The sequence below is a fragment of the Gordonia sihwensis genome (assembly GCF_029632925.1).
In the GTDB taxonomy this organism is placed as follows: Bacteria; Actinomycetota; Actinomycetes; order Mycobacteriales; family Mycobacteriaceae; genus Gordonia; species Gordonia sihwensis.
This window is the reverse complement of record NZ_CP121248.1, coordinates 56236-113906: the sequence shown is the minus strand read 5'-3', so window position 1 is coordinate 113906 and position 57671 is coordinate 56236. Positions and strand designations below refer to the sequence as shown.

Annotated in this window: 51 protein-coding genes and 3 tRNA genes (2 of these 54 only partly in view); 20 read left to right on the top strand and 34 right to left on the bottom strand. The window is 69.5% G+C overall.

Annotation, left to right across the window (positions count from 1 at the left end):
* Both P5P27_RS00560 and P5P27_RS00555 read right to left on the bottom strand, forming a co-directional pair.
* Positions 1-220: the 5' end (the start) of a VanW family protein gene (locus P5P27_RS00560; protein WP_278125910.1), read on the bottom strand. Its footprint begins 1469 nt before the window's first position; the window shows 220 of its 1689 coding nt (coding positions 1-220); it begins with the start codon at positions 218-220; the stop codon falls past the left edge of the window.
* Positions 221-430: 210 nt separating this feature from the next.
* Complete coding sequence (locus tag P5P27_RS00555) at positions 431-1738, bottom strand: acetyl-CoA C-acetyltransferase (RefSeq protein ID WP_006897040.1); 1308 nt, start codon at positions 1736-1738, stop codon at positions 431-433.
* A gap of 203 nt (positions 1739-1941) precedes the next feature.
* On the opposite strand from P5P27_RS00555, the gene P5P27_RS00550 reads away from it, so the two are divergent.
* Positions 1942-3309, top strand: a complete 1368-nt coding sequence (locus tag P5P27_RS00550; RefSeq protein WP_174302296.1) for a 3-oxoacyl-ACP reductase — start codon at positions 1942-1944, stop codon at positions 3307-3309.
* A gap of 12 nt (positions 3310-3321) precedes the next feature.
* Positions 3322-4206, top strand: a complete 885-nt coding sequence (locus P5P27_RS00545) for a MaoC/PaaZ C-terminal domain-containing protein (RefSeq protein WP_006897042.1) — start codon at positions 3322-3324, stop codon at positions 4204-4206.
* Positions 4207-4923: 717 nt separating this feature from the next.
* Here P5P27_RS00545 and P5P27_RS00540 read toward each other — a convergent pair.
* Together P5P27_RS00540 and P5P27_RS00535 are read right to left on the bottom strand one after the other, a co-directional pair.
* On the bottom strand, positions 4924-5547 hold the full coding sequence (locus tag P5P27_RS00540; protein ID WP_006897043.1) for a TetR/AcrR family transcriptional regulator: 624 nt from the start codon (positions 5545-5547) through the stop codon (positions 4924-4926).
* A gap of 31 nt (positions 5548-5578) precedes the next feature.
* Positions 5579-6775: a glycoside hydrolase family 3 N-terminal domain-containing protein gene (locus tag P5P27_RS00535; RefSeq protein WP_197462899.1), complete on the bottom strand. Its 1197-nt coding sequence runs from the start codon at positions 6773-6775 to the stop codon at positions 5579-5581.
* A gap of 91 nt (positions 6776-6866) precedes the next feature.
* On the opposite strand from P5P27_RS00535, the gene P5P27_RS00530 reads away from it, so the two are divergent.
* Together P5P27_RS00530 and P5P27_RS00525 are read left to right on the top strand one after the other, a co-directional pair.
* Positions 6867-7067, top strand: coding sequence for a DUF2613 domain-containing protein (locus P5P27_RS00530; protein ID WP_006897045.1), 201 nt, complete (start codon positions 6867-6869; stop codon positions 7065-7067).
* Between the two features lie 104 nt (positions 7068-7171).
* Positions 7172-11329: an alpha-(1->3)-arabinofuranosyltransferase gene (locus P5P27_RS00525; RefSeq protein WP_278125905.1), complete on the top strand. Its 4158-nt coding sequence runs from the start codon at positions 7172-7174 to the stop codon at positions 11327-11329.
* Here the strand turns inward: P5P27_RS00525 and P5P27_RS00520 are convergent.
* Positions 11286-12518 (bottom strand): acyltransferase family protein, encoded by a 1233-nt coding sequence (locus P5P27_RS00520; RefSeq protein ID WP_278125903.1) that lies wholly within the window; start codon positions 12516-12518, stop codon positions 11286-11288. The genes P5P27_RS00525 and P5P27_RS00520 overlap by 44 nt on opposite strands.
* Positions 12519-12598: 80 nt before the next feature.
* Here P5P27_RS00520 and pgfA point away from each other — a divergent pair, with 80 nt between their 5' ends.
* Positions 12599-13723, top strand: a complete 1125-nt coding sequence (gene pgfA / locus P5P27_RS00515; protein ID WP_278125901.1) for a cell envelope lipid trafficking protein PgfA — start codon at positions 12599-12601, stop codon at positions 13721-13723.
* Here the strand turns inward: pgfA and P5P27_RS00510 are convergent.
* A complete protein-coding gene (locus tag P5P27_RS00510) occupies positions 13710-14951 on the bottom strand; it encodes a polysaccharide biosynthesis protein (protein ID WP_278125899.1) in 1242 nt (413 codons plus the stop codon). The two genes, pgfA and P5P27_RS00510, sit on opposite strands and share 14 nt — an antisense overlap.
* A gap of 41 nt (positions 14952-14992) precedes the next feature.
* Here P5P27_RS00510 and P5P27_RS00505 point away from each other — a divergent pair, with 41 nt between their 5' ends.
* The 3 genes from P5P27_RS00505 (at position 14993) to P5P27_RS00495 (ending at position 18603) form a co-directional block, all read left to right on the top strand.
* Positions 14993-15907, top strand: coding sequence for an HpcH/HpaI aldolase/citrate lyase family protein (locus tag P5P27_RS00505; RefSeq protein WP_006897435.1), 915 nt, complete (start codon positions 14993-14995; stop codon positions 15905-15907).
* A gap of 15 nt (positions 15908-15922) precedes the next feature.
* The gene (locus tag P5P27_RS00500) at positions 15923-17650 is read left to right on the top strand and encodes an MmpA family trehalose lipid delivery protein (protein ID WP_278125897.1); all 1728 of its coding nucleotides are present in this window, start codon (positions 15923-15925) and stop codon (positions 17648-17650) included.
* Positions 17651-17952: 302 nt separating this feature from the next.
* Entirely contained in the window at positions 17953-18603 is a 651-nt protein-coding gene (locus tag P5P27_RS00495) for a ScbR family autoregulator-binding transcription factor (RefSeq protein WP_045539052.1), read from the top strand.
* Between the two features lies 1 nt (position 18604).
* Here the strand turns inward: P5P27_RS00495 and P5P27_RS00490 are convergent, their stop codons facing one another.
* Positions 18605-19735, bottom strand: coding sequence for a glycosyltransferase family 4 protein (locus P5P27_RS00490; protein WP_045539056.1), 1131 nt, complete (start codon positions 19733-19735; stop codon positions 18605-18607).
* A gap of 28 nt (positions 19736-19763) precedes the next feature.
* Here P5P27_RS00490 and P5P27_RS00485 point away from each other — a divergent pair, with 28 nt between their 5' ends.
* The gene (locus P5P27_RS00485) at positions 19764-20531 is read left to right on the top strand and encodes a class I SAM-dependent methyltransferase (RefSeq protein WP_006897440.1); all 768 of its coding nucleotides are present in this window, start codon (positions 19764-19766) and stop codon (positions 20529-20531) included.
* Between the two features lie 197 nt (positions 20532-20728).
* Here the strand turns inward: P5P27_RS00485 and P5P27_RS00480 are convergent, their stop codons facing one another.
* The 4 genes from P5P27_RS00480 to tgt form a co-directional block, all read right to left on the bottom strand.
* Positions 20729-21223 (bottom strand): hypothetical protein, encoded by a 495-nt coding sequence (locus P5P27_RS00480; RefSeq protein WP_062366338.1) that lies wholly within the window; start codon positions 21221-21223, stop codon positions 20729-20731.
* Positions 21224-21256: 33 nt separating this feature from the next.
* Positions 21257-23839: an ABC transporter permease gene (locus tag P5P27_RS00475; RefSeq protein ID WP_006897442.1), complete on the bottom strand. Its 2583-nt coding sequence runs from the start codon at positions 23837-23839 to the stop codon at positions 21257-21259.
* 4 nt (positions 23840-23843) lie between these two features.
* On the bottom strand, positions 23844-24662 hold the full coding sequence (locus P5P27_RS00470; RefSeq protein ID WP_051999670.1) for an ABC transporter ATP-binding protein: 819 nt from the start codon (positions 24660-24662) through the stop codon (positions 23844-23846).
* Between the two features lie 90 nt (positions 24663-24752).
* Positions 24753-26018 (bottom strand): tRNA guanosine(34) transglycosylase Tgt, encoded by a 1266-nt coding sequence (gene tgt / locus P5P27_RS00465; RefSeq protein WP_411815725.1) that lies wholly within the window; start codon positions 26016-26018, stop codon positions 24753-24755.
* A gap of 44 nt (positions 26019-26062) precedes the next feature.
* On the opposite strand from tgt, the gene P5P27_RS00460 reads away from it, so the two are divergent.
* Positions 26063-26521 (top strand): hypothetical protein, encoded by a 459-nt coding sequence (locus tag P5P27_RS00460; protein ID WP_278125889.1) that lies wholly within the window; start codon positions 26063-26065, stop codon positions 26519-26521.
* A gap of 137 nt (positions 26522-26658) precedes the next feature.
* Here P5P27_RS00460 and P5P27_RS00455 read toward each other — a convergent pair whose 3' ends face one another.
* Positions 26659-27975 (bottom strand): UDP-N-acetylmuramoyl-tripeptide--D-alanyl-D-alanine ligase, encoded by a 1317-nt coding sequence (locus P5P27_RS00455; protein ID WP_045539048.1) that lies wholly within the window; start codon positions 27973-27975, stop codon positions 26659-26661.
* Between the two features lie 39 nt (positions 27976-28014).
* Here P5P27_RS00455 and P5P27_RS00450 point away from each other — a divergent pair, with 39 nt between their 5' ends.
* Positions 28015-29088, top strand: a complete 1074-nt coding sequence (locus P5P27_RS00450; protein ID WP_006897447.1) for a D-alanine--D-alanine ligase family protein — start codon at positions 28015-28017, stop codon at positions 29086-29088.
* A 3-nt stretch (positions 29089-29091) separates the two neighbouring features.
* On the opposite strand, the gene P5P27_RS00445 is transcribed toward P5P27_RS00450, so the two are convergent.
* The 5 genes from P5P27_RS00445 to P5P27_RS00425 all read right to left on the bottom strand — a co-directional run bounded on the left by P5P27_RS00445 (position 29092) and on the right by P5P27_RS00425 (position 31453).
* Positions 29092-29718 carry a PepSY domain-containing protein gene (locus tag P5P27_RS00445; RefSeq protein ID WP_278125885.1) on the bottom strand — a complete coding sequence of 209 codons (627 nt, stop codon included), beginning with the start codon at positions 29716-29718 and terminating at the stop codon, positions 29092-29094.
* Positions 29719-29831: 113 nt separating this feature from the next.
* Positions 29832-29919, bottom strand: a tRNA-Ser gene (locus P5P27_RS00440).
* 67 nt (positions 29920-29986) lie between these two features.
* Positions 29987-30316, bottom strand: a complete 330-nt coding sequence (locus tag P5P27_RS00435; RefSeq protein ID WP_222110878.1) for a mannosyltransferase — start codon at positions 30314-30316, stop codon at positions 29987-29989.
* A gap of 103 nt (positions 30317-30419) precedes the next feature.
* Positions 30420-30923, bottom strand: a complete 504-nt coding sequence (locus P5P27_RS00430; RefSeq protein WP_278125883.1) for a nucleoside deaminase — start codon at positions 30921-30923, stop codon at positions 30420-30422.
* An 8-nt stretch (positions 30924-30931) separates the two neighbouring features.
* Positions 30932-31453 carry a tRNA adenosine deaminase-associated protein gene (locus tag P5P27_RS00425; RefSeq protein ID WP_006897451.1) on the bottom strand — a complete coding sequence of 174 codons (522 nt, stop codon included), beginning with the start codon at positions 31451-31453 and terminating at the stop codon, positions 30932-30934.
* A gap of 69 nt (positions 31454-31522) precedes the next feature.
* On the opposite strand from P5P27_RS00425, the gene P5P27_RS00420 reads away from it, so the two are divergent.
* Complete coding sequence (locus tag P5P27_RS00420) at positions 31523-32476, top strand: prephenate dehydrogenase (RefSeq protein ID WP_278125881.1); 954 nt, start codon at positions 31523-31525, stop codon at positions 32474-32476.
* A gap of 10 nt (positions 32477-32486) precedes the next feature.
* On the opposite strand, the gene P5P27_RS00415 is transcribed toward P5P27_RS00420, so the two are convergent.
* The 6 genes from P5P27_RS00415 to P5P27_RS00390 all read right to left on the bottom strand — a co-directional run bounded on the left by P5P27_RS00415 (position 32487) and on the right by P5P27_RS00390 (position 37128).
* Positions 32487-33083: a putative glycolipid-binding domain-containing protein gene (locus P5P27_RS00415; protein ID WP_006897453.1), complete on the bottom strand. Its 597-nt coding sequence runs from the start codon at positions 33081-33083 to the stop codon at positions 32487-32489.
* A gap of 15 nt (positions 33084-33098) precedes the next feature.
* Entirely contained in the window at positions 33099-33791 is a 693-nt protein-coding gene (locus P5P27_RS00410; protein WP_278125879.1) for a hypothetical protein, read from the bottom strand.
* A gap of 111 nt (positions 33792-33902) precedes the next feature.
* Positions 33903-34184, bottom strand: a complete 282-nt coding sequence (catC, locus tag P5P27_RS00405) for a muconolactone Delta-isomerase (RefSeq protein WP_006897455.1) — start codon at positions 34182-34184, stop codon at positions 33903-33905.
* Positions 34185-34188: 4 nt separating this feature from the next.
* The gene (gene catA / locus P5P27_RS00400) at positions 34189-35046 is read right to left on the bottom strand and encodes a catechol 1,2-dioxygenase (RefSeq protein WP_006897456.1); all 858 of its coding nucleotides are present in this window, start codon (positions 35044-35046) and stop codon (positions 34189-34191) included.
* Positions 35047-35104: 58 nt separating this feature from the next.
* Entirely contained in the window at positions 35105-36208 is a 1104-nt protein-coding gene (locus tag P5P27_RS00395) for a mandelate racemase/muconate lactonizing enzyme family protein (RefSeq protein WP_006897457.1), read from the bottom strand.
* A complete protein-coding gene (locus tag P5P27_RS00390; RefSeq protein WP_062366168.1) occupies positions 36205-37128 on the bottom strand; it encodes a LysR family transcriptional regulator in 924 nt (307 codons plus the stop codon). The genes P5P27_RS00395 and P5P27_RS00390 overlap by 4 nt, the downstream gene beginning before the upstream one ends.
* Before the next feature lie 246 nt (positions 37129-37374).
* On the opposite strand from P5P27_RS00390, the gene benA reads away from it, so the two are divergent.
* The 4 genes from benA (at position 37375) to P5P27_RS00370 (ending at position 44829) form a co-directional block, all read left to right on the top strand.
* Positions 37375-38793, top strand: coding sequence for a benzoate 1,2-dioxygenase large subunit (gene benA / locus P5P27_RS00385; RefSeq protein WP_260868279.1), 1419 nt, complete (start codon positions 37375-37377; stop codon positions 38791-38793).
* A 44-nt stretch (positions 38794-38837) separates the two neighbouring features.
* On the top strand, positions 38838-39371 hold the full coding sequence (gene benB / locus P5P27_RS00380; RefSeq protein ID WP_062366166.1) for a benzoate 1,2-dioxygenase small subunit: 534 nt from the start codon (positions 38838-38840) through the stop codon (positions 39369-39371).
* A 9-nt stretch (positions 39372-39380) separates the two neighbouring features.
* A complete protein-coding gene (gene benC / locus P5P27_RS00375; RefSeq protein WP_278125873.1) occupies positions 39381-42173 on the top strand; it encodes a benzoate 1,2-dioxygenase electron transfer component BenC in 2793 nt (930 codons plus the stop codon).
* A gap of 82 nt (positions 42174-42255) precedes the next feature.
* A complete protein-coding gene (locus P5P27_RS00370; protein WP_278125871.1) occupies positions 42256-44829 on the top strand; it encodes a helix-turn-helix transcriptional regulator in 2574 nt (857 codons plus the stop codon).
* Between the two features lie 12 nt (positions 44830-44841).
* On the opposite strand, the gene pcaD is transcribed toward P5P27_RS00370, so the two are convergent.
* On the bottom strand, positions 44842-45612 hold the full coding sequence (gene pcaD / locus P5P27_RS00365) for a 3-oxoadipate enol-lactonase (protein ID WP_006897462.1): 771 nt from the start codon (positions 45610-45612) through the stop codon (positions 44842-44844).
* The gene (locus P5P27_RS00360; protein WP_278125869.1) at positions 45609-46850 is read right to left on the bottom strand and encodes an acetyl-CoA C-acetyltransferase; all 1242 of its coding nucleotides are present in this window, start codon (positions 46848-46850) and stop codon (positions 45609-45611) included. Before P5P27_RS00360 ends, pcaD begins: the two co-directional genes overlap by 4 nt.
* Positions 46851-46926: 76 nt before the next feature.
* Between P5P27_RS00360 and P5P27_RS00355 the strand changes: the two genes are divergently transcribed.
* Together P5P27_RS00355 and P5P27_RS00350 are read left to right on the top strand one after the other, a co-directional pair.
* Positions 46927-47811, top strand: coding sequence for a LysR family transcriptional regulator (locus tag P5P27_RS00355; protein ID WP_045537891.1), 885 nt, complete (start codon positions 46927-46929; stop codon positions 47809-47811).
* A gap of 154 nt (positions 47812-47965) precedes the next feature.
* Positions 47966-49132 (top strand): IS1249 family transposase, encoded by a 1167-nt coding sequence (locus P5P27_RS00350; RefSeq protein ID WP_278125867.1) that lies wholly within the window; start codon positions 47966-47968, stop codon positions 49130-49132.
* Positions 49133-49245: 113 nt separating this feature from the next.
* Here P5P27_RS00350 and P5P27_RS00345 read toward each other — a convergent pair.
* Positions 49246-49318 (bottom strand) — tRNA-Arg (locus tag P5P27_RS00345).
* 57 nt (positions 49319-49375) lie between these two features.
* Positions 49376-49464: transfer RNA gene (locus P5P27_RS00340), tRNA-Ser, on the bottom strand.
* A 112-nt stretch (positions 49465-49576) separates the two neighbouring features.
* Here P5P27_RS00340 and hisC point away from each other — a divergent pair.
* Complete coding sequence (gene hisC / locus P5P27_RS00335) at positions 49577-50647, top strand: histidinol-phosphate transaminase (protein ID WP_278125864.1); 1071 nt, start codon at positions 49577-49579, stop codon at positions 50645-50647.
* Here hisC and P5P27_RS00330 read toward each other — a convergent pair.
* The gene (locus P5P27_RS00330; protein WP_006897466.1) at positions 50639-51619 is read right to left on the bottom strand and encodes an alpha/beta hydrolase; all 981 of its coding nucleotides are present in this window, start codon (positions 51617-51619) and stop codon (positions 50639-50641) included. The genes hisC and P5P27_RS00330 overlap by 9 nt on opposite strands.
* 100 nt (positions 51620-51719) lie before the next feature.
* Here P5P27_RS00330 and P5P27_RS00325 point away from each other — a divergent pair, with 100 nt between their 5' ends.
* Positions 51720-52169: an acyl-CoA thioesterase gene (locus P5P27_RS00325; RefSeq protein ID WP_006897467.1), complete on the top strand. Its 450-nt coding sequence runs from the start codon at positions 51720-51722 to the stop codon at positions 52167-52169.
* Between the two features lie 3 nt (positions 52170-52172).
* Here the strand turns inward: P5P27_RS00325 and P5P27_RS00320 are convergent, their stop codons facing one another.
* The 6 genes in view from P5P27_RS00320 to P5P27_RS00295 are tightly spaced (at most 34 nt apart) and all read right to left on the bottom strand, a layout consistent with a single transcriptional unit that may run on beyond the window.
* Positions 52173-53375 (bottom strand): hypothetical protein, encoded by a 1203-nt coding sequence (locus P5P27_RS00320; protein WP_006897468.1) that lies wholly within the window; start codon positions 53373-53375, stop codon positions 52173-52175.
* 10 nt (positions 53376-53385) lie between these two features.
* Positions 53386-54513, bottom strand: coding sequence for an acyltransferase family protein (locus tag P5P27_RS00315; protein WP_006897469.1), 1128 nt, complete (start codon positions 54511-54513; stop codon positions 53386-53388).
* Between the two features lie 5 nt (positions 54514-54518).
* The gene (locus tag P5P27_RS00310; protein ID WP_006897470.1) at positions 54519-55130 is read right to left on the bottom strand and encodes a response regulator transcription factor; all 612 of its coding nucleotides are present in this window, start codon (positions 55128-55130) and stop codon (positions 54519-54521) included.
* A 23-nt stretch (positions 55131-55153) separates the two neighbouring features.
* Positions 55154-56266, bottom strand: coding sequence for a sensor histidine kinase (locus P5P27_RS00305; RefSeq protein ID WP_278125860.1), 1113 nt, complete (start codon positions 56264-56266; stop codon positions 55154-55156).
* Positions 56267-56300: 34 nt separating this feature from the next.
* Positions 56301-57077: an ABC transporter permease gene (locus P5P27_RS00300; RefSeq protein ID WP_006897472.1), complete on the bottom strand. Its 777-nt coding sequence runs from the start codon at positions 57075-57077 to the stop codon at positions 56301-56303.
* Positions 57078-57103: 26 nt separating this feature from the next.
* Positions 57104-57671, bottom strand: the 3' portion of a protein-coding gene (locus tag P5P27_RS00295) for an ABC transporter ATP-binding protein (RefSeq protein ID WP_006897473.1). 371 nt of this gene lie beyond the right edge of the window; 568 of the gene's 939 nt are visible here — the last part of the coding sequence; its start codon lies off the right edge, out of view; its stop codon occupies positions 57104-57106.

The following is a 57671-nucleotide window of genomic DNA, read 5'->3' as shown; positions in this document are numbered from 1 at the left end:
CCGGGCTGTGTGCGGCCACCGTCAGTCCGGTGAGCTTCGCGCGCGCCTGATCTTCGGTGAGGTCGCCCAGATCGAACTCGGCGATGTGTGCGCCGCGGGCCGTGTGGCCGTGGGTGAGGATCGCGTCGATCCCGAAGATCGCGCCGACGAGCAGCAGCGCGCCGATGAGCGCGCGGGCGACCCACCGGCGGTGATCGGAGCGATCGTCGGAAGAGGTCACAACTGTCGAATCCTAGCCGGGAACAAGAGCTCCGGCTGAACCGCCGGGTCGGGGGTCTGGCGGTTCAGCCGGAGCTATTCGGTTTATAGGTGGCGGGTGCGGGGGCGTTACACATCTGCGGGAAAAACTTCGGAGTTCTCATCGATGATCGCGAAGGCCCCGGTCAGCGCCGTGCGGCGGCCGACCGGGGCCTGCGATCCGATGCGGGGATCAGCCTTCGACGATGGCCGTGACGCCCTGGCCGCCCGCGGCGCAGATCGACACCAGCGCACGACCGCCGCCGTTCTCCTTGATCTGCTTGGCGGCCTGCGCGATGATCCGGCCGCCGGTGGCGGCGAACGGGTGCCCGGCGGCCAGCGAGGAGCCGTTGACGTTGAGCTTGCTGCGGTCGATCGAGCCCAGCGCCCCGTCCAGGCCGAGACGCTCGGTGCAGTACTCCTCCGACTCCCACGCCTGCAGGGTCGCCAGGACCACGGAGGCGAAAGCCTCGTGGATCTCGAAGAAGTCGAAGTCGGCCAGGGTGAGGCCGTTGCGCTGCAGCAGGCGGGGGACCGCGTATGTCGGTGCCATGAGCAGCCCGTCGGGGCCGTTCACGTAGTCCACCGCGGCGGTCTCGGTGTCGCGCAGGTAGGCCAGCACCGGGAGGTTCTTCTCGGCGGCCCACTCGTCGGTGGCGAGCAGGACGGCCGACGCGCCGTCGGTGAGCGGGGTGGAGTTGCCCGCGGTCATGGTGGCGTCGCCCAGGCTCACGCCGAAGACCGGCTTGAGGGTGGCCAGCTTCTCCACCGACGAGTTCGGACGGAGGTTCTCGTCGCGGGTGAGGCCCATGAACGGGGTGATGAGGTCGTCGAAGAAGCCGCGGTCGTAGGCCGCGCCCATCTTCTGGTGGCTGGCGGCGGCCAGCTCGTCCTGCTCGGCGCGGCTGATGCCGAACTCCTTGGCGGTGATGGCGGCGTGCTCGCCCATCGACAGGCCGGTGCGCGGCTCGCCGTTGCGCGGGATCTCGATGCCCAGCTTGGTCGCCAGACCGAGTGCGGCCTTGATCCGGTCCACGGTGCTCTTGGCCCGGTTCACCTCGAGCATCTGCCTGCGCATGTCCTCGGAGACGCCGATCGGGGCGTCGGAGGTGGTGTCGACGCCGCCGCCGATCGCGACGTCGTAGCGGCCTGCGGCGATACCGTCGGCCACGATCTGAATGGCCTGGAGACCGGTGCCGCACGCCTGCTGGACGTCCACCGCCGGGGTGTAGGGCGACAACGACGAACCGAGCACCGACTCGCGGATGAGGTTGAAGTCACGCGAATGCTTGAGCACCGCGCCGCCGGCGACCATGCCGAGTTGCTCGCCCTGCAGGCTGAAACGGCTGACCAGCCCCTGGAGTGCGGCGGTGAACATGTCCTGATTGCTCGCGGTCGCGTACGCGCGGTCTTGACGCGCGAAGGGAATGCGATTGCCGCCGAGGATGGCGACCGGGCGCTGCTGACGGGTTTCCGGCTGGCGGGGCGTGTACGAGGCCACAACTTCTCCTGGAGAGTCTCGGATGTCGACAGATCGACCTTGAGAGTATTCTTACTCCCGAGTAAGTTAATTGTCGACTCCTGAACCTGCGGTACATGTCACAGACGAGCGGGCTACTGCTCGTCTGCGGCATCCGCTTAGGGTCTCCGGCAGGACCGGTACCCGACACGGGACACGGATTCGTTTCACAGACATCGAAGGAGATAGTCGTGGCAGGCAACACCGACCTGTATTCGTCCATCGTCAACAGCGGCCCGGGCGCTTTCATCGCTTCGCGCGTCGGTCTTCCGCAGCCGCCGGCACTGCGTCGGTACTCGCCGTCTCAGCCCGCTCTCGCCGGTCCGGTCCTGCTCGGCGGCGCCGGACGTCTGGTGGAGCCGGTGCGGGAGATCCTCAGCGCGGGCGACGACTACACACTGGTCGAGAACAACGCCGGCGGACGCAGCGCCGACAAGCTCGGCGCCGCGGTCTTCGACGCCACCGGCATCTCCAAGCCCGCCGATCTCGAACAGCTCTTCGAGTTCTTCACGCCGATCATGCGTTCGGTGGGCAACTCGGCGCGCTTCGTGGTGCTGGGCACCACACCCGAGCTGACCGCTGAGCCCGACGAGCACGTCGCGCAGCGCGCACTCGAGGGCTTCACCCGCTCGCTCGGCAAGGAGCTCCGCAACGGCGCCACCGCCCAGCTGGTCTACGTCTCGCCCGAGGCCAAGACCGGCCTGTCCGGTCTCGAGTCGACCCTCCGCTTTCTGCTGTCGGCCAAGTCGACCTACGTCGACGCCCAGGTGATCCGGGTCGGCGCCGCCGACGCCGCTTCGGTGGAGAGCTGGGACAAGCCCCTCGCCGGCAAGGTGGCCCTGGTCACCGGTGCCGCACGCGGCATCGGCGCCACGATCGCCGAGGTGCTGGCGCGCGACGGCGCCCATGTCATCGCCGCCGACGTCCCGGCCGCGGGCGAGGCCCTCAGCGAGACGGCGAACAAGGTGGGCGGCACCGCGCTGCCGCTCGACGTGACCGCCGAGGACGCGGGAGCCAAGGTCGCCGAGCACGTTCTCGAGCGTCACGGCGGCCTGGACATCATCGTCAACAATGCGGGCATCACGCGCGACAAGCTGCTCGCGAACATGGACGCCGGCCGCTGGAACTCGGTCATCAGCGTGAACCTGATCGCACCGCAGACGCTGGTGAACGAGTTGGTCGAGCGCAAGGCCCTCCGGTCGGGCGGCGCCGTGGTCGACGTCTCCTCCATCGCGGGCATCGCGGGCAACCGCGGCCAGACCAACTACGGCGCGTCGAAGGCCGGCGTGATCGGCCTCGTCGACACCTACGCCCCGATCCTGGCTGAGAAGGGCATCACCATCAACGCCGTCGCCCCGGGCTTCATCGAGACCGCGATGACCGCCGCCATCCCGCTCGCCACGCGCGAGGTGGGCCGTCGCATGAATTCGCTGCAGCAGGGCGGACAGACCGTCGACGTCGCCGAGACCGTGGCGTACTTCGCCAACCCGGCGTCCAACGCGGTCACCGGCAACGTCGTCCGCGTGTGCGGTCAGAGCCTCCTCGGCGCCTGACGGGACCCTGCCATGACCAAGACCGTCACTCTGACGTCCCTGCCGGGCGCGGGCCAGATCTACCCGAAAGCCGTGAGCGCCATGCTCCCGGTGATCGGCAAGCCGGCCCGCGTCAGCGCGGACGCGTCACTGCCCGACACCGTCTACCGGATCGAGAACCTGCGCGTCGACGAGGCGCAGCTCAAGGAGTACTGCCGCACCACGGGTCTGCAGTTCGGTGCGCAGGTGCCGTTGACATACCTGTTCGTTCTGCAGTTCCCGCTCGCGATGACCGTGATGGTCTCGCCGGACTTCCCGTTCGGCGCGGTCGGCGCGGTGCATCTGGAGAACCGGATCGAGCGGATCCGGGCCATCGGCGTCGACGAGCCGCTGACCGTCTCGACTCACGCCGAGAACCTCCGGGAGCACCGCAAGGGCATGCTGGTGGACGTGGTATCGGAGTTCCGCGTCGGCCGCGAACTGGTCGCCGTCCAGACCGGCACGTTCCTCAAGCAGCAGCGCACGAGCCTGTCGGACGCCGAACGAGGCCCGGCGCCCAAGGACGTCGCACCGCCGCCGCCCGATCGCGTGGTCAGCGTCGACCTCGGTCTGATCCGCCAGTACGCGAACGCCTCGGGCGACCGGAATCCGATCCACATGGCCGACCTGACGGCGAAGGCCTTCGGCTTCAGCCGCGCCATCGCCCACGGCATGTGGAGTGCGGCCGCCGTGCTCGCGAACGTCGAGGCTCAGCTCCCCGAATCGGTCGTGTACTCGGTCCGCTTCGGGAAGCCGATCCTGTTGCCCGCGAAGGTGAACATGTACACCGACCGGGTGGCCGACGGATACGACCTGTCGATCCTGAACCGCCGCAAGGGCTATCCGCATCTGACCGCCACGACGCGCCCGCGCGTCTGACCGCTTGCCCGCGCTCGGTGAGTCCTCCCCCAGGCTCGCCGAGTCCTCCCCCAGGCTTGTTGAGCGAGCGCAGCGAGTCGAAACGTGTGCATGTCTGTTTCGACTCGCTCCGCTCGCTCAACAGGCCTAAGGAAGAACCCACGCAACTGGCCGAAGGAAGAGCTCGCTCAACAGGCCTAAGGAAATGCTCGCGCAGCGGGCCTAAGGAAGAACTCGCTCAACAGGCCTAGGGAAAGCTCGCACGACGAGCCGCAAAGGCGACTCGCCGAGTCCTCCCCCAGGCTTGTTGGGTCCTCTCCCAGGCTTGTTGAGCGAGCGCAGCGAGTCGAAACGTGTGCATGTCTGTTTCGACTCGCTCCGCTCGCTCAACTGGCCTAAGGAAGAACCCACTCAACTGGCCGAAGGAAGAACCCCCTCAACTGGCCGAAGGAAGAACTCGCTCAACAGGCCTAGGGAAAGCTCGCACGACGAGCCGCAAGGGCAACTCGCCGAGTCCTCTCCCAGGCTTGTTGAGTCCTCTCCCAGGCTTGTTGAGCGAGCGCAGCGAGTCGAAACATGTGCATGTCTGTTTCGACTCGCTCCGCTCGCTCAACTGGCCTAAGGAAGAACCCGCTCAACAGGCCTCAGGAAGAACTCGCTCAACAAGCTTGGGATGAATCCGCTCAACTGGCCTGGAAGGCTCACTCAAACCGGGCCCGGCCGGCGTGAGGGATCCGACTATGTCTCGTCGCCGACGGCGTCCTCCGACACTCCGACACCGCGCAGACCGCGCCAGGTGATGCCGAGCAGCAGGTCGGTGGCCGTTTCGAGGTCGATGTCGCCTTCGGCGATCCGGTCGGCGACGGCCTCGCCGGCGCCGACGAGGGCCACCGCCGTCAATTCGAAATCGACGTCGCTCGCACCCTCGGTGGTGGTGCCGCGGCGGATGAGATCAGTGATCATCGAGGTGATTCCCTCGCGGCTCTCGGTGACGATGTGTGCGAACGTCGCGGTCCCGACCGCGACCCGGTAGAGCACTCGCCACGAATCGGAGTTCTGATAGACGAACCGGAGGAACTCACGCACCAGCGTGCGCGCCTGGTCCTTCTGCCTCATCGTGGGATCAAAACCCGCCGACATGGCTTCCATGAACCGGCCGGACTCGCGCGCGATACAGGCGCTGAACAGTTCGTCCTTGGAGCCGTAGTAGAGGTAGAGCATCGGCTTGGATATCTTGGCCTCGGCGGCGATGGCGTCCATCGAGGTATCCGCGAAGCCATTCGCGGCGAACGCTGAAATCGCAGCATCGAGCATCTGCTGCTCTCGAACTGCCCGCGGCAGCCGCTTGGTTCCGCTAGCCATGACTACAAACTTACCATCGAGTAAGAACGCGTCAGGAGCAGTTCACCACGTGCTTGGCCTTCAGGATCCGGAGCACCGAGCGGTCGATCCGGCGCTGCGACAGCTTCCCGTCCGCGACCGCCTTCTCCAAAGTGTCCAGCACCGAGGTCACGTGATCGGTGGAAAGCCACAGGCCGACGTCCGAGCCTGCGGTGATCGCCTTCAGCACCGCCTGTTCGATCGTGTACTTGTCGGTGATCGCCTTCATGCCGGACAGATCGTCGGAGAAGACGACGCCGTCGAACGCCGGTCCGTTGTACTTCTTGCCGGTGCGCAACATGCCGATCGCCGCCGGACTGATGCTCGCGGGCGTCTCCGGCCCGGTCAGACCCGGCACGATCAGGTGCCCGACCATCACGCCCGCGGTCCCGGGACTGCGCAGCAGAGTCCGGTACGGAACGAGATCGGTGTTCTGCATGTCCGCCAGCGGAGGCGTGGTGACGGCGCCGGTGTGCGAATCCCCCGATGCGTGCCCGTGGCCGGGGAAGTGCTTGTACACGGGCATGATGCCCGCGTCCTGGAGCCCGCGCGCATAGGCACCGGCGTACTCGGTGACCACCTCGGGATCGTTCGAGAACGACCGGTCGCCGATCACCTCGTCGTCGGGCTCGGCGCTGACGTCCGCCGACGGAGCGAAGTCGACGGTGACACCGAGCTTCGCCATCTTCTCGCCGGCCGCCTTGGCGAGCTGCCGGACCTGCTCGGGCGTCTTGGTGCGCGCCAGCACACGCGCCGACGGCATGTCGATCCCCAGCGACTTGAGCCGGCTCACTCGGCCACCCTCCTGATCCACGGTCACCATCAGCGGGACCTTCTGGCTCTTCGAGAGCGTGGCGACGGTGCCGTCGCTCAGCATCGACAGGTCGGTCCAACTGCCGACGAACACTCCGCCGATGTGCTCCTTCGCGACCACCCGCCGCGCGTCGGCCCCGTTCTGCACCCCGACCACCAGCAGCTGAGCGAGCTTGTCGCGCAGCTTCATCCCGGCCAGTTCCTCGGAGCCGCACGCGGCGGGAACCGTCGGAGCACTGCTCGAGGCGGAAACGGTCCGCGAACTAGTCGTCGTGTGCGACGACGGTGCGGCCTGATCGCCGGTCGAGTCCGAGCACGCCGCGGAGGCGAAGAGGCCTGCCGTTGCGACGAGGGCGACGAGAGCACGGCTGGGACGTAGATGCGTGAGCGGGCTCATTCACCCAGTGTTTCATGCTCGCTCGCGACGGCCGGATCGGCGCGGCGGACGAAGCCCGGGCGGCGCCGACTGAACTGGTACCTTGGAATCCATGCTGCGTGAACGCCTGATCTATGGTGCCGTCGCCGGAGTGGCCGGCGTGCTCGTCGGCATCGGCGCCGTCTTCCTCGGCGGGCAGCTCGCCTCCGAAACCAAGCCGTCGACCGACGTGAACAGCTTCAACGCCGACAACGGTTTCGTTCAGGGATCGGTGGACTACGGATCCCGCGGCGGCGGAGACGCCAACAACTGACTCGCGCACTCCTCCGCCGGACCGCTCGGTCGAGTCCCGCAGCAACTGAGCCGGGCGGCCCGGGCCGGATTCTGACGCGGGCGCAGGCACTCATCGTCGCTGTCGTGGCGCTGGTGGTCTGTCTACTCCAGCGCCCCGGCCGCATCTCGCCCGACACCAAGCTGGACCTGACCGCCGATCCGATCGGGTTCCTCACTCGCGCCGCGCACCTGTGGTCGCCGGATGCCCCGATGGGCCAGATCCAGAACCAGGCCTACGGATACTTCTTCCCGCACGGCCTGTTCTTCGCCGTCGGCGAGATCCTGCACGTGCCGCCGTGGATCACTCAGCGATTCTGGTGGGCGATTCTGCTGACCGTCGGCTTCCTGGGCGTGGTCCGTCTCGCCGAGGCGCTGCGCGTCGGGTCGTTCACATCGCGGCTGATCGCCGGTTGGGTCTTCGTACTGGCCCCCCGCGTGATGACCACGCTGGGCACCATCTCCTCGGAGACGCTGCCGATGATGCTGGCGCCCTGGGTGCTGCTCCCGGTGGTCCGGGCTCTCGACGCGTCCGACCCCCGTCCGCTGTGGCGCAACGCGGCCCGGTCCGCATGCGCGGTGGCGCTGATGGGTGCGGTGAACGCCGTCGCCACGGCTGCGGCCGTGGCGGTGTCGGCGATCTGGTGGCTGCTGGCGACTGCGCGGCGCGACCGGGGACGCCGCCGTCGCGGACTGGTCTTCGGCGCATGGTGGGCGGCGGGTCTGGCGATGGCGTGCCTGTGGTGGGTGGTGCCGCTGCTGATCCTCTCGCGGGTCTCCCCGCCCTTCCTCGACTTCATCGAGTCGGCGAGCGTCACCACCGAATGGACCTCCCTCACCGAAGTGCTGCGCGGCACCGACTCGTGGACGCCGTTCGTCTCCCCGGAACGCGCTGTGGGCGCCGTTCTGGTCTCCGAGCCGGCCGCGGTGGTCGCGACCGGCATCCTCGCCGCCGCCGGGTTGGCCGGTCTCACGATGCGGGCGATGCCGCACCGCCGCCGCTTCCTGACCATCCTGGTGATCGGCCTTCTCGCCCTGTGTCTCGGATATCCGGGAGCACTCGGCTCGCCCGTGCGTGAGACGGTCATCGCTTTCCTCGACGGTCCGGGCGCCGCGCTGCGCAACATCCACAAGTTCGATCCGCTGGTCCGGCTCCCCCTCGCGATGGGAATCGCGCATCTGCTCGCGCGTGTCCGTGTCCCGATCCGCAGCCGCGGTGCCGAACGAGGTGTGGCCGCCGCACTGGTGGTGGTGATCGCCGCGTTCGGCTCCGGGTCGTTGCTGTGGACCGGCGGGCTGGCACCGGCCAAGAGCTACCGCGCGGTCCCCGACTACTGGCAGCAGACGGCCGACTGGCTCGACGCCGCGCAGGCCGGCTCCCCGACTCCGTCGCGCGCCCTGGTGGTCCCGGGAGCGCCCTTCGCCGACCAGATCTGGGGTCTCACGCGCGACGAACCGCTGCAGGCGCTGGCGCACTCGCCGTGGGCCGTCCGCGACGCGATTCCCCTGACGCCGCCGGGCGCCATCCGAGCGATGGACTCGGTGCAACGGGCGCTGAGCTCGGGCCGCGGATCACCCGGACTGGCCGCGACACTCGCCGAACAGGGTGTCGGATACCTGGTGCTGCGGGCCGATCTGGACGCGGTGACGTCACGGTCGGCACGACCGCTGCTGGTGGCGCAGGCGATCCGCAACTCACCCGGACTGTCGGAGGCGGCCCGGTTCGGTCCCGACGTCTCACCGCCGACGCTCGACGGCGTGGTCGTGGACGACGGACTGCGTCCGCCGATGCCGGCGGTGACGGTCTACCGGGTCGGACCTCCCGACGGCACCGGTGCCACGACCGCCGGCGCGCCCGGACTGGTGGACGTCGGCGCGATGACGCGGGTGACCGGCGGACCGGAGGCCCTCGCCGCGGTGGAGGACGCCCGCAGCCGAGCCGGAGAGGAACCGCTGGGTCCGGCGCTGCTGACCGCGGACGCGAGGCGCGCGGGCCTGCCCGACGCTCCGGCGGTGGTGACCGACTCCCCTGTCGACCGGGAGACCGACTTCGGGCGGGTCGACGACCATTCCTCGGCTATTCGCGGCCCCGACGATCCCCGGCTGACCAAGAACGCGGCGCCGGACTACCCGGTGCCGGGCCAGCCGCTGGTCCGCGCGCAATGGCTGCTCGACAACCAGCCGGGCATGGTGCGCGTGACCAGTTCGGGCTCGGCCGCCGACGCGACGCAGCCCGGCCGGACGTCGCCTGCCAATTCCACCGCCGCCGCCTTCGACGGCGATCCGGACACCGCCTGGGTCAGTCGCGGTCTGGAGTCGGCGGTCGGCAGGTGGCTCTCGATCGACTTCACCCATCCGCAGGACGACCTCGCGGTGACCGTCACGACGGCCAAGGCGCTCGGGCCGGACGTCTCGACGCTGCTGGTCTCGTCCGATTCCGGCAGCACCGTGGCTCAGGGAGTGAAACCCGGAGTGCCGACCCGGATCCTGGTGCCGTCGGGGCCCACGTCGAGCGTCCAGGTCCGCGCCATCGACACCGCCGACGGCTCGGCCGGTAATCAGTTCGCGATCGCCGAACTGTCGGTCGCCGACGCGAACACCGGTGTCCCGCTGTCGATCCGGCAGCGCACGGTGCTGCCGACACTCGACGCCGCCGACGACGTGTCCGGCTGGGTGCTCTCCCCCGAACTCGGTCCGATCCCGGATTGCGTCACCGCGGCGGACGGCCGGGTGCGCTGCTCCCCGGCGGTGGGGTTGAGTCCGGAGACGCCGGGCGTGTTCTCCCGGACCCTGTCGGTGCCGTCGCAGACCGACGCCGACGTGCATGTCACGCTGCGACCGAAGGCCGGCGGTGAACTCTCGGATCTGCTGGCCCGCACCGGCGCGATCCGCGCGGAGGCGCAGTCGTCGGTGGCCGATCCGCGCGGCAACGCATCGGCCGCCGTCGACGGTGATCCGAACACCACGTGGACCGCACCGGATCCGGACACGTTCCCGAAGGGAAGGAAACCCGTTCTGACCCTTCATCTGCCCGCCCCTCGCGAAGTGTCCGGGATCCGTCTCCAGACGCCCGCGGACTATCCGGCGCACCCGACCCGCGTGTCCGTGGAGTTGCGGGACGGTGATCGGACGGTGGTGCGGACGACAGCGCGGGTCGGCACGGACGGGGTGCTGTCGGTTCCCGCCGCCCGGGCCGACACCGTGGTGCTGACGATCGAGGAGCAGAGCGATCTGATCGACGTCAACGATCTCGGTTTCGCGAAGGACGCACCGGTCGGCATCAGCGAGGCCCAAGTGCTGCCGGGCGGCCCGAACGTACCCGACGACGACCATCGCATCATCGAGATCGGCTGCGCCACAGACCCGTCCGGCCCGTACGGCATGGGTGTCACGGCAGCCGGCCAGATGCTCCGACTGCATGTCCGCACCACGGTGGGCGCGCTGCGCCTCGGCGAGAGCGTATCGGCGACCGCGTGCCCCGGCCCGTCGCTGCGACTGCCGGCGGGTGAGCAGGAGGTCGCGGTGAATCCGGGACGCGCCTTCACCGTCGACGCGGTGACCCTCCGGCGTCCCGGCGCGGAGGCCTCCTCGCCTGCGGTGACACACCCGCAGGTGACCGAATGGGCGCCCACGGACCGGAGGCTGACGGTGGACGCCGCCGACACCGACCGCATCCTGTTCGTTCCGGAGAGCACGAATCCCGCCTGGCATGCACGCGCCGACGGCCGAGAACTGAAGCCGGTCGTGGTGAACGGCTGGCAGCAGGGCTGGATCGTGCCGGCGGGAACGGGCGGCACCGTCGCGCTCACCGTCGACCTCGACTCGCCGTACCGGTGGGCGCTGGGCGCCGGTCTGGCGCTGGTGGTGGTTCTGTTCGCCGTCGCCTTCGGTCCGAGGTTCGGACGGCGCCGCTGCGAGCCGGCCGTGCGGCCGGACGACGGCGTGCGCGCCGGACGAGGCGCGGTCGCCGCGGCGTCCGCCGCGGCCCTCGCGGCGGCGTTCCTGCTGACCGGCTGGCCGGGGGCGCTGATCGCGGCGGCGACCGGGGCCGTCACCTGGCGGCTCTCCGCCCGCCTACGACCGGCGCTGACGTTCACGGCGATGCTCGCGGCGACGGTGGTGCTGGCCGCGGGACCCTGGCATTCGGGCACCGCCTACACCGGCTACAGCGGCTGGGCCCAGGCGTTCGCGCTGATCGCCGTCAGCGCGGCGGTGGCGGCGGCGCTGTTCGGCCGGCCGCGGTGACGCCGGCGCGTTCCGGCGTCGGTTCGTCGGCGGGCACCTCCGCGGTCCGTCGCTTCTCCCGCGCCGACAACCGCGCCCGGAGCGGTTCCTCGACGAACGCGTAGCTGGCGGCCGAGAGCGCGACGGTGATGATCACCGTCAGCAGCCACACAGATACGAAGTGACCGTCGAACATCGGAATGCCGAACAGCCCGAAGACCACGCTCAGCACCGCGAGATGCCAGATGAAGATGCCGTACGACCATCGGCCGAGCGCGTTCATCACCCGAGAGTCGAGGAAGACGAACGGGCCGTCGGACAGCACCAGCGGCGCCAGCACCGCGAATGCGGCGACGGCGCCGAGCACCATCTTGGCCACGTAGGCCAGGTGAGTCATGTCGCCGAGCCCGACCGGTCCGGCGATCGGCGTGCACGCGAGTCCGTACGCGACGACGAACACCACGAGCATCACCCGGCGGTCGGCGCCGAGCCGCACTGCGCGCGATCGGCGGTCGAGCCGGCCGATGGCGAGGGCGGCCGCGATCTCCGACAGCACCAGACCCACGGCGAACCACGGCAGGTACCCGAGCACCCAGTTGCGCGCCTCGACACCGGCGGGAAGCGTGAACAGTCGCGTCACCCAGGTCCACCCGAGGCTGACGATCGCGACCCCGACGATGATCGGGATGCGGCGGCGGGCAGCGGCACCCCGTACCCGGTACAGCGCGAAGCCGATCACGGGCAGAAGCAGGTAGAACGCAACCTCCACCGACAGGCTCCACATCTGGGTGAGGCCGGGCGCGAGAGTGAGGGGGACGAACACCTGGGTGAGGGTGAGATTGGCCAGCCAGACCGTCGCCGAGGCGCCGCGCGCCTGCGGCAGCAGAGCCAGCACCGCGACCACCACCAGCGCGTACGCCGGCCAGATGCGGACGAAGCGATGTCGGAGGTAGCGGCGCACGGCGGGCCGAGGAGCCCCGTCGTCGCGGGCCGCCGCGGCATACGGGCGCCACAGCAGGAATCCGCTGAGCGCGAAGAACAATGCGACGGCGAGGTCGAGGCGGCCGAGGATCTCTCCGAGCACCGGCCACTGCGTCACCCGCGTCTGGAAGGCGACGTGCGTCGTGAGCACGCCGAGCGAGGCCACGGCGCGCAGGCCCTCCAGTTGGGGGTAGAAACGCCGGGCCGGTGCCGGCTGCGAGTCAGACATGTCCTGCCCAGGGTAAGCCGCGCGAGGGCAGCGGCGGGAGCCCGGACGAGCGGCCGGCCCCCTCACATACAGTCGACGCTGTGTCTGACGCCGCTCCCGACAGCCCCCGGACCGGTCCGCGCTGGTCGACCCGGGACCTCATCGCCCCGACCGCGTTCTTCCTCGGCGCACTGTTGCTGGCGGCGGCGGTCGCGATGGGCCCGATCATCGGTCCCGGCCTGAGGAAACTTCCGCTGAGCGTCGACCAGACATGGATCGCCGACTCCTCCGACGACACGACGGTCCTCGACCGCTGCTCCATCGACTCGCCCGCGGCGAGAGTGCTCGAGGCGCATCTGCAGCAGCGCCGCCGGACGGTCGCGGTGAGGCCGTCGGACTCCGACGTGGTCACACTGCAGGCGGCCACGGCGCTGGGCGTGGACTCGTACCTCGTCGACGGCAGGGCCCAGGACGCCGAGCGAGTCTGCGCAGAGCCCACGTTGGCCGCGACCATCGACCGGGTGACGGTGAACCGGGTGACGGCGTCGCCGACCGGGCGGTCGGAGATCCAGTACGACGACAAGCACGCCGCCGTCGCCGTCCCCGACCGCCGGGGTCGCACTTACGCACTGCCGTACGGCTTCGACGATCCCGGCGACTACTTCGACGTCACCACCAGGCAGACGGTTCCGCTGCAGGCCGCTGGTGAGACCGAGATCGACGGCCGCAGGGTGGTCCGGCTGCGCGCGGTGATCCCCGACACCGACCTGGGCGCGCTGGGAACCGATCCGCGCGGAGTGATCACCCGCCCGGCCTCGTGGTTCGGCACCTTCCCCGGAGTGGCGCCGAGCCGACGACTGACCGCCAGCCTCCATCACCGCGCCACCCGGGACCTGTTCGTCGACACGGCGACCGGCGTGGTGGTGGACGAGCGGATCGAGATCGAGGAGGAGTACCGGTTCGCACCGGGCGAAGCCGGGTCGAATCCGGCGCTGACGGGATTTCGCCTGCCCAATCTGAGCACCGTCCTCACCGGTGATCGGCACAGCCGAATCGACGGGGCCGACGCCGCCCGGCACCGCGCCCGCCCGGTGACTCTGGTGACGCGGACCCTGCCCGTCGCACTCGGCGCCGTGGGCGTGCTGGCGCTGATCGGCGGAGCGGTGTACGTCTACCGCACCGGCGTGCGGAACGGGCGGGAAGACGACGGCGTCAGGAAGCGGTGAGCCAGACGCCGGTCGCGGCCACCGCGCAGGCCGCCGCCCCGGCGGCGACGGCGACGAGCCCGGCCACCGAATCGACCGCGGTCAGGATCACCGACACCTCCACCACGAGGACTACGAGCGCCGGGATCGCACCCCGCGCGCGGTCGCGAGCGATCGCGGTCAACAGCATCAGCTGCAGCACCGCGAGCAGGGCTCCGGTGAGCGCGAACAACCACATCAACCCCGCCACCGGCCGGTAGTCGTCGGAGATCACCACGGGCACCAATCCGCCGCCGACGGCGGCGATCAGGGTGGTGACCAGACCCGTCAGCGCGAGGACGCCGACCGCGCCGCGGAGAGCGGCGGCCGAACGCACCGGGTCGGCCAGCCTCGGGTACACCACCACGCCGATGGCCTGCGGCAGCCAGAACGCCGCCTTGGTGGCGACGGCGCCGAGCGCGTAGACGCCCGCGTCCGCGGCGGTCAGCACCGATCGGGACAGCAGCAGATCCACCGACACCGCGACGATCATCACGAACTGCACGCCCGACGCGGCGACCACCGCCGACAGCGTGAGCCGCGACCCGGGAACTGCCGCGCCTCGGGAGCGTCCGGCCGGACCGATCGCGGCTGCGGCGACCGCGGCCACCAGCGCCGCCGCGACGGCCGTTCCCAGCGTCCCCGCCGCGAGCGCGCCGGCCGCGTCCGCCCCCGCGTACACCGCGCCCACCACGGGCGCCGACCGCAGGAGCCCGACGCCGGCGAGCACCGCCCCGAGCAACCGGAACCGCCCCGCCCCCTGAAGCAGCCCCTGGCCGCCCGAGACCACCGCGAGCGGTGCGGCACCGGCGAGCGCTGCCGCGGTGGGTCCGAGATCGGTGTGCGCGATCCTCATCATCGCGGCCACCGCGAGCACCGACACCAGGGCGACGACGCCGAAGACCACGCCGATCAGCCTCCACAGCCGACGCGACGGCGTTCCCCGCACCACCTCGCGCGCCACCACCGCCTGCAGAGCCAGCGCCGGCACCGAGGCGATGAGCATGGCCGCGTTGAGAACCGAGAACTCGCCGAAGGCGTCCGGCCCCAGCACACGGCTCGCCGGAACCTGCACCACGTACGCCAGCAGATTGGCCAGGAGAGAACCCGCGGTGACCCAGCCGACCGACCGCACGGTGGACCCGCGGCGGGGCGTGGCGGCGTCGACCATGCTGACCAGTGTGCCCGGCCGCTGCGCGATAGACTGCATCGGCAGTATCCGTAGCTGATCGAGACGAGCGCTAAGAGTCGATGTACGACACCGAACCATTCAACGAGCCCGACCCCTCCGATGTCGGGTCCCGCATCGACCCGGTACTGGCCCGCAGTTGGCTCCTGGTGAACGGGGCGCAGTACGACCGGTTCGAGGCCGCGTCGCGCTCCCGCGCCGACATCGTCATCCTCGACATCGAGGACGCCGTCGCACCGAAGGACAAGGACTCCGCCCGCGACAACGTGGTCCGCTGGCTCGCCGACGGTCACTCCGACTGGGTTCGCATCAACGGCTTCGGGACCCCGTGGTGGGCGGCGGATCTCGCCGCGCTGGCCGGGACGTCCATCGGCGGGATCATGCTGGCGATGGTGGAATCGGTCGATCACGTGACCGAGACGGCCCAGCGTGTCCCGGGCGTGCCGATCGTCGCGCTGGTCGAGACCGCCCGGGGCCTGGAACGGATCAACGAGATCGCCTCCGCCAAGGGCACCTTCCGCCTGGCGTTCGGCATCGGCGACTTCCGCCGCGACACCGGTTTCGGTGAGCAGCCGACCACGCTGGCCTATGCGCGGTCGCGGTTCACCATCGCGGCCAAGGCCGCCAACCTGCCGTCGGCCATCGACGGCCCGACCGTCGGTTCCAGCGCCCTGAAGCTGTCGGAGGCGACGGCCGTCAGCGCGGAGTTCGGGATGACCGGCAAGATCTGCCTCACCCCCGACCAGTGCGCGTCGGTCAACGAGGGGCTGTCGCCGTCACACGATGAGATCAAGTGGGCGCGTGAGTTCTTCACCGAGTTCGAGGCGGACGGCGGCGAGATCCGCAACGGCTCCGACCTGCCTCGGATCGCCCGTGCCACCAAGATTCTGGAACTGGCCCGCGCATACGAGATCGTCCCGAGCGACTACGGGATCAACGACCACATGCCCGCACCGACCGACACGTACCACTTCTGATCCGACGGCAGTGCGGTGACCGCCACCTCCACGCGCACGACCGGGGCGGCGGTCTACGCGGTCAGCGCTCTGCTCACCGCCCTGATCTGCGCGCCCCTGGTCGGGAACCACCTGCTCTACCGGGACGCGGTCGCGACTCCGCAGTCGGCGCTGACGGCCGCCGCGCTCGGCATCGACGGCACGGCGCCGCGAGCGGTCCCGCAGGACGCGCTGCTCGCCCTCGGCTCGCGTCTCGTGGACGGCGGCCTCCTGGTGGCCGGCCTGACGATCCTGGCCGTCTTCGCGGCCGGAGTGGGCTATGGGCGGCTGGCCCGCAGGCTCGTCCCGCGCGCCGCCACCGCCGGTGCGGTGGCCGCCGCCGTCGTCGGGATCTGGAATCCCTACGTGGCAGAGCGCCTGCTGCAAGGGCATTGGAGTCTGCTGGCCGGCTACGCCGCCCTCGGGTGGACGGTGTGCGCGGTGCTCGACCTGGCCGACGGCCGGCGGTCGTGGCGCCAATGGGCCGGTCTCGCCGGGATATTCGCGGCAGCCGGCCTGACGCCCACCGGTTCGCTTCTGGCCGGGATCGTGGCGGTGGCCACCGCGGCGGCGGTGCGGCTGCCGATCCGGACGGCGGGACTCGCCGCGGGATGCTGGCTCATCACCGCTTCTCCCTGGCTGGTGGCCTCCGCGGTCGCGTCGGACGTCGGGTCATCCGGCGGCGCCGCGGTGTTCGCGCTGCGTGCCGAGCCGGGGCTCGGGCTGCTCGGCACCGCCCTCGGGCTCGGCGGCATCTGGAACGCCGACGCCGTCCCCGCCAGCCGCACCACCCCCTGGGCCCTGGTCGCGACACTGATGCTGCTGGCGGTGGTGGCGGTCGGCACCGGCGCCCTGGTCCGGATGCGCCGGGAACTGAGCCCCGCGGTCGCCGGGCAGGCACTCCTGGCGGCGGTCGCGATCGCGGCGGTGGTGGTCGCTGCGACACCGCCCGGACTGGCGGTGATGGACGTCCTATTGGCGCATGTGCCCGGTGCCGGGCTGCTGCGCGACACGCAGAAATACCTCGCGCTCGCCGTCCCGTTCGTCGCGGTCGCGGCGGCGGCCGCCGTGACCGCACTGCGCGCACTCGTACCGGCCGGCTTCGCCGCAGCGGCGGTGATCGCACTGATCGTGGCACCGCTCCCCGACCTCGCCTGGGGTGTGGGCGGCAAGATCCGGCCGGTGATCTACCCCGACGACTACGCCCGGGTGACGGCGCTCGTCGGCCACGACACGGACGGCGCCCGCGGCTCAGTGGCCCTGTGGCCCGGCGACGCCGTGCGACGGCTGTCGTGGGCCCGGGGGCCGTCGCTGTCTCCGCTCCCGCGCATGCTGGACGCACCGGTGATCGGTTCGGGCGAATTGACCGTGGACGGGACGACGGTGGACTCCCCCACCGGCCGGACGGCGCAGGTCCTCGACGTTCTCCGAGACGGAGGCGACCCGCAGCGGTTGGCACGGCTCGGCGTCGGCTGGGTGGTGGCCGAGGAGTCGGACCCGCCCGCCCGGCTGGCCGCAACCGCTCCGGCCTACTCTGGCGAGCATCTGACCGTGTACCGGATTCCCGGTGCCGTGGCCGCGCCCGTTCCGGCGACCGCCGCGCGGGCGGCGGCATTCGCGGCCCTGGACCTCTGGATCTGTTCGGTGGCCGCCGGTCTCGCCGCGGCCGTCGTCCGTCGAAGGGCCCCGGAGACCGAGGAAGACGAAGCGGCTCAACGGAAGTGACGCGGCGAGCACGCCGCAGAAACACGCCAGTGCGCCACCCTCGCGTTCGTATCGAGCGCGGGGGTCGCGCACTGGCGTCGGTGCACCCGGTCCGGCACGTCGCTGAAGCACCCCTCGGTCAGTCGGCGGAAATCCTCCGTGTCCCAGCCGATGTCGCAGCTCCAGTTGTCGTGTCCGGCTAAACCGGTCCACCGGTATGTAACCGTATACTCTGAAGTAATATCGCGCAAGCGCGCTCGGTTACCATATGTGCCGAATACGACCACATCAGAGCGCATTTCTCATACACCGAGGGGGCGGCGATGGCCCAGCAGGCCAGGGCTGTGGAGACACGTCGTCAGATCGTGGTCGCCGCCGCGAATCTCTTCAGTCGCGTCGGCTACGAACGGGCGCGACTGAACGACATCGTCGGCGAATCCGGCCTCACCCGCGGCGCGATCTACTTCCACTTCCAGTCGAAGGACGACCTCGCGGCGATCGTCGTCGACGAATTCCAGGCCACCTCGATGAGGGCGGTCGGAACCATCGCGCAGACCGACACCTACGGCATGCGACAGCTCGTGATGCTGTGCCGGGAGATGGGCCGCCTGCTGGTGGACGACCCGGTGGTCCGCGCGGGCATCCGCCTCATCATCGAACTGCATTCCGGCGAGGCCCCGATCCCCGTGTACCTCGCGTGGATCGAAGCGATCAAGTACTTCGTCACGAAGGCCGTCGAAGACGGCGACGTGCCGCCGGACACCGACGCCGAGGAGGCCGCCGTATTCGTCACCGAGTCGTTCGTCGGCGCCCACGTCCTCTCCTACGCTGTGTCGGGCCACGACGATCTGCCCGCACGCATCGACCGGCTCGCCGACTACCTGGTGACGGCGCTGATGCCCGACGAACGCATCGCCGCGCGCTCCGATCTGCTCGGGGCACGCTGGACTCCGCCGACCGAACCCGGCGCCTGAGTCAGCCGCACACCTCGTCGAAGACCGCCGCGAACCCGTCCGCGGTTCCCGCCCAGGAGAACTGCTCTGCACGGTCCCGTGCGGCCTCCCCCAACGCGCGCCGCCGATCCGGGTCGGCCGCGAGGGCCGCGGCGGCCCGGGCGAGTTGGACGGCGTCGTCCACCAACACGCCGGTGACCCCGTCGACGATGGAGTCGGCCAGCCCCGCCGAACTGCGATAGCCGATCGTCGGAACCGCGTGCTGTGCGGCTTCGATCACCGCCAGCCCCCATCCCTCCTTCCGCGACGGCATCAGATGGACGTCGGCGGCGGCGAGCAACTCGTGCTTGCGCCGATCGCTCACGTGCCCGTGAAAGCTGACCTGGTCGACGACTCCCAGAGACTGCGCCTGCGCGCGCAGCCGGCCCGCCCACCATCCGTCCCCGACGACGTCCAGGTGCACGTCCGCGCCCGCGGCGGACAGCGTGGCCACCACCTCGAGCGCGTCCTCGATCTGCTTGTGCGGCACCAGCCTCGAGACGGCGATCAGGCGGAGACCGCCCGACCGCCCGGTCACATCGATACCGTTCGGCACCGGGTCGACTCCGCCGCGCACGACGGTGATGCGGTGCCGGTCCACACCGAGACCGGTGAGTTCGGCCGCGGATGGTTCGGAGACCGTGATGTAGCGGTTCCGGCGGTGGATCCGCGGCGCGATCCTCGACTCGATCCACCAACCCACCCGGGCCAGGACCGGCCCCGCCACCGGCCACTGCTCCCGATGACAGTGGTGGACCAGGACCACGGTCGGCGCGGGAGCGACGAGGCGCGCGAAGAAGGGAACGCCGTTCTGGGTGTCGACGACGACGTCGGGCCGATACCCGGCCAGCCGTCCCCGTCCCCAGCGGGCCGCGGCGACGGTGGCCAGAGCCCGCGGGTACACGGTGAGCCGACCGCCCGCGCGGACGATGCGCACCCCGTCGACCGTCTGCTTCCTCGCAGCACCGGGATAGTGGGCGGTGAGCAGGGTGACGCGCGAACCCCGGGCGGCGAACTCGGCGCCCACGCGTTCGAGGTAGCGTTCGCTGCCCCCGCCCTGGGGATGGCCGGTGTCACGCCAGCACAGCAGCAGGACATCGGTCGGGACGCTCATTCGTTCCAGCGTATGCGAACCTGGCTGCATGCCGCGTTCCCGGTTCCCCGCTCCCGCCGCCGCCTTCGGTCGGCACGCCACGATCCGTCGTTCGGTGCGGCTCCTCGACGCCTTCCGGTACGAGCAGTCCGACCCGGCCCGGTTCTATTCGGCGCTCGCACACGACACCGCCGTGATGATCGACTCTCTCCACCCCGGCCCGCTGCGGGGCGCCACCGTGCTCGACGTCGGGGGCGGGCCCGGGTTCTTCGCCGACGCCTTCCGCGATCGCGGTGCCGCCTATCTGTCGGTGGAACCGGACGCGGGAGAGATGGCGGCCGCCGGGATCGACCAACGGTCGGCGGTCCGCGCGCAGGGCGAGCATCTCCCGTTCCGGACCGGAAGCGTCGATGTCTGCTACTCGTCGAACGTCGCCGAGCACACTCGGACCCCGTGGGCGATGGCCGACGAGATGGTCCGGGTCACCCGGCCGGGCGGAACGATCGTCCTCAGCTACACCCTCTGGTGGGGTCCGTTCGGCGGCCACGAGATGGGACTGACTCACTACCTCGGCGGCCACCGCGCCGCGCGCTGGTACACGCGGCGCACCGGTCACCTGCCGAAGAACCTCTACGGAGTGTCGCTGTTTCCGATCACCGCTGCCGCGGGACTGCGCTGGGCACGATCCACAGCCGACGCCGAACTGCTGGCCGCCATTCCGCGCTATCTCCCCAGGTTCGCATGGCCAGTTGTGCACATCCCCGTGGTCCGCGAGGCGGCAGCGACCAACCTGGTCCTCGTGCTACGGAAAAACTGAGGTCAGGGGCGGTTTCGGGACACGCTTCCCACACCTGAATCCATCCACACTGTGGAAATTACATGTGTGTAATTCATGCACATTGTGGATGAAGGTTGTGGATAACTGTGGATAACTATCCCGAACAGGTGTTTGAGCACAATACGAAACGAGGCACGCCGCGTAACGCGGCGTGCCTCGCAGGCAGACGGACCGGTCTAGCGCGGCAACCGTCCCGCGCAGCGGAGCGGACCGCCGCGGCTGGTGCTCGACGAGATCATGTCGTCGCCCTGCAGAATCGTGCACGTGACCGGACCGCGCACCACGATCGCTGTCATCTCGACCTCGCGGTCGGGCACGACCGTCTTGGCCGACCACGGAGTCCCCGTCGCGGCGACCACCACCCGACCGCCGGAATCGCGATAGGCCAGAGCCACCACGTCGCCGTCTCCGGTGAGCTGATAGGTGACCGAGCCGGGCTCCACCCGCGGGGTGGTCCGGGTCGGCGTCGGCTTCGGCGACGAGATCGTCTCACTCTCCTCGCTGGTGGTCGTGACGGTGGTCGGCGTCGCCGAGGGCCGGTCGGTTCCCGAGTTCGGCGAACCCGACCGGAACACGAGGAAACCGACGGCCGCCAGGATGATCACCGCGAGGACGACGATCAACGACAGGACCACCGTGCGGCCGCGGCCCGAGGGCGAGGGGCTAGTCATGCCGACCACCGTATACCCGGTGCGAGAAGCCCCTCATTCTGCGGTGATGGCCTCGAGCGGGCGGGTGCGAGCGGCGGTCACCGCAGGCCACAGCGCTGCGATCACCCCGACCACCGCGGCTCCGACCAGCGTCCCGCCGATCAGCGCCCACGGGATCACCACGCCTTCCAGACCCCAGTACGCCAGCGTCCGCACCAGCGGGATGCCGATCGCGAGACCCAGCACGGTGCCCAGCAGCGCCCCGAACACCGCGATGTACGTCGACTCGAGGTAGATCGTGCGGCGCACCTGCGCCCGGCTCATGCCCACCGCACGCAGCATGCCGATCTCCTGTCTGCGCTCCACCACCGACAGCGCGAGCGTGTTCACGATGCCGAGCACCGCGATCACCAGTGACAGGGCCAGCAGCGCGTACAGCGTCGCCATCATCTGGTCGATCTGCGAGGAGATCGAGTTCTTGAACTGATCGCGATCCTGCACCTGGGCGGTGAGGTACTCAGCGGTGGCGTCCTCGAGTTGCTTACGCAGGTCGGCCGCCCTCACCCCGGGCTTCGCGGTCACCAGCACCGGGCCCGCGATCCGCTTCATCGCGACCGGCATGAGCTGCTCGTACGTCGGCCAGCCCACCATCGACGACGCGATCGCCTGGTTGTCCTCGAAGATCCCCGTCACCTCGGTGGCGACCTCGTCGCCGGTACCGCTGGTGAAGGTGACCGTCTGCCCCAGTTTCCAACCGTTGTCGCGCGCTTGCGAGGAACTGATGAGGAGCCCGTCGTCCGGCAGATCCAGGCTGCCCTCGAGCACGTTGATGGACGCGACGTCACCGATCGAACCACCGTACGGGGAGGTCACGTAGGTGTCCTTCCCGTCGTAGCGGGCCTCGCCGTATGCCTGCGCGACCACCTTGTCCGCTCCCGGAGCCTCCTTGACCGCGTCCACCACCGAGAGCGGCAGCGGCATGTTGTTGGTGCCGGTGACGATGAAGTCGGCGCGGATGCCCTTGTCGACCGACGAGTCGACGGTGCCCTTGAACGACCATCCGAGAGTGCCGATCACCACCACGAGCATCAGGCCGAGGGTGAGTGCGAACGCGGTGGCCGCGGTACGCCGGGGGTTGCGGACCGCGTTGGTCCTGGCCAGTTTGCCGACGGTGCCGAAGGGCTTCTGGAAGAGGGCGCCGAACGCGCCCACGACGGGCTGGGAGATGGCGGGTGCCCCCAGCACCACGGCGATCACCGCAAGGAGCGCCCCGATTCCGACGATGGTGGCCGAGCCGGCCCCCTCCCCGAGTCCGCCGATCACCAGCGCGATGACGCCGAGGACACCGAAGACGGCCGCCAGCAGGGTCCGGACGCGGAGCGAGCCGGCGCCGGGTTCCACGGTGCTCTCGCGCATGGCCTCCACCGGCGGGATGCGCGAGGCTCGGCGTGCCGGAATCCATGCGCTGAGCAGGGTGACGACGACTCCGACGAACACCGCGGAGATGATCGCGGCCGCGCCGACCTGGATGCCGTTGGACGGCAGGCCCTGCGATTGGGTGTACGCGAGCAGGCCTGCGGCGATCGCGACACCCAGCGCCAGACCGATCAGCCCGCCGATGACGCCGACGATCAGCGCTTCGAGCAGCACCGACCGGGAGACGTTCTCCCGGCTCGCGCCGATCGCGCGCAGCAGCGCGAGCTCACGGTTCCGCTGGGCGACGATCATCGAGAAGGTGTTGTAGATGATGAAGGTGCCGACCAGCAGGCCGATCGCGGCGAAAGCCAGCAGGATGGCCCGGAAGATCGTCAGGAACTGCTGGATGCTCTCCTTCTGGTCCTCGCGCACCTGTTCGCCGGTGCGGACCTTGTACAGCTGATCGAAGTCGGTCTTCCCCGATCGGGCGACCACGTCGGCCAGATGGGCGTGGACGGCGTCGCGCAGTTGGTCGTCGGACACCCCGGGACGGGCCGCGAGGTCGACGGTCGAGACGTACTTGCCATCCGAGAACAGCTTGGCGGCGGTCGCCTGGTCGAAGAGCACCCCGACATAACCGCCGGTGGACGACGGCATGTCGGTGAGACCGACCACGGTGACGTCCATCGGCGGGGCCAGCCCGGCTCCGACGACCACCTTCGTCCGGCTCCCGACCTTGAGCCCGCCCTTGTCGGCGGCCTGGGAGTTGACCGCGATCTCATCGGACTTCTCCGGTGCGCGGCCTTCGCTGAACTTCATGTCCTCGCCGACCGCCTCGTCGGGCGGGAGGTAGCTCATGCCGACGCTCGGCGCTCCGCCGGTCTGGACGGCCCGGCCGGACGAATCGGCGAGCGTCACCGGCCCGGAGTTCGAGGCGGCCACCCGTTCGATTCCGAGCTTCTGCTCGTTCTTCTTCAGATCGTCGACGATCGTCACGGGCACGCCGGGTGCTTCGTTGCCCGCCGCGGTGATCTCGACCGCGACTCCCTGCGCGACGTTGTCGAAGATCGAGTTGAAAGCGGTGGCCACGGTCGAGGTGAAGATGACCGCGCCCGCGACGAAGCTGGTGCCCAGCACCACCGAGAACACCGTCAGGATCAACCTGATCTTGTGAGACGCAAGGCTTCTCAGAGAAACCTTGCGCATGACGTTGGCAGCCATCGGTTCAGTTCACCTCGCCGGATCCGGCGGGACGCGTCGACTGCCCGTGGTCGTCCTGTCCCGGTGCCGAGTCGTCGAGATTGCGCATCACCTCGAAGACGTCGTCGGCGGACGGGCGCTGCAGTTCCCGGACGATCTGGCCGTCGGCCAGGAAGACGACGCGGTCGGCGTACGACGCCGCGCGCGGATCGTGGGTCACGATCACCACGGTCTGGTTGAACTCGTCGGTCGCGGCGCGCAGGATGGCGAGCACTTCACCGGACGAGCGGGAGTCGAGGTTGCCGGTGGGTTCGTCGCCGAAGATGATGTCCGGACGTCCGACGAGTGCGCGGGCGCAGGCCACGCGCTGCTGCTGGCCGCCGGAGAGTTCACTGGGACGGTGGTTCAGTCGCGGCCGGATGCCGAGGCGGTCGATCACCGTGTCGAACCACGGGCGGTCGACCTCGCGGCCGGCGATCCCCTGCGGCAGGGTGATGTTCTCCTCGGCCGTCAGCGTCGGCACCAGGTTGAACGCCTGGAAGACGAATCCGATGCGGTCGCGCCGCAACTTGGTCATCTCCTTGTCGGACAGACCGGCCAGACCGACGTCACCGATGTGCACCTCGCCCTCGGTGACCGTGTCGAGTCCGGCCAGGCAGTGCATCAGGGTCGACTTGCCGGAGCCCGACGGCCCCATGATCGCGGTGAACTCTCCCGCACGGAATCCGATCGACACGCCCCGAAGCGCGTGCACGGCGGTGTCGCCGCTGCCGTACGTCTTCACCACGTCGTCCGCACGCGCCGCGATCATTGCATGCTTGCCTGCCGGTGCTGTTTCTGTCATGCAGACAAAGGTGTCAGAATTGCGCCGCCCGCGCATCAGGGACCACCCGGAATCACCGCCTCGCCCGACGATTCGCCGCGCGATCCGGACCTATCGGGCTTCGGCCTGCCGGGTTCCGGCGTAGTAGCGGCGCAGGAACTCGTCGCGGTACTCGACGTAGTCGCCTTCGTCGATCGCGCGCCGGGCGCGATCGACCAGGGTGATCGTGAACGAGAGGTTGTGCAGGGTCGCGAGCGTGGACGCCAGACCTTCCTTCGCCTTGAACAGATGGTGCAGGTAGGCACGGGTGTACTGCGTCGAGTAGTTGTCCAGCTCTTCATCGAGGGACCGGAAGTCGTTGCGGTACTTGGCATTCGTGATGTTGTACCGGCCGTCGAACGAGTAGATCGCACCGTTGCGCGCCACCCGGGTCGGCGAGACGCAGTCGAAGGTGTCGGCGCCGTTCTCGATGGCGGTGAAGATGTCGTCCGGCTCGCTGATCCCGAGCAGATGCCGCGGGGCGTCGTCCGGGAGCTCGTCGGTGACCCATCCGACGATGGTGCCGAGATTGGCCTTCTCCAGCGCGCCGCCGATGCCGTAACCGCCGAAACCCTTGCCGCCGTTCTCACGATCGATGCGGCTCAGCTCGACGAGGTCGCGAGTCGCCTTCCGCCGCAGGTCCTCGTACTGCGCCCCCTGCACCACACCCCACAGCGCCTGCTGCGGACGATGCGAGCGCTCGACGGAGAGCCGGTTGTGTTCGGCGAGGCACCGAATGGCCCACTGCCGAGTGCGTTCGAGTGACCGCTCCTGGTACCCGCGCGTATTCATCAGCGTGGTGAGCTCGTCGAAGGCGAAGATGATGTCGGCGCCGAGCCGGTGCTGGATCTGCATCGACACCGCGGGGGTGAACCGGTGCATCGACCCGTCGAGGTGCGATTTGAAGGTGACTCCGTCGTCGTCGACGTTGGCCAGCCGCTCCTTGCCGTCGGCGATCTTGTGGTCGTCCTGCTCGCCGACCAGGTCCATCGCGATGACCTTCTTGAAGCCCGCGCCCAGCGACATCACCTGGAAGCCGCCGCTGTCGGTGTACGTGGGTCCGGGCCAGTTCATGAACCGGCCGAGACCGCCGGCCTGATCGACGATCTCCGGCCCCGGCTGCAGATAGAGGTGATAGGCGTTGGCGAGCACGGCCTGCGCGCCGAGCGCGGCGACCGACTCCGGCAGGACCGTCTTGACGGTGGCCTTGGTTCCCACCGGGATGAAGGCAGGGGTCTGGATCTCGCCGTGCGGTGTGGTGATGGTCCCGGTGCGCCCGGTGGTGCCTTCGAGGCGGGTTCGCGGAGCGAAGTGGCTGGTGGTCACGCAGGCCATCATCCCAGCCGTGCGCTCGGCCGCTCAAATTCGTTAGCGTTGTGCCCATGACTCGCACGATGAAACTGGCCGCGACCGCACTCCTCGGCTGTTCGATCGCCCTGGCCGCCACCGCCTGCGGTTCGGAGAACGAGGCGTCGTCCGGCGCCGACAAGTCCGGGGCCTCCGCGGTCACCGGTTCCAGCGACACCAGCGTCCCGGTGGTCGGCGGACCGAAGCCCCAGAGCACCGCCGCCACGGACGAGAGCACCGGCGAGGCGACGTCGTCGTCCGGGGACAAGACCTGCGGCCCCACCAAGGGGCCCGACGGCGCCCTCCAGATCCACATCGTCGCGGGCGACCTGTCGTGCTCGTCCGCCAAGGACATCGCGAAGCAGTACGGACCCCTGATCGCGACCGGCGCACCGCAGACCGTGTCGGGCTGGGACTGCGGACCGTCGACGACCGTCGGCGAACTCGCCCGCTGCACCAAGGGCGGCCAGGCCTTCGCGCTGATGCCCAACTGAGGCTCGCAGGCCAACACGCGCAGTCGAGCGCGCAGTAGACCGCTCAGTAAACGCGACATTCGGCGACAGAACCCCCGTCCGGGACGGGGGTTCTGTCGCCGAATGTCGCGTTTGTGTGTGGTGACGCGGTGCGACGCTCAGCCGAGCGCCTGCACCACTCGTTCGAGGGCGGCGACCCGGCTGCCCTTGACCAGCACAGCGTCGCCGCTGCGGAGTCCGCTCAGTGCGTCGACGGCGCCTTCGATGCCCGAGACATGCGCCACGCCGTCGCCGTAGGCGGGCTCGTCCACCGCGATCACCGTCACGCCCAGTTCACGGGCCTGCTCGGCGACGGCGCGGTGGGCGGCGTCGCTGTCGTCTCCGAGTTCAGCCATCGTGCCGAGCACCGCGAACCGGCGTCCGGCCTCGACGCGGGCCAGTGCCGACAGGCCCGCCGCCATCGACGTCGGGTTGGCGTTGTAGGCGTCGTTGATGACGACGACTCCCGCGGCCGTGGTGCTCATCTCCATCCGCAGTCCGGACAGACCCGCGCGCAGCAGACCGTCGGCGATCCGCTCGACCGACACCCCCACGCCGCCGCCGGCAGCGGCCGCGGCCAGGGCGTTGCCGACCTGGTGCTCGCCGCGTGCCCCGAGCCGCACCGGCACGCTGCCCCACGGGCTGTGCAGAGTGAAGGCCGCACGCAACTGGTCGTCGAGCACGATGTCGGTGGCGCGCACGTCCGCGGCGGGATCGACACCGTAGGTCACGACCCGCGCGCTGGTCCGCGACGCCATCGCCGCGACCACCGGGTGGTCGGCATTGAGAACGGCGAGCCCGTCGGCAGGCAGAGCCTCGACGAGTTCACCCTTCGCCCGTGCCACATCCTCGATGCTGCCGAACATCTCCAGATGCACCGCCTCGACGCGGGTGAGCACTCCGACCGTCGGGGAGGCGATGGAGCACAGCTGTGCGATGTGACCGACACCGCGCGCGCCCATCTCCAGGACGACGGCCTCGGTGTCGTCGGGTGCGCCGAGCAGGGTCAGCGGCAGCCCGAGTTCGTTGTTGAACGACTTCTCGCTCGCGGCGGTGCGGAAGGTGGTCGACAGCACGCCGGCGAGCAGGTCCTTGGTCGACGTCTTGCCGACCGAGCCGGTGACGCCGACGACGCTGCCGGTGAGTCCGGCGCGGACGAAGCGACCGAGATCGGCGAGCGCCTCGGCGGTGTCCGCGACCTGGACGGCCGTCGCGGCGAGGGCCGGATCCGGCGTCCGATCGGTCAGGTACACGGGAGCGCCGGCCTGCACCGCCGCCGGGATGTAGTCGTGGCCGTCACGCGCGGCGACGATCGGCACGAACAGCTGACCGGGCCGCGCGGACCGCGAGTCGATGCTCGCGGAATCGACCGTCACATCCGGTCCGTGAAGGGTGCCGCCGGTCGCGGCGGCGATCTGACTGGCGAGGAGATGCACGACAGACCACGGTACAAGCAAGCACGTATGGTTGCATCCATGAGCACCCCCCTCATCCGCCTGGTCGTCCTCTACGGCGGAGTGTCCGCCGAACACGACGTCTCCCGTGTGAGCGCCGCCCATGTACTGGCCGCCGCGGATCGCTCCAAGTACCGCCTGATCCCGGTCGGCATCGACAAGCGCGGCGGATGGCACCGCAACGACGCCGCGGCCGAAGCCCTGGCCGCCGGCGCGGAACTGCCGAACAGTCTCGACGTCGAAGGCCCCGAGGTGAATCCGCTTCAGGTGCTGGCCGGCCGTCCCGAAGACCTCACCGTGGTGTTCCCGCTGCTGCACGGGCCGCACGGCGAGGACGGCACCGTGCAGGGCATGCTCGAGCTGTTCAAGCTGCCGTACATCGGCTGCGGAGTGCTGGCATCGGCGGTCTGCATGGACAAGGCGATGGCGAAGGAGATCGCCGCTCGCGCGGGCATCCCGCAGTGCAAGTGGATCACCTTCCGCGACGGTGTGGACGACGCCCGCCAGGTGCTGGCCGACGCGACCGAGCAACTCGGTCTGCCGGTGTTCGTGAAGCCGGCGAACATGGGCTCGTCCGTCGGCGTCAGCCGCGCCGACTCGATCGAGGAACTCGACGCGGCGATCAACCACGCCCTCCGCTACGACGACGTGGTCGTCATCGAGGAGACGGTGACCGGCCGCGAGGTCGAGGTGGCCGTCCTCGGCAACGCCGCCCCCGACGCGTCCCTCCCCGGAGAGATCAAGCCCGGCAGTGACTTCTACGACTACGAGGACAAGTACGTCACCGGCGCCGCCGAGCTGATGATTCCCGCACCGCTGTCGGACGAGGCGATCGCGCAGGTGCGCGAGTTGGCCGCCGACGCCTTCGTGGCGCTGCGCTGCGCAGGCCTGGCGCGCGTCGACTTCTTCTACGAGGAGGACGGTCGCGGCTGGCTCCTCAACGAGGTCAACACGATTCCCGGTTTCACCCCCGCATCGATGTACCCCAAGATGTGGGAGGCCACCGGGATCACCTATCCCGACCTGATCGACCGCCTCGTGACGCTGGCACTCGAAGTGCATCGCCGACGGAGCTCGTTCTCCACCGAGCACTGAGCGTCATCGGTCGGTGCCGATCACCTCACCGGTGGCGGCGTCGACGACCACTTCGGTGTCGTCGCCGGCTGTGCCGACGTTGATCTCGTACACCAGGCGGCCGTTCTCGCGATGGAGCTTCCACTCGGACACCGGTCCGGCGACTCGCGCCTGCGCGGCCCTCATGGCGCGATCGGGTTCGACGGTGACTTCACCCGCCTCGAACCGCTCCGCGCCGGCGTGCGCTGCGTCGTCGCCGTGGAGATCGTCGGTCGTCTTCGCGACCACGCCGCCGTTCGCGGCGTCGATCGTGATGTCGGATTCCTGTGTGGCGGAGGCCAGCTCGATCTCGTACACGGTCCGGCCGTGCTCGGTCTCGAGCTTGACCGCGGTGGGCGACCCGGTGAACTGCGCGCCGGCGGTCCGCAGTGCGTCGCGCCAGGAGACGGCGGGCGCAGTCGCGGCGAGATCGACACCGCTTCGCGACGGCGCGGCCGACGCCGCCGGCGACTGCGACCCGGCGGTCCGGGTGATCGTCTCGGTCTTCGTCTCCGGCGTCGCGTCGTCGGTTCCGCACCCGGCGAGCAGACCTGCGCCCGCGGCCAGTACCGCGGCGGCCGAGAGTCTGACGTTCAGCGCATGTGTGTTCAAGGCGTGTCCTCCCAGAAGAGAAGTCTCGTCACGTGACTCACACCGTACGGACATTCTCCGGGCCGGACATTGGAAAAGGCCCCTGACCTGCTCTGCAGATCAGGGGCCCTCGGCGGTGGCGGAGGGATTTGAACCCCCGGTGCGGGGTTACCGCACACGACATTTCGAGTGTCGCACCTTCGGCCGCTCGGACACGCCACCGCGAAGAACTGTACCGCAGCCCGTCACCAGCACGAAATCGGCAGGTCAGACCCAGTTTCTCGACGATTCAGTGTCCGGAGCGCTTGTTGACGAGATCGTCGAATTTCTCCTTGGCCGTCTCGACCGCGCCGGTGACCTGCTCGCTGTTCGCGATCTCGGCCAGCTTTCCCTTCGCCGTCTCCACCGCGCTCACGACGTGCTCGTTGCTCGCGATCTCGGACAGCTTGTCCTTGGCCGTCTCCACGGCGCCGGCGACGTGCTCGTTGGCGGCGAACTCGGTCAACGCGGACTTCGCGTTCTCCACGGCACCGGCGACCTGCTCGCTGTTGGCGAATTCGTCGACCTTGCGCACCACCGTGTCGACGACCTCGGTGATCTTGTCGATGGGATCGGACATCTCATTCCCCTTCTCGCGATGTCTGCGCGGGCTGCGCCCACCTCCTCAATCTGCCACAGGCGCACGCGCGCGGCGAGAGCCCGGAAGCGAATTCAGGGATAGTTCAGGGCTGACCCCGACGGCCGGCGAAGAAGTCGCGGACCAGCGCGGCGCACTCGTCCTCACGGACCCCGCCGAGCACCTCCGGGCGGTGCAGCTGCCGCTCATCGCGCAGCACGTCCCAGAGTGACCCGACGGCGCCGGTCTTCGGCTCCCAGGCACCGAAGATCAGCCGCGAGACGCGCGACAGTCCGATCGCGCCGGCGCACATCGTGCACGGCTCCACGGTGACGACCAGGGTGCAGCCCGACAGCCGCCATCCGTCGCCGTGGCGGGCGGCGGCCGCCCGCAGCGCCAGGATCTCGGCATGAGCGGTCGGATCGCCATCGGCTTCGCGGCGGTTGGCGGCACGGGCCAGCTCGCTCCTGTCCGGCCCGAAGACGACTGCCCCGATCGGGACGTCGCGGGAGTCCGCATCCCGTGCCGCTTCGAGTGCGACGGACATCAGGGCCGCCGCGTCCCGGTCCACCGCTCCCCGATCCGGTCGCGGGCTGGGGTCCACCGGCATGGACCCGGTCAGCGACCGAGCTTGTCGAGTTCCGCGGCGAGCTCGTCGGCGAAGCCGAGGCGCGCGGCGATCATGCCGATCTGCTCGTCGGCGTACAGATCGGTGTCACCGACGATGATGCTGAGCACGGCGTCCGGCAGACCGAGGTCGGCCAGGATCGAGAGGTCGCCCTCCTCCCACGGATCCACGTCGTCGAGCTCGTCGGGATCGATGTCGGGGATGTCGACGTGCAGCGCGTCGAGGGCGTCGGCGGCGATGTCGTACTCCACCGCGGCGGTGGCGTCCGAGAGGAGCACGTGGGCTCCGGCGGGAGCCGGCCGGACGATGAGGAAGAACTCGTCGTCCACGTCCAGGAGGCCGAACACGGCTCCGGTGGCCCGCAGCTCCCGCAGCTGCAGTTCGGCGTCGTCGAGACTGTCGAGAGCGGACGGCTTCAGCGTCGTGAGCTTCCACCCCGACTCCTCGCGGACGACCGCGACAGCGAATCCTTCGACCTCGTCGTATTCGCTCTGCGCACCGGGCTTCGCCATGACCGCCACCGTAGTCGGTTTTCGGGACTCTCCCAAGTCGAACCGACCCCGATGTGCCACGCTGGAACCGTGTCTGCTGCACCGTCTCGCCCCGTCTGCATCCTCGGTCTCGGCCTCATCGGCGGGTCCCTGCTCCGCCGCCTCTCCGACACGGGCGGTCCCGCGTTCGGCTACAACCGCTCGGCGGGCACCGTCGAGGCCGCGGCGGCCGACGGCTACGACGCCTCCACGGACCTGTCCGCGGTCCTCGAGCGCGCCCGGAACGACGACGCGATCGTCGTTCTGGCGACTCCCTTCACCGCACTCGAACCGATGATCACCGCGGTCCGGGAGCTGGCGCCGGACTGTCTTCTCACCGATGTGGTGAGCGTGAAGGAGCAGGTCTCCGACCTCGTCCGACGGCTCCATCCGCGAGCCCGGTACGTCGGCGGGCATCCGATGACAGGCACCACCGAGTCGGGTTGGCCGGCCACCGATCCGGGGCTCTTCGAGGGGGCGATGTGGATGGTCGCGACGCACGACGACACCGTCGCCGACGACTGGCTCGACGTCGCGGGGATCGCCCTGGCCGCAGGCTCGTACGTGGTACCCGCCGCGGACGACGCGCACGACCGCGCGGCGGCGGCGATCTCCCACAACCCGCATCTGACCGCCGCGGTGACCGCCACGGTCGGCGCGGGTGAGAGCGACCTCGCGCTCCGGCTGGCCGCAGGCAGCTTCCGGGACGGCACTCGGGTGGCGGGTACCGCCCCCGACCTGCAGCGGGCGATGCTCGAAGCCAACTCGGTGGCCCTGCTCAACACGCTGAGCGAGACGATCGACCGGTTGATCACCGCGCGCGACGCACTGCGCGAGCACGGCGACGTCGCGGTGATCGTCGACGACGGCCACCGCGCGCGGCGCAAGTACGAGCGGATCGCCGGATCGCCGCCGGAGCCGATCACCGGCGTCCGGATCGGCGATGCCCGGTGGCAGGAGGAACTGCGCAGGCAGGCCCACCTGGCCCGGGTGTGGATGGGCTGAGCGGCCCGGATCAGATCAGCGTCGCGATACCCGCGTAGTCGCGCACGATGCCTGCGTCGTCGACCGTCAGATCGCGACGTCCCTTGGGACCGATCACCGTGACGCGGCCTTCCGGGCCGCCGACGTAGCTCTTCTGCACCGAGTCGATCTCACAGTCGGGCAGCCGGAGCCTGACGACCGGGACGTCGTCGCGGCGGACGCCGTCGGCGATCCCGAAGCGCCGGATCGGCAGTCCCTTGAAGAAGGGCGAGAGCTCCAAGTCGATCATCTCGGCCCCGTCGAAGTCACTGCGCACGGTGCTGGTCGGCGATTGGACCATCCAGCGACCGTCCATGTCACGGCTGATGTCGAGCGAGCTCTCGCCGCCGGCGCGCAGCAGGCGCACCGACAGCCGCCGCGTCACCCCGCTGTCGTTGGTGACGAGTTCGTACGACGCGGAGTAGGCCTCGGTGGTGTCGGTGGCGGCGGCCACGATGCGGCCGTACGCGCGGACCCGGGCACCGCTCAGATTCAGCCGCACCTGCTCGAACCGATCGCCGTCGGCGCTACGCCAGGTCAGCATCGCTTTCACGCCGGCATCGGCGGACGACGCGTCGAAGGAAGTCATTCTCTAACGGTAGCGTCATCCCTCGTATCGACAGGTGAGCATGCCCGAAGACTGCGCGTCCTGCGTCGTCTGACGGTCGACCACCTTGCCGTCGACCGTGATGCTGCACGATGCCGGATCGGTGTCCGAGAGGATCACGCTGACCCGCAGCAGCGCGTTCTGGCTGCCGCGCACGGTGTGCCGCCACGTGCCGCCGGCGTTGCGTTCGATCTTCACCGACGTGTCGTCGACGTACAGGATGGTCGCGCGCCCGGAGTCGACCTGGTACTCCACCGTCGCGGCGCCGGAGTGGACCGGCGGCTGTGCGCTGTCGGGATCGCGCGGCACCGACTGTTCGGGTTGGTCGGGCAGGCCCTGCAGATAGGGATCGTCGGTCGACTGCGCGGCGGGCGGATCGGCTCGCCGCACCGGCTCGTCGTCGCCGGTCGGAAACATCCGGAAGGCGAGCGCCAGGCACAGCACCCCGACGGCGACGACGGCGACGCCGACGGCGAGACCGCGACGTCGATCCGGAGGTGGCGGCGGTGCGGGCGCGGGTGGGGTGGGATCGGGCGGCGCGGCTGCGGGCGGCGGCCCGGCGAGAGCACGTTCCCGGTCGTCGTAGGTGAACAACGGAGTGCCGTGCTCGCTGTAGCCGAGCGGTGGGTACGACTGCCCGGGAGCCAGCGGCGGCCGGTATCCCGGCGCCGGCTGCGATGACCGGTCCACGGCGGCTCCTCCCGACGACGTCCTCCCTTCGATGGTGCCAGAGGCGACGGCCCGGGCACGCCGACGGCCCGGATCCCCGATCGGGAATCCGGGCGGTCGCGGCCGGATCGGTCAGGCCTTGACGTCGGACGGATGCGTCGCCAGCGGAGTCACCGTGATGTCCATGTACGGGAACAGCGGCAGCCCCGACAGGATCTCGTGCAACTCGTCGTTCGACTCGACGTCGAAGATCGAGTAATTGGAGTACTCGCCGACGATGCGCCAGATCTGCGGCCACTTGCCCGACCGCTGAAGCTCCTGCGAGTACGCCTTCTCCCGCGCGACGGTCTCCTCACGGACCGTCAGGTCCATGTCGTGCGGAATCCGCACATCCATCCGGACGTGGAACAGCATCGGCTCAGCCCTCCACCGGATCGAGCACGAAGCCGTAATCGATCGTGTAGCCGCCGTGACCGTCCGGCTTCGGGTCGAGAATCAGTTCCGGCTTCACGGCGTCGGCGATGTCGTCGCCGTTGTGCGGATCGCCTGGGAAGTACAGCTGGGCGGTCAGCAATTCGTGCCCCGGAGCCGAGACCTTGACGTGCAGGTGAGCCGGGCGCCACGCGTGCCAGCCGGCCGCGGCGATCAGCTTGCCGCACGAGCCGTCGGTCGGGATCTGGTAGGGGGCGGGACGGATCGTGGTGATCTTGAACTTGCCGTCCGGGCCGGTCGAGAAGGTGCCGCGCAGATTCCACTCCGGGATGCCCGGGGCGAACTGTGAGTAGTAGCCGTCGGCGTCGGCGTGCCACAGCTCCACCTTGCCCTGCAGCGGGGTGCCGTCGGTGGAGGTGATCTGCGCCTCCCAGACCAGCGGATCGCCCGCCTCGCCGTCGCGCATCGGGATGGTGCCCTCGGCGCCCTGCTCGGGCGCATCCGGGACGTAGTACGGCCCTTCGATCGAGCCCTTGTTGCCGTGGCGGTGCGCGGTGTTGACGTCCTCGACGACGTGCTCCACCCACACGTCCAGGAACAGCGGCCACTCGCCGTCGAGGCCCACCTGGATCATCCACGCCTTGAGGGCGTTGTACTCGTCGTAGGTGACCTGGTTGTCGCGAATCGTCTGGTGGACCCCGGCCAGCACCTGGCGGGCGAGCTTGTCGACGCGCTCGGGGCTGACGTTCTTGACGGCGTCGTACGGCGACTTGTCCTGCTGGAAGCGCTCGGTGGCGGATGCGCCTGACGCCGCGGCGGACGGGCTGTGCTCGGTGGTGGTCATGACTGTCTCCTTTGATCTTCAGTTCGTCGTCTCGCCCATGGGCTGTGCGAGGAGTCGTTCACTTGTCGGTGCGGTAGCGGTCGAGTTTGTCGGGGTCGATGTCGATTCCGAGTCCGGCGCGGGATGAGGTCTGCAGGCAGCCGTCACGGATCTGGAGCGGTTCGGCGAGCAGGTCGTCGCTCATGTCGAGGAAGTTCGACAGTTCGCCCGCATAGCGCGAGGTCGCTTCGAACGCCGCACCGAAGGCCAGCGCGCAGGCCGTGCCTATCTGGCCGTCGATCTGATTGCCCATCACCATCTCCAGGCCGAGGCCCTCCGCCAGGTGATGCACACGCCGCGACTGCGTGAATCCGGTGCGGGCGGTCTTGATGTTGATCGCCGTGGCCGATCCCGCGAGGATCTCGCGAGTCACGTCGGCCGGCGTGGGCACCGATTCGTCCGCGATGAACGGGATGTCGAGCTTGCCGACCAGCCAGCGACGCCCGAGGACGTCGTCGGCGGGGCAGAGTTCCTCGGCGAACAGCAGGTCGAGGTCGGCCATCTCCTTCATGGCGCGGGCCGATTCGGCGGCGGTCCAGCCGCGATTGCCGTCGATGTACAGCTCGACGCTGTCGCCGAAGTGTTCGCGCAGCGCCCGGACGACGGCGATGTCGAGCTCGGCCGGGCGCCGCCCGACCTTCACCTTGAACGTCGAGATACCGTGCCGCTCGCGCACCTTCTGAGCTTCGGCGACCATCTTCGCCGGATCGTCGAAGCCGAGCATGTGGCTCACCCGCATGCGGTCGGTGTATCCGCCGAGGAGTTCGGAGACCGGCTGCCCGAGGGTCTTGCCCAAGGCGTCCCACAGGGCCATGTCGATCGCCGACTTGGCGGTGGGATTGCCGACGGTCCGTGCCAGCCTCGCCCCCACCTGTTCGCGTTCGAGCAGGGTGAGACCGTGCAGTTGTTCGGCGAAGACGTCCTCGATGACGGCGACGATGCCGCGCTGGGTCTCACCGTAGGTGTAGGGCCGCGGCGGCGCCTCGGCGACGCCGATCACCCCGTCGTCGGTGTGCACGCGGACCAGGACGTGCTCGGCCGCGTGCACCTCGCCCGAGGCGAAGTGAAGGGGTTTGAGGTAGGGAATCGAGAAGGGAATCGATTCCACCCGGGTGATCTTCAACGTGTCTCTCCCATCGAGGAGTCCAGGGCCCGCGCGGACGCGGACGCGAATGCAGCGGCGGCGACGGCGGCCACGGCGTCGACCACCGGGTTGTCGTCGCCCGCGCGCCGGGCGAGAGCCACCGGCATGGTTCCGGTGTCGGGCAGGTCGCGCACCACGACGTTCTCCAGCGGCAGTGCGCGGACGGAGGCGGGCAGCAGGGCCACGCCGAGTCCGGCGGCGACCAGCGCCAGGAGCACCGGGGTGCCGGAGGCGTCGTGGGCGCGGTGCGGGACAAAGCCCGCGGTGCGGCAGGTGCGGACGGCGGCCTCGTTGACCGCCGAGTCGCGGCTGTCGTACATGACGAACGATTCGCTGCGCAGATCGTCCACCGAGACCACCGGCTCCACCGCGAGACGGTGGTCGGAGGCGACCGCCAGGACGAGTGGCTCCACGTCGATCGTCCGGACCTCGATCCCCTCTCCGACCACCGGCGGCCGGAGTACGCCGAGGTCGATGGCGCCGTCGCGAAGCCGATCGCACTGGTCGGGGGTCAGCAGATCGGAGACGATCCGCAACTCCACGTGCGGCAGTTCGCTGCGGACGGCCCGGGCGATGCGCGGCAGATGCGAGAACACGGCGATCCCGGTGAGTCCCAGGCGGACCACACCGCTGCGGCCGGCCGCGACGCGCTGCACGCCGTCGACGGCCGCGTCGATGCCCACCAGAATCCGGTCCACCTCGCCCTTGAGGAACTCTCCCGCCGCGGTCAGCGTCACCTGACGGGTGGTGCGGGCGAACAGCGAGACCCCCAGCTCGGCCTCCAGTTGGCGGATCGCGTACGACAACGCCGGCTGCGCGATGTGCAACCGGTCCGCCGCCCGCCCGAAATGACAGGTGTCGGCGACGGCGGCGAAATATCGCAGATGCCGTAGCTCCATGTCGCACTCCTGTCGGTGTGTCGATTCACCGGCCGGGACGCATCGTCATAGTCGCCCCGCTGTGTGATCCGGATCATCCGTACGACCACGGTAAGCAGAAGATCCATACGACACCAGGACTCATTTTCGGCTTATTGATCTGTGCTGTTTATGAATGAACGCCTGGGTCAACACTGGGATTTCTACTGGTGTGAGTGCCATCACGAGATGGGACCGTCGAGGGACAACGCACACAGGAGGTTCTCAATGACTGCGACCAGTTCTCGCCCCAGCGCGTCGATTCCCGGTACGGCGATCACCGCGGACACCCGCGAGCACGTCCGCGAAGTACTCCGGGACGCCGTCATCGACGACCGCGAGGCCGGGGTGTTCCGCGCCAACCGCCGGATCTTCACCGACGAGGACATCTTCGAACTGGAGATGCGGCACATCTTCGAGGGGAACTGGATCTACCTCGCGCACGAGAGCCAGGTCGCGAACCCGGGCGACTACTTCACCACTTACATCGGCCGCCAGCCGGTGGTCATCACCCGCGGCCGCGACGGCGAACTCAACTGCCTGATCAACGCCTGCGCGCACCGCGGAGCGATGATCTGCCGCCGCAAGACCGACAACCGGATGACGCTCACCTGCCCGTTCCACGGCTGGACCTTCCGCAACGACGGCACCCTGCTCAAGGTGAAGGACCCCGACGGCGCCGGATACCCGTCCACCTTCGACTGCGAGGGATCGCACAACCTCACCAAGGTCGCGCGGTTCGACAGCTATCGCGGGTTCCTCTTCGGCAGCCTCAACGCCGACGTCCTCCCGCTCGAGGAACACCTGGGCGACACCCGCCGGGTGATCGACATGCTCGTCGACCAGTCGCCTGACGGCCTGGAGGTGCTGCGCGGCGCGTCGACCTACACCTACGACGGCAACTGGAAGGTCCAGGCGGAGAACGGCGCCGACGGCTACCACGTGACCGCGACGCACTGGAACTACGCCACCACCACCTCCCGGCGCACCACCGGGGAGTCGAAGAACGACGCGAAGGTGCTCGACGCCGGCGGATGGGGCAAGTCCGGCGGCGGCTACTGGTCGTACCCGCACGGTCACCTGTGCCTGTGGACCTGGGCGGCCAACCCGCAGGACCGGCCGCTGTGGGACCGGATGGACGAACTCAAGGCCCAGTTCGGCGAGGCCAAGGGCGAGTTCATGGTGAAGGGCTCACGCAATCTGTGCCTGTATCCGAACGTCTACCTGATGGACCAGTTCTCCACCCAGATCCGGCACTTCCGCCCGATCGCACCGGACAAGACCGAGGTCACGATCTACTGCATCGCGCCGAAGGGTGAGAGCGACGCCGCCCGTGCCCACCGCATCCGCCAGTACGAGGACTTCTTCAACGCGTCGGGAATGGCGACGCCGGACGACCTCGAGGAGTTCCGGTCGTGCCAGCTGACCTTCCGCGCGACCGCCGCGCCCTGGAACGACATGAGCCGCGGCGCCGAGCACTGGCTCACCGGTCCGGACGAGGTCGCCACCGCGCTCGACATGCCGAACGTGATCTCCGCCGGCCTGAAGAACGAGGACGAGGGTCTCTACCCCGTGCAGCACGGCTACTGGCTCGAGACCATGCGCCGCGCCGTCGACGCCGAGGACGTCGAGACCGCCGTCGGCTGAGCGCGATCGGACCACCACTTCGTACCCGAGATCGGACAGGACTCATGACTACCGCCCAGACCACTCCGGCCGACACCGACGGCCGCAAGCTCATCACCCAGAACGCCATCGAACAGTTCCTCTACCGCGAGGCCCGTTACCTCGACGACCGCGAGTTCGAGAAGTGGCTCGACTGCTACGCCGACGACGTCGTCTACTGGATGCCGTCGTGGGCCGACGACGATCGCCTCACCGAAGACCCCCGACGGGAGATCTCGCTCATCTACTACGGCAACAAGGGCGGGCTCGAGGACCGGGTGTTCCGGATCCGTACCGAACGGTCGTCGGCGACGTCGCTTCCCGAGCCGCGCACCAGCCACAACATCACCAACGTGGAGGTGATCGAACGGCGCGGCGACATGGTCGACGTCCGGTTCAACTGGCACACCATGTACTTCCGCTATCACACCGTCGACCCGTACTACGGCACGTCGTTCTACACGATCGACTTCTCCGGCGAGGCACCGCTGATCCGCCGCAAGACCGTGGTCCTCAAGAACGACTACATCCACCACGTGGTGGACGTCTACCACTTCTAGGGGCTCACCATGACTGTCACTTCCGGCCCCGCATCCGGACGCACCGCGGCACCCGCCGAGGCGCCGACGCACCGCGTCGCACTCGCCTTCGAGGACGGGGTCACCAAGTTCATCGACTGCCGCGAGGACCAGACGGTGGCAGACGCGTCGTACCGGCAGCGGATCAACATCCCGCTCGACTGCCGCGACGGCGCCTGCGGCACCTGCAAGGCCCTGTGCGAATCGGGCGACTACGACGGCGGCACGTACATCGACGACGCCCTGTCGCCCGCGGAGTCGGCCGACGGCTACGCCCTGCCGTGCTGCATGAAGCCGCGGTCGGACCTGGTGCTGCAGATCGCGGCCACGTCGGACGTCGCCAAGACCCAGGCCGCCGAGTTCAGCGCCACCGTGGTCGGGCTCGAGCGCCTCTCGCCCACCACGATGCGCCTGTCCGTCGAGATCCCGAACCGCTCCGAGCTGGCGTTCCTGCCCGGTCAGTACGTCAACATCGACGTTCCGGGCACGGACGACGGCAGCGGGAGTCCGGTGCGCCGCTCGTATTCCTTCGCCAACGGACCGCACGAGGACACTCTCGTCTTCCTGGTGAAGCTGACTCCCGGCGGCGCGATGTCGACCTATCTCACCGACCGGGCGTCGACCGGCGATCTGCTGACGCTGCGCGGGCCGCACGGATCGTTCTTCCTGCGCGAATCGATGCGGCCGGCACTGCTGCTCGCCGGCGGCACGGGCCTCGCGCCGATCCTCGCGATCCTGCGGAAGCTGCGCCACGACGGCAGCGCGCGCCGCATCCATCTCATCTACGGCGTCTCCACCGACGACGACCTCGTGGAGACCGAGACGCTCGACCGGATGCAGTCGGAGGTCGCCGGATTCACCTGGGACCACTGCGTCTCCGATCCCGGCAGCAGCGCCGCGAACAAGGGCTACGTCACCTCGCTGATCGCTCCCCGTCACCTCTACGGCGGCGACGTCGCGACCTACCTGTGCGGGCCGCCGCCGATGGTCGAATCGGTGCGCAGACACTTCGTCGAGGCGGGTATCGAGCTGACCGGGTTCTACTACGAGAAGTTCGCCCTCGCTGCGGGCCCGTCGCCCGCCGAGCCGGTGACCGACGCAGTCGCGGCATCGGCGTCGGCGAACGCCGAGGCGCCCGTCGACGTGCCGATCGCGCCCGCCCTCGACGCCCGCGCCGTCGCGGGGCAGCCGGTGCTTCCGGCGATCAGCCTGCCCGGTCTCGAACCGCGGTCCGCGCCGGGCGCGGACGAGTCCCGGGCCCGCATCGTCGGGCAGCGGATCTGGCCGGAGCCGACCGCCGCCGAACCGTCCGCTCTGCTCGACGCCGACACCGGAGTCCTGGAACCCGGTGCGGCCAGGTCGATCGCCGGGCAGGAGGTGTTCCCCGGCTCGGCTGCCGCCGCCGTGGCGGACGTCGACGTGGCCGCCGAATCGGTGGCGACCCAGCCCGGGACCACGGCGGACGAGCCCGCGAGCATTGCACCCGCAGAGGTCCCGACGGTCGGTTCCGAGGGTTATGAGATCGGCGAAGAGCATCCCGAGATCCACGAATCCGATGCGCTCTTCGAAGCCCGAGCCGCGCTGGAACTCGGTGCTCTCGAGTTGATGATCGGCCGGATGACCTCGCAGCAACTCGCCGGGTATCGCCTCCTCGCGGAGGCCACCGTCCCGTACGTGGACGGCGATCGCTTCGTCGACTCAGCCGAGTACACGGCCACCAACGCCGCTTTCCACGACTACCTGTTCCACGTCACCGGCAACACCCACCTGCTGGAGGCGTACACCGCGCTCGGGGTCAAGGGCCGGATGAGCGAAGTACTGCGGACCGCCACCTGGTGCCATCCCCTGTGCACCCAGGACCATCTCGACATCGTCGCCGCATTCGAAGCCGGAGACCGCGACACCGCCCGCGCCCTCATCAGCGCACACGGCGAACGATCCAAGCAGACGATGCGGCGAGCGATGGCCGACGAACTCGCCGCTCGCAAGCCACGGTTCGTGACTCCGGGACGGTTCGCCGGGAAGGTCGTCGTCGTGACGGGCGCCGGGCAGGGCATCGGCGAGGCCACGGCCCGCCGGATCAGCGCCGAGGGCGGACGCGTGGTGGTGGCCGACCGGTCCGAGTACGCGCGCACGGTCGCGTCTGATCTGTCGGCGAGCGGACCCGGCGCGATCGCGGTGAACGCCGACCTGGAGTCGTATGCCGGCGCCGCGGAGGTGATCGATCGCGCGCTGGCCGCCTACGGGCGGGTGGACGTGCTGGTCAACAACGTGGGCGGCGCCATCAACTTCAAACCCTTCACCGAGTTCACCGACGAGGAGATCCGCGCCGAGGTGGACCGTTCGTTGATGACCACGCTCTACGCTTGCCGCGCGGTGCTGCCCACGATGGTGGAGCGAGGCGGCGGCGTCATCGTCAACGTCTCCTCGGCGGCCACCCGGGGCATCCATCGGATTCCGTACTCCGCGGCCAAGGGCGGGGTCAACGCGATCACCGCCTCCCTGGCGATGGAGTACGCACCGGCCGGTGTGCGAGTGGTGGCCACTGCCCCCGGCGGAACCGACGCCCCGCCGCGCCGTGTTTCACGGGGAACACCGGTGCCGGCCGACGACACGCAGCGCGAATGGTTCCAGGCACACATCGACCAGACGCTCGACGCCTCTCTGATGAACAGGTACGGAACCCTCGACGAACAGGCCGCGGCGATCTGCTTCCTGGCCTCCGACGAGGCCTCGTACATCACCGGTTCGGTGCTTCCGGTCGCCGGCGGCGACCAGGGGTGAGCCCCATGCGTGCCCGTCGTTCGCGGCAGTCGACCGCGAGCGACACCACGCGTCCGCCCCGACAGGAATAACCTCGACAACCATGATCATCGAGGCCGCCTGCGTCGGCCGGGAGAACGAACTGTCGGAGCTGACCGACCGCGTCGCCGACGCCGCCGGTCCCGGCTTCGTGCTGATCACAGCCCCGCACGGTTCCGGAAAGTCGACGTTGCTGCGGCGCCTGTCGGAGATCCTGCGGGGTCGCCGGGTCCGGGTCGCCGCAGCACCCGAGCTCGGCGATCCGGCCGAGCTCTTCGGTGACGACCCCGCAGCGCTGCTGATCGACGACGCCGATCATGCGGACGACGCGGCTCTGCGCCGGCTCGGACGGCTCGCCGCCGCGCGCCCGCAGGCGCGCGTCACGGTGATCCTGGCTGCGGAGCGGTCCACGCCCGCCATCGCCGACCTGCTGCCGGACACCTTGCGACTTCCAGGTCTGGACCGCAGCGCCGTGGCGGAGATCGCCGCGGCCCGCGGGCGGTCGGTGCACCCGTCTCTTCTCGACGAACTGACCAGGCACACGATGGGCCGACCGCGCGAGATCGTCGAACTGCTCGACGAGTTGCCCGACCGTCTGTGGTCGCGGGCCGACGCAGCCCTGCCCGCACCGGCCCGTGAGGTGGAACGGGTCCGCACCGCCCTGACGGCGTGCCGACCGGAGACGCGGCGGCTCATCGAGGCGATCGCGATTCTGAACGATCCGGACTCACTCGGCACGGCCGTGGAACTCTCGGCGGTCGGCGACGTCCTGTCCGCCGTCGACGAGGCGGTCGGAACCGGGCTCGTGGAGCCGGCCGCCGCCGTCGGTCCGGCCGCCTCGGCCCTGGCCGTGCCGACTCCGGTCACCCGTGCCGCGGTACTCGAAGTGCTGGGGCCCAAGCGGACCGGGCTGCTGCACCGCCGAGCCTCGGAGCTGGTGGCGGATCCGGCACGCAGACTGCATCATCGCGTCGCCGCCGCACCGGTGCCGGACGCCGAACTCGCGGACGAGGTCGCCGCACTGGCGGCCGATCGGGGCGGCGCGGGCGAATGGGCAGAGGCCGCCGAGCTCTACCGTGAGGCCGGGCGGCTGACCGACGAGCCGCTCCGGCATGCCGAACGAGTGACGCTCTCGGTGGACGCGCTCTTGGCCGACGGCGACTGCCTCACCGCCGGTTCCATGGTGCCGACGGTGGAGAGCCTTCGCGAGACTCCGCTGCGCAATGCGACACTCGCTTATCTGGCGATCCTGCGCGGACGATCGGCCGAGGCCCGGATCCGGCTCGACAGAGCGTGGGGCATCGTCAGCGTGGAGCGCGAACCCGCGATCGCGGCCCTCATCGCGCAGCGTTACGTACTGCACTGCCTGGTCCGCTGTCAGGGCGAGCGCCTCGTCGGCTGGGCGGACCGCGCGATCGACATGGCCGGAACCGCCTCGCCCGCCGGTGTGGAGGCCGCCGCGATCCGCGGGCTCGGCCTGGCATGGTCCGGCCGCACGGCCGACGCCGTCGCGTCGTACGACGCGCTGGGCCGCGACGTCCGGTTCGGAGCGCAGACGCAGCGGGTCGCCATCGGCCACGGCTGGCTGCAGCTGGGGCTGGACGAGGTGGACTCCGCGCGCACCAGTCTCGAGACGGCGGTGTCGATGGCGAATCTGGGCGGCTCCAAACGCATCACGCTGTGGGCACTGGGCTGGCTGGCCCGTCTGCGGTTCGTGACCGGCGACTGGGACGGGGCACTGCTCACCGTCGCGCAGTCGCGCGAGCTCGCGACCACCAGCGGCATCACCCTCGCCACCCCGCTCGCCGACTGGACCGCGGCTCAGGTCCACTGCCTCCGAGGCGACCGGGAGGCCGCGGACGCCGCGGTCGCGCATTCGGCCCGACTGGCGGGCGACTACGAGATCATGCAGATTCCGCTGCTGCTGGCACAGGCGCAGATCGCCGAGGCGGCCGCCGATTACAACAAGGTCACCCGAGTTCTCTCCCCGCTGAGGCTCCTCGCCGAGGACACTCCGGCTCTCACCGAACCGGGCTGGTGGCCGTGGGTGGACGTGCTGGCCAACGCGCTGGTACTCGACGGCCGGCTCGAGGCCGCCGACAGTCTGCTCCGCCCGCACGAGGAACTGGCCGACCTGCGCGGGCATCGTTCGGCCGGTGCCCGGCTCCGCTACGCCCGCGGCCGCTATCTCGGTGCCATCGGCGACATCGCCTCCGCGCGAAGGAAGTTCGAGGAGGCCCTCGAGCTTCTCGACGGTCTGCCCCTGCGGCACGACCAAGCGCGCGTCAACTTCGCCTACGGGCAGACTCTCCGCCGGGCGGGCAAGCGGCGCGCCGCCGATGCGGTGATGGGCAACGCCCGCGACATCTACCGGTCGCTCGGAGCCACGGCGTACGTCGACCGCTGCGACCGCGAGTTGAAGGCCGGCGGCCTGCACGCGGTTCGCGGCGACCGCAGTTCTGCGGAGCTGACACCGCAGGAGGAGTCGGTGACCGCGCTGGTGGCCTCCGGGATGAGCAACCGGGAGGTGGCCGCCGAGCTCTACATCTCACCGAAGACGGTGCAGTACCACCTGACCCGCATCTACGCGAAACTCGGCGTCCGGTCGCGTTCGGAGCTGGCCGCGCTGCGCCGGTGATCTCGGCAGCGGCTACTGCGCCAGCAGATGGTCCAGCAATGCCGGATTCACGATCTGCGGTTGCTGAGCACAGGCCAGGTGGGCCGACTCGGGAACCACCAGCAGCCGACCGTCCTGGACGCCGTCGACGATCTCGGCCAGGACCGACGGTCCGGTCGCGGTGTCGTCGCGGCCGGCGATCGCCAGGGTCGGCGCGGAGATCGACGGCAGATCGGCGCGCTGATCCATCGCGGCGATCGCCTCGCAGCAGCCCGCGTACCCCTCTGCGGGCGTGCCCGCGACCATCGCCTCGTAGTAGCGCTTCCGCTCGGCGTCGGCGGACAGGTACTCGGGGGTGAACCAGCGGCTCACCACCGCCTCGGCGATCGGCGCGACACCGTCCGCACGCACGGCGGCCGCCCGTTCCGCGTACGACTCGGCGTTGGCCAGCCGGGCCCCGGTGCACAGCAGCGCCAGGCGCCGAACGCGGTGCGGTGCGCGGACCGCGACCCGCATCGCGGTCATGCCGCCGAGCGAGAGCCCCACCAGGTGGGCGCGGTCGACGCCGAAACCGTCGAGGAGCGCCAGCACGTCATCGGCGAGGTCGTCGATGCTGTACGGCCCGTCCGGCACCGGGCTCTGCCCGTGACCGCGGGTGTCGTAGCGGATCACCATGAAGTGCTGTTCCAGATCGGCGATCTGCGCGTCCCACATCCGGTGCGTGGAGCCGAGCGAGTTGGAGAGCACGACGGCGGGTCCGTCGGGCCGGCCGCTGACCACCGCGTGGACGTCGACGGCGCTCATCGGATCGCCTCGAACACGGCCGCGAGTCCCTGGCCACCGCCGATGCACATCGTGACCAGCACGTTTCGGGCGCGTTGTCGCCTCGCCTCATGGGCAGCGGTGACCACCAGCCGCGCGCCGGTCGCTCCGATCGGGTGGCCCAGCGAGATGCCCGAGCCGTTGGGATTGAGCCGCTCGTCGCCGGGCTCGACTCCCCATTCGGCCAGGACGGCCAGCACCTGCGCGGCGAAGGCCTCGTTGAGTTCGATGAGGTCGATGTCGTCGAGTGCCAGTCCGGCGCGCGCGAGTGCCTTGGCGGTGGCACCGACCGGCCCGATCCCCATCTCCTCGGGTGCGCATCCGGTGACGGCCCACGAACGCAGTGCGAGCATCGGATCGAGATCGCGCCGCTCCGCTTCGGCGAGTGTGGTGACCACCATCATCGCGGCGCCGTCGTTCTGGCCCGAGGCGTTTCCGGCGGTGACGGTCGAGTCGGGGTCGACGGCCAGGCGGATCGGCCGCAGTCGGGCCAGCGATTCGGCCGTGGTGCCGGGACGTGGATGCTCGTCCCGGTCGACGACGACGTCGGGGTCGCGGCGGCCGCCCGGGACGGTGACCGGAACGATCTCGTCGGTGAATCGGCCGGCCTCGATGGCGGCGAGGGCACGGCGATGCGATTCGGCGGACAGCCGATCCTGTTGCTCTCGGGTGAGTCCGTAGCGGGCGCGCAGATTCTCGGCGGTCTCGATCATCCCTCCCGGTACCGGATGCGACTGCCCGCCCGCCGTCAACCGAGCACGATCGAGGCGATCGCGCAGTTCCACGCCACCCTGCCCGACCCCGGTGCGCAGGCCGAGCGCGTAGTGCTCGACGGTGGACATCGACTCGGCGCCGCCCGCGACGATCAGATCGGCCCCTCCCCCGGCGATCTGCGCCGCCCCGGACAGGACGGCCTGCAGACCCGAGCCGCAGCGGCGGTCGAGCTGCATTCCGGGCACCCCGGCGCCGAGTCCGGCGTCGAGGGCGGCGATCCGGCCGAGAGCCGGCGACTCGCCGCTCGGATACCCCTGTCCCAGCACGACGTCGTCGACCTCGTTCTCTCCGAGACCGGTCCGGGCGACGAGCTCGCTGAGCAGGTCGGTCGCGAGGCGGTCGACCGTCAGCTTCGCCAGCGCTCCGCCCATGCGGCCGACCGGTGTCCGCAGCGGGGAACAGATCACGATGTCGTCGTGGGTGCGAATGCCGGACGCAGTAACCATGCGTCCAGCCTAGAAAGCCGGACCCATATCGTGAAGTACATGTTCTACGATCGCTGAAACAGGAGAGGTATCAATCATGGAACTGCGGCATCTCCGGTATTTTCGCGTGGTCGCCGAGGAGCTGCACTTCCGTCGCGCCGCCGAACGTCTGCACATCGCGCAGCCGCCGCTGTCTTCGCAGATCAGACAGCTCGAAGAAGAGCTCGGCGTCCAGTTGCTGACGCGATCGACCCGTCGCGTGGAACTGACTCCGGCCGGGGAGGTGTATCTGGACCGGGTCCGCGAGATCCTCGACGCCGTCGATGCGGCCGGCGAGCAGGCGCACCGGGTGGCCGAGGGCATGCAGGGCGCGTTGACGATCGGGTGCGTCGGATCGGCCACCTATTCACTCTTCCCGCGTCTGGTGCGAGCACTGCGCGACGAGCTGCCCGGCGTCGATGTGAGCGTGCGCGGCGAGATGCTGGCCCCCGACCAGGTGACGGCGCTCGAGGCCGGCCGGATCGATCTGGCGCTGCTGCGGCCCCCGGTCACCAGTGCGCGCGTGGTGGTGGAGCCGGTGCGCCACGATCGACTGATCGCGCTGGTTCCCGACAGTCACCGGCTCGCCGGACGCGGCGAGGCGGATCTGGCCGACCTGCGCGACGACGACTTCGTGATGCACGCGGGCCACGGCCGCTCGGCGCTCAACGGACTGGTCACCGGCCTGTGCGCCGACGCCGGGTTCGTTCCGCGGATCCGGCACGAGGTGACCGAGACCTCGACTCTCGTCACGCTCGTGGCCGCCGGGCTCGGAGTGTCGGTGGTTCCCGAGCCGACGTCGGCTCTCGACATCGCCGGAGTCCGGTACCTTCCGCTGCGCCCCGAGGCAGGAATCGATCTGTCCGCGGCATGGATTCCCGAGCCGGCGTCTCCCGTCGTCGAGCGTGCGCTGACGGTCCTGCGGCGGATCGCCGCGGAGTGAGCCGGTACGAGGGCGCTGACGGTCCGCCCAATGGCGCCGGTTCGTCGTTCTAGGAACTTGTGGGTTAAAGGCCAAAATGTGTGTACAGGTACGCTGGTTTCCGGTGTCTGACCTCGACTGACAGTGCGCCGGACATGCTTTGAAAGCATGTTCGGTGTCAGGTTCTCGGAATTCCCCCTCATGTGGTGTATGCGGCCGCAAGCTCGTCAAGAACGGAACCACCAGCGCCGGCCGCACCCGCTGGCGCTGCAAAGACTGCGGCGCCTCCAGCACCCAGAAACGCCCCGACATCACCCGCAAAGCCGAACTCACCGCGTTCCTCACCTGGCTCCTGCACGGCCGACAACCCGACCACATCAGCGCCCGCACGTTCCGCCGATCACGCTCCTGGTGCTGGAACATCGAAGTCCCACCACCTGCACCCCCGACTGAGCCGGCCCAGGTATTGATGCTCGATGGCACCTACTTCCAATCCTGGTGCCTGCTGATCGCCTTCGACGGCACCCACGTCGTCGACTGGCAATGGTGCGACCGCGAGAAGAAGATCGCCTGGCAGCAAATCCTGCAACGCCAACCCGCCCCGCACGTCGCGGTCATCGACGGTGGCCGCGGCCTGCTCGCCGCGATCGCTGACGATTGGCCCACCACTCGAGTCCAGCGCTGCTACTTCCACATCTTCCAGACCGTGCGCCGCCACCACACCTTCAAACCCCGACTCGATGCTGCCCGTGAAATTGTCACTCTGACAACCGCTTTGATGAACATCCGCAATTCCGAGCAGGCCGTGCTCTGGCTTCAGGCCTACAACGACTGGGAAATCAAGCACGACCGATTCCTCCGGCACCGGACCTACGCCCGCCCGCACGCTGTGCGCCCGAAGGGCGTCGCCGAGACCAGCACCTGGTGGTACACCCACCGCGACCTACGCAAGACCCGAGGACTGTTCCGGCGGCTGATCTCAGAAGAGCACCTGTTCACCTGGATCGACCCCCGCCTGACCGATGAAGAGCACCCCCTGCCGCGGACCACCTCACCGCTCGAAGGCGGCCCCAACAAAGGTCTCAAAGACCTGTTCCGCGCTCACCGAGGACTTCTGACCGAGCACGCCCGCCGAGCCGCCGAATGGAAGCTCAACAGCCTCACCGCCCACCCACACGATCCGTGGAGCCTGGTCCGCGAAGAGCACCACAACCCACCACCGCAGCGACCGAAGGAAACGCCCGTCGAGGACGAGCAGATCGGGCCCGCCGCCTACGACACAGGCTTCAACTGGGAAGACGGCAACGGCATCCAACACGGATGGGGAGGCCGAAACCGGTAAACCACCCGACGCCACGCCCGAACCGTACACACATTCTGGCCTTTAACCCGAACTTGTGCCGTATTCCACCGACGAGAAGGTCCCCGTCGCGAACGACGGGGACCTTCTCGGAGTGCGCCCGTAGGGATTCGAACCCCAAACCTTCTGATCCGTAGTCAGATGCTCTATCCGTTGAGCTACGGGCGCGTAGTGGATCTTGCGATCCGCACTTCTTCAATTGTACCGGGTCCGTGTCCCGGTCGGCGGAGGCGAGAGGATTTGAACCTCCGGTTCCACTTTCATGGAACAACTCATTAGCAGTGAGTCCCATTCGGCCGCTCTGGCACGCCTCCCTGGTGGAGTCCTTTCGGGCCGCCGGGGCAAAACATTACACAGAGGGAGCGTCGGGACGCAAATCGCCGACCGGGTGAGCATCGACCCGCAGGTCAGACGTACATTTGAGGGGTGAGCATGCGAATCCGCCCCGATCTGGACACCCTGCCCGTCTACGTCCCCGGCAAGACCTTTCCGGGCGCGATCAAGCTCGCCAGCAATGAGGTGACCGACCCCCCGCTCCCCGGCGTGGCCGCTGCCATCGCCGAGGCCGCAGCGACGGCCAACCGCTACCCCGACAACGGGATGGTGGAGCTCACCGACGAACTGGCCAAGAGCCTGGGCGTGACCCCCGCGGAGATCCAGGTCGGCTGCGGATCGGTGATCCTCTGCCAGAACCTGATCACCGTCACCGCCGTCCCGGGCGACGAGGTGCTGTTCGGCTGGCGCTCGTTCGAGATGTACCCGGTGGCGTCGCGCGTCGTCGGCGCCACCCCGGTCCAGATCCCGCTCACCGGCGACGCCGTGCACGACCTCGCAGCCATGGCGGGCGCGATCACCGACCGGACGCGCCTGATCTTCGTGTGCAACCCCAACAACCCGACCGGCACGGTGGTCGAGGCGCAGGCGCTGCGCGACTTCCTGGCCGCCGTGCCGTCAGACATCGTCGTCGCGCTCGACGAGGCCTACTTCGAGTACATGCGGCTGACCGGACCGTTCGCGTACGATGCCCTCGAACTGCGGCGCGAGTTCCCGAACCTGGTGGTCCTGCGCACCTTCTCGAAGGCGTACGGACTCGCCGGCCTGCGGGTCGGATACGCGGTCGGCGATCCGGAGGTGATCACCGCGCTCAACAAGGTGCACGTGCCGTTCACCGTCAGCAGTGTGGCCCAGTCCGCGGCCGTCGCCTCCCTGCGCGCACAGGACGAGCTGCTGGCACGGACCGACGCGGTGGTCGCCGAACGTGAACGCGTCACGGCACGACTGCGCGAGCTCGGCTACCGGGTACCCGATTCACAGGCGAACTTCGTGTGGCTGATGCTCGGCGACGACTCCATGCCTTTCGCGACCGAGTGCGCCGAGGCCGGGGTGATCGTCCGACCGTTCGCGGGCGACGGGGTGCGGGTCACCGTCACCCATCCCGCAGAGAACGACGCCTTCCTCACCTTCGCGGAGAAGTACGCCGGCGCGCGGTCAGAGTGAGGGCGCGATGGCGTTCCACGCCTCGGGCAGGTCGCGCTTCCAGTAGTCCCAGCTGTGCGTGCCGATCAGGCGGAATCCCGAGGTGAAGGGGATGTCGTTGGCGCGCAGCAGTGTCGCGAACTCGAGCGAGCAGCGGTTCGCGCCCACCTCCAGCGCCGAACCGGCAGCGATCTGCGCGTTCTCCGGGCCGTCCTTGGGGTCACGCTTGGCGGCCAGGTCGAGCGGTCCCACCGCACCCGAACCGGACGAGATGTACAACGCCTTCCCGCGCAGGGCGTCCAGCTTGTGGGCGGGATCGTGCTGCACCCAGTCCTTGGAGCCGGGCGCACCCCACATATTGTCGGCGTTGGCGCCGCTCTTCGCGACGGTCGCGCGGACGTAGGCCTCGTTGGCCTGGCCCGAGACACGCGGGCAGCCGCTCATCGAGGCGACACCGCGGTACAGCTTGGGGTGGCGGGTGGCGAGGGCGAACGCCGACTGGCCGCCCATGGACAGACCCATCACCGCATTACGTCCGGACCCGCTGAACTTCGCGTCGATCACGGGCGGCAGCTCCTGCGTCAGGAAGGTCTCCCACTGAGGCTTGCCGAGCTTCTTGTCCGGCTTCTCCCAGTTGGTGTAGAAGCTGCCCGCTCCACCGGCAGGCAGGACGACGTTGACGTTGCGCCCGGCGAAGAACGACTCGGCGCCGCCCTTGGTGATCCAGTCGCTGACCTTGTCTCCGCCGTCCGCGCCGTCGAGCAGGTACACGGTGGGCCGCGGACCGGAGCCGCCGGGGCTGAGAACCGTGACCGGCACCGAGCCGTTCATCGCCGCCGACTTGACGGTGAGGTCCACCCGGTGAATGCTCCGAACCTTCTCCGCGACCACGTGCGCCCCCTTGGGAGCGGCGTTGACCGGTGCGGTCGACACCGACGCCAGCATGGCCGCAGCCGCGACGACAGACCCGGCGGTGACCAGCTTCAGTGACATACGATCGCACCACATGGTCGCCCAGCGTACCCGGCGAAAGTGTCGACCGTGTGAACGTCGATGCCGAGCAGCGTGCTGGGCCGGCACTAGGATCGGCGACATGACCGAGACCTCGACGCTGCCGGACGGCCGTCGCCACGCCTTCACCGCGCAGGTCCCCGTCAGGTGGTCGGACATGGACGCCTTCGGTCACGTCAACCATGCGCGGATGGTGACCCTCATGGAGGAGGCACGTATCCAGTGGCTCCTGAGCGCCGGGGACGACTACGCACCGCACATCAAGAGCGCGATGATCGTCCACGTCGACATCCGGTACCGAGCACAGCTGCACCACGACGATTCGCCGCTCCGGATCGGGATGTGGATCAAGGGTTTCCGATCGGTCGACTTCACGATCGGCTACGAGATCGCCGGCGCCGCCGCGCCCGCGGGGGCGCGCCCGGCGTGCGTCGCAACCACTCAGATGGCCGTCGTCGACATCGAGAAGCACAGTCTGCGGCGCCTGACCGCCGCCGAGAAGGACCGTCTGCGCGAGTGGACCCGCTCCTGAGACTCAGGGCTCGTACTTCTCCGGAAGCTGCGCGGGTGCCGCCGTGCCGAGCTGAGCGATGTTGCCCTGCAGGACGTCCCGGTAGATGCGCAGCTGTTCTTCGCCGCTGCGCACCTGCTGCGACAGCCTGCGGGAATGGTCCGCGGACAGTTCGCGGTCGCCGGAGCGCGAGAGCAGATGGTCGATGCGCGCGTCGATGGTGGTGGCACGGTCGAACTCGTTGAGCAGCCGCAACTCGACAGCCGCGGACTCGACGGTCGCACAGATGTCGATGAGAGCGTGGACGCGGTCGATCAGTTCGGTCCACACCGGCCGCAACGCCTCTTCGCGCTCTCTGATGTGGGCGACGAAGCCGGGATCGAAACCGCCGTTGTCCCGAGCGCGGTCGAGATCGACGCGCAACGCCCGCAGCGCCACGACGTCGGAGGCGATCTCGGCGAGTTCGGCGTGCAGGTTCACCTGCACCCGCTGCATCTCGAAGTGGTCCGACAGCCAGGCCGGGTTGGTCCGGATGCGGTCGTAGTAGTGGCCGGCGACGAACAGGAGTGCCTCGTAGCCGTCGGCGAAGCTCGAACCGCGCGACGAGTCCTGCGTGGTGGGCATGGTCCCGAAGACTTCGTCGGCCCAGTGCTCCACCTGCCTGCGTCCGGCGCGCCCGGCGACCTTGTCGACGATTCCCGCCACTTTGTCCAGGGCATCGGTGCCGGCCCAGCGGGCACCCGAGGTGGACAGGTTCGCCACCGGTGTGCAGAGCAGCCCGGCGAAGAGTTGCTCGCGCTCATCGACCTCGAGGTAGACGTTCTCGCGGCGTTCTCGGCGAATGGCCCGCATACCCGACGGAAAGACGCCCTTGCCGGTGACGACCGCGCGGTGCGCCTCGTCGCGCCGGCGGGTGAGCCCGGCCATCCGGGACCGGATGATCGGGACCACGACGCCCGGCAGCATCGTCGACGCCAGTTTGCGCTCGGCGTGCACGATTCCGCGCTGCACGCGCCGCAGTTCACTGAATCCCGACTGCGGAACCGGCATCGGCAGTCCCTGCGAGACGCGGCGGACCACCGTCGCCCGCGCGGTGGGCACGAGATAGCCGGCAGCGATGAGAATGCACGCGGTGTCGGACAGTTCCGCAGGCTGCCCGGGCACCCGCGCATCCGTCGTCCACTGACGGAGATCGGCTGCCGTGACAGCACGCTGCGGTGAGGTCATGGCGCCGATTCTACCCGCGGACCCCGACAGATCGCGTGGGAGAATCCCGCCACAGCGGGGCGGTGAGGCGATGCAGCGACCACGCGACGGGCACGCTGATGACACTGGTCACGACGAAGGCCGCGAGGGTGGATCCGGTGAAGACCGAGTACCCGAGAAGATCCATCGTGAACTCCAGCACCATCACGTGGACCAGGAAGAACTCGTAGGAGATCTCGCCGAACCACACCATCGGCCGACTGCCGCACACCCGGGACCACGCGTCGTCGCCGGGGCCGATCGCCAGGGGACCGACCAGACCCAGGGCCACCACCAGGTAGAGCGTGTGTTTGACGACCGTCGCTCCGGCGTCGGCCGGCACGATCGTCGGCTCTCCGGCGACCGCGCCGCCGCTGATCAGGAACGCACCGACCGCGACAGCGACGCTCGGGATCGCGGGCCACCGCGTCACCGTCCGGGCCAGGACGGCGAGCACCATCCCGCCGACGAACCAGCTCGCGAAGGCGGGCGGCCACATTCGCGCGGTGGGGTCGACGCCGTCGGACCCGTGCACCACCACCGTCCACAACGGCGAGACCAGCAGCAGCCCGCCCAGGCACACGAGCAGCAGGTCGGGCCGCCACCGATCGCGGCACACCAGATGCGCGATCGGCCACGCCACCAGCGGCAGCGCGATGTAATAGGCCACCTCCGCCGCCATGCTCCACATCTGGGTGAGGCCGGTGTGCAGGTGTCCGAGCCCGTACACCTGGGTGAATGTGAGGTTCCGCAGCAGGTCCGACCACCCCTGACCGAAGTCGGACGTGTCCGTGCGCACCAGGAAGATCGCGTACACCGCCAGCACCGTGACCCAGTAGGCGGGCACGATCCGCCGCACCCGATGCCATGTGTAGCGCCGCAGCCCCGGATACTCGGCCGGCGCTCCGGATTGCGTCTCCTGCAACGCCCGCACCCAGGGCGCGAACAGCAGGTAGCCGGAGAGGACGAAGAAGAGCGCGACGCCGACCTCGAAACGAGACAGCAACCGACCCACGTAGTCGTCGGTGTAGTGGCCGGTCCAGTACGCGGCGTGCGTGAGGCAGACCGACAGCGCGGCGACGGTCCGGACACCGGTCAGTGCGGGGACGCGGCGTCGCACCGGGGTCAGATCCAGCCCCGATCGCGTGCGATCCGCGCGGCCTCGGCCCGCGTCGACGCGCCGGTCTTGCCGATGGCCGACGACAGGTGATTGCGCACGGTGCCCGCCGAGAGGTGCACCTGCGACGCGATGGTCGCGACGGTCGCACCCGAGAGCGCGGCGGTGAGAACCTCGGTCTCGCGCGGAGTGAGCGGATTGTCACCGCTGGTGAGGCTCTCGGTGGCCAGCGTCGGATCGATGACGCGGAGCCCGGCGTGGACGCGTCGCACGGCGTCGGCCAGTTCGGCGGCGGGGGTGTCCTTGACGACGAATCCGGACGCACCGGCGTCCACCGCGCGGCGCAGGTATCCGGGCCGGCCGAAGGTGGTGACCACCAGCGAGCGGACTCCGGGCAGTTCCCGCGTGATGCGGGAGGCCGCCTCGATGCCGTCGGCCCCGGGCATCTCGATGTCGAGCAGGCACACCTGGGCGCCGCTGGACCGCGCCGCGTCCACCACCTCGTCTCCCCGGCCCACCTGCGCGACCACCGCGAGGTCGGGCTCGAGATCGAGCAACGCCGCGAGCGCACCGCGGACCAGTGCCTGGTCGTCGGCCAGCAGCAGTCGGATGGTCTCCACCGGTCCCCCTCTCGGAGAAGAACCTACCGTCCCTCGTCCACGCTCGCGGTCACCGTGGTGCCGGTGGCATCGGAATCGACCGTCAGGCGTCCGCCGCCGGCCTCGACCCGTTCAGCGAGCCCGCGCAGGCCGTTCCCGAAGGTCAACAGCGGCGAGCCGTGACCGTTGTCGGCGACGGTCAGGCTGTGATCGGTGAGCGTCACGACGCATCGGGTGGCTCCGCTGTGGCGGACCACGTTCGTCACCGACTCGCGCAGCACCCATGCGAACAGCGCCGCGTGCGGACCGTCGTAGGCGTCCGGATCCGGCAGGTCGGCGTCGATCTCCGCCGCCGTCAGCGCGATCTCCGCGGCCGCGACCACACTCGGCAGTTCCGGCGCACGCAGGTTGCCGACCGTCGACCGGACCTCGGCGAGCGCCTGCCGGGCGAGCGCGTTCAGTTCCGCCATCTCCTGCTTCGCCCGCGCCGGATCGAGATCGACGAGCCGGCCCGCGAGCTCGGACTTCACCGAGATCACGGTCAGCGAGTGCCCCAGGATGTCGTGCACGTCGCGGGCCACGCGTTCGCGTTCGGCGACCACCGCGAGCTGCCCGTTCAGCTCCCGCTGGCGTTCGGCGGCGAGTTCCCGGTCGCGCTCGCCGTCGCGCATCACGCGCGAGAACCCCATCGTGATGCCGACGACCAGCAGGACGATCAGGAAGCCGCTGTCGAGCTCCCATCCGAACAATTCCGGTACGACCACCGCCGAGACGAGGACCGCCGCCACCCCGGCCAGCGAATACCCCACCCGCCACGGTGCCGCGAAGGCGACCGCCGCCATCACGAACGGCGCCACGGAGAACGCGTCCGCGCACAGCAGCGGCATCAGTCCGATCATCAGAACCGCGAGCAGGGCGATCGCGGCGTTGCGCGCCGGCGCGGAGCGGGGATCGCAGTCGAACATCGAGTACACGCACAGCAGCAGATAGACGACGACGAACACCGCGATGATCGCCAGGGCCAGAGCTTTCATCAGCCATCGCGCGTCGGCGGTGATGATCCCGGCGATCGGATACCCCATGAACAGCAGCCACACGGCCGCGAACAGCCAGCGCCCGCTCCGCCACGGTGAGGTGGGGGCGGGCGCTGCGGTCATCGGTTCCTCCAAACTGGTCCCGGCACGGCGCGAACTACTGCCTGCGCGTGCTGCGGTTGTAGAAGTAGCTTGCCGCAACGGCGAATGCGATGGCCCAGAAGGCGATGTTCGCGATGATCACCCACAGGGAGATCGGGGTGCCGTAGACGGTGACCCCGTGGTCGAGCGGGTACCGCGCCAGCGAGACGACGCCGAACATCGGGGTGAATTCGGCGATCCGCAGCATGGTTCCGTTCAGGGGGACGAAGACGTTGCCCGCGAAGGCCAGCAGCGCGAGCACGCCGCCGAGGGCCTGCATGGCGCCGTCGGACTTCAGAATGCTGCCCAGGGCCAGCCCCAGCGCCGCGAAGACTGCCGAGCCGAGCCACGCCAACACCAGGCACACCGCCCAGACTCCGACCGGGGCGGTGGCTCCGGAGATCGCGCCGACCACGGCCAGCAGCACCACCGGCAGTGCGCTCATGGTCAACGCGAGCGCGACCTTGGTCGAGACGTAACCGGCGGGCCGCAGCGGGGTCATCATCAGTGTGCGCGTCCAGCCGGCCTGCTGCTCGATGGAGACCGCGGCGGCGTTCGACGCCGCCGCCAGGACCGCGCCGTACAACGCCATGCCGACCAGGACGTAGAAGGCGACGTTGCCGCTGCCGACCGTCTCGGAACTCTTCTGGGTGGCGCCGAAGACGAGGTACAGGAGGGCGGGCATCGCGACCGTGAAGATCATCGCTCGCCGGTTCCGCAGAACGCGGCGGATGTCGTTACGGAGATAGACGGTCGACACGCTGCTCGCAGCGAGGGTGGAATTGAGACTCATGGCAATGCCTTTCAGGTCTCGGCGCGTCAGGCGCCGGTGGTCAGCGCGACGAACGCGTCTTCGAGGTTGTGGCTGGCGATCTCGAGATCGCGGGCGCGTGTGCTGGTCAGCAGGTGGCGGGCGAGGACATCGGAGTTCTCGAGAGACAGATAGATCCGGCCGCCGCGCCGTTCGGTGATCTCCAGGTCCGGGAACACCCGCTGGAGACCGGGCACGGCGTCGTCGTCGAGGACGGCCGAGACGATGCGGCGGCTGGCCCGGGCGCGGATGTCGGCGGTGGAGCCGTCCGCGACCACCCGGCCGCTCGCCATCATCACGATGCGGTCGGCGAAGGAGTCCGCCTCCTCCAGATAGTGGGTGGCGAACAGGACGGTGCGGCCGTGCTGGGCGTCGGCTCGCATGGCGGCCCAGAAGGTCCTGCGCGACTCCACGTCCATCCCGGCGGTCGGCTCGTCGAGGACGATGAGGTCGGGATCGGGCAGCAACGCCAGCGCGAACTTGAGTCGCTGCTGCTCACCGCCCGAGCACCGGGAGACCTTGCGAGCGCCGAGATCGGCGATGTCGGCACGGCGCATCACCTCGGGGATGTCGGCG

Excerpts from the sequence above, each read along its gene's own strand:
- P5P27_RS00530 (WP_006897045.1), top strand. The coding sequence starts at position 6,867 with ATGCTGCGTGAACGCCTGATCTATGGTGCCGTCGCCGGAGTGGCCGGC.
- P5P27_RS00360 (WP_278125869.1), bottom strand. The coding sequence starts at position 46,850 with ATGGTTACTGCGTCCGGCATTCGCACCCACGACGACATCGTGATCTGT.
- P5P27_RS00355 (WP_045537891.1), top strand. The coding sequence starts at position 46,927 with ATGGAACTGCGGCATCTCCGGTATTTTCGCGTGGTCGCCGAGGAGCTG.
- P5P27_RS00305 (WP_278125860.1), bottom strand. The coding sequence starts at position 56,266 with ATGACCGCAGCGCCCGCCCCCACCTCACCGTGGCGGAGCGGGCGCTGG.
- P5P27_RS00495 (WP_045539052.1), top strand. The coding sequence starts at position 17,953 with ATGGCCCAGCAGGCCAGGGCTGTGGAGACACGTCGTCAGATCGTGGTC.
- catC (WP_006897455.1), bottom strand. The coding sequence starts at position 34,184 with ATGCTGTTCCACGTCCGGATGGATGTGCGGATTCCGCACGACATGGAC.
- P5P27_RS00545 (WP_006897042.1), top strand. The coding sequence starts at position 3,322 with ATGACCAAGACCGTCACTCTGACGTCCCTGCCGGGCGCGGGCCAGATC.
- P5P27_RS00535 (WP_197462899.1), bottom strand. The coding sequence starts at position 6,775 with ATGAGCCCGCTCACGCATCTACGTCCCAGCCGTGCTCTCGTCGCCCTC.
- P5P27_RS00430 (WP_278125883.1), bottom strand. The coding sequence starts at position 30,923 with ATGCCGGTGGACCCCAGCCCGCGACCGGATCGGGGAGCGGTGGACCGG.
- benC (WP_278125873.1), top strand. The coding sequence starts at position 39,381 with ATGACTGTCACTTCCGGCCCCGCATCCGGACGCACCGCGGCACCCGCC.
- P5P27_RS00390 (WP_062366168.1), bottom strand. The coding sequence starts at position 37,128 with ATGGAGCTACGGCATCTGCGATATTTCGCCGCCGTCGCCGACACCTGT.
- P5P27_RS00330 (WP_006897466.1), bottom strand. The coding sequence starts at position 51,619 with ATGTCACTGAAGCTGGTCACCGCCGGGTCTGTCGTCGCGGCTGCGGCC.
- catA (WP_006897456.1), bottom strand. The coding sequence starts at position 35,046 with ATGACCACCACCGAGCACAGCCCGTCCGCCGCGGCGTCAGGCGCATCC.
- P5P27_RS00425 (WP_006897451.1), bottom strand. The coding sequence starts at position 31,453 with ATGGCGAAGCCCGGTGCGCAGAGCGAATACGACGAGGTCGAAGGATTC.
- P5P27_RS00505 (WP_006897435.1), top strand. The coding sequence starts at position 14,993 with ATGTACGACACCGAACCATTCAACGAGCCCGACCCCTCCGATGTCGGG.
- P5P27_RS00370 (WP_278125871.1), top strand. The coding sequence starts at position 42,256 with ATGATCATCGAGGCCGCCTGCGTCGGCCGGGAGAACGAACTGTCGGAG.
- P5P27_RS00490 (WP_045539056.1), bottom strand. The coding sequence starts at position 19,735 with ATGAGCGTCCCGACCGATGTCCTGCTGCTGTGCTGGCGTGACACCGGC.
- benB (WP_062366166.1), top strand. The coding sequence starts at position 38,838 with ATGACTACCGCCCAGACCACTCCGGCCGACACCGACGGCCGCAAGCTC.
- P5P27_RS00520 (WP_278125903.1), bottom strand. The coding sequence starts at position 12,518 with ATGTCTGACTCGCAGCCGGCACCGGCCCGGCGTTTCTACCCCCAACTG.
- P5P27_RS00475 (WP_006897442.1), bottom strand. The coding sequence starts at position 23,839 with ATGGCTGCCAACGTCATGCGCAAGGTTTCTCTGAGAAGCCTTGCGTCT.
- P5P27_RS00415 (WP_006897453.1), bottom strand. The coding sequence starts at position 33,083 with ATGACTTCCTTCGACGCGTCGTCCGCCGATGCCGGCGTGAAAGCGATG.
- P5P27_RS00435 (WP_222110878.1), bottom strand. The coding sequence starts at position 30,316 with ATGTCCGATCCCATCGACAAGATCACCGAGGTCGTCGACACGGTGGTG.
- P5P27_RS00460 (WP_278125889.1), top strand. The coding sequence starts at position 26,063 with ATGACTCGCACGATGAAACTGGCCGCGACCGCACTCCTCGGCTGTTCG.
- P5P27_RS00485 (WP_006897440.1), top strand. The coding sequence starts at position 19,764 with ATGCCGCGTTCCCGGTTCCCCGCTCCCGCCGCCGCCTTCGGTCGGCAC.
- P5P27_RS00325 (WP_006897467.1), top strand. The coding sequence starts at position 51,720 with ATGACCGAGACCTCGACGCTGCCGGACGGCCGTCGCCACGCCTTCACC.
- P5P27_RS00480 (WP_062366338.1), bottom strand. The coding sequence starts at position 21,223 with ATGACTAGCCCCTCGCCCTCGGGCCGCGGCCGCACGGTGGTCCTGTCG.
- P5P27_RS00320 (WP_006897468.1), bottom strand. The coding sequence starts at position 53,375 with ATGACCTCACCGCAGCGTGCTGTCACGGCAGCCGATCTCCGTCAGTGG.
- P5P27_RS00510 (WP_278125899.1), bottom strand. The coding sequence starts at position 14,951 with ATGCAGTCTATCGCGCAGCGGCCGGGCACACTGGTCAGCATGGTCGAC.
- tgt (WP_411815725.1), bottom strand. The coding sequence starts at position 26,018 with ATGATGGCCTGCGTGACCACCAGCCACTTCGCTCCGCGAACCCGCCTC.
- benA (WP_260868279.1), top strand. The coding sequence starts at position 37,375 with ATGACTGCGACCAGTTCTCGCCCCAGCGCGTCGATTCCCGGTACGGCG.
- pcaD (WP_006897462.1), bottom strand. The coding sequence starts at position 45,612 with ATGAGCGCCGTCGACGTCCACGCGGTGGTCAGCGGCCGGCCCGACGGA.
- P5P27_RS00450 (WP_006897447.1), top strand. The coding sequence starts at position 28,015 with ATGAGCACCCCCCTCATCCGCCTGGTCGTCCTCTACGGCGGAGTGTCC.
- P5P27_RS00300 (WP_006897472.1), bottom strand. The coding sequence starts at position 57,077 with ATGAGTCTCAATTCCACCCTCGCTGCGAGCAGCGTGTCGACCGTCTAT.
- P5P27_RS00470 (WP_051999670.1), bottom strand. The coding sequence starts at position 24,662 with ATGACAGAAACAGCACCGGCAGGCAAGCATGCAATGATCGCGGCGCGT.
- P5P27_RS00540 (WP_006897043.1), bottom strand. The coding sequence starts at position 5,547 with ATGGCTAGCGGAACCAAGCGGCTGCCGCGGGCAGTTCGAGAGCAGCAG.